General features: G+C 45.3%; 46 protein-coding genes and 1 tRNA gene (1 of these 47 only partly in view). 31 read left to right on the top strand and 16 right to left on the bottom strand.

The window, feature by feature from the left end; translation table 11 throughout:
• Positions 1-215: 215 nt before the first annotated feature.
• The 4 genes from IDJ77_RS20205 to IDJ77_RS20190 form a co-directional block, all read right to left on the bottom strand.
• Positions 216-1,094 carry an alpha/beta hydrolase gene (locus IDJ77_RS20205; RefSeq protein WP_191190802.1) on the bottom strand — a complete coding sequence of 293 codons (879 nt, stop codon included), beginning with the start codon at positions 1,092-1,094 and terminating at the stop codon, positions 216-218.
• A 221-nt stretch (positions 1,095-1,315) separates the two neighbouring features.
• The gene (locus tag IDJ77_RS20200; protein ID WP_191190801.1) at positions 1,316-2,308 is read right to left on the bottom strand and encodes an MBL fold metallo-hydrolase; all 993 of its coding nucleotides are present in this window, start codon (positions 2,306-2,308) and stop codon (positions 1,316-1,318) included.
• A gap of 58 nt (positions 2,309-2,366) precedes the next feature.
• Positions 2,367-3,197: an alpha/beta hydrolase gene (locus IDJ77_RS20195; RefSeq protein ID WP_191190800.1), complete on the bottom strand. Its 831-nt coding sequence runs from the start codon at positions 3,195-3,197 to the stop codon at positions 2,367-2,369.
• 50 nt (positions 3,198-3,247) lie between these two features.
• A complete protein-coding gene (locus tag IDJ77_RS20190) occupies positions 3,248-3,634 on the bottom strand; it encodes a DoxX family protein (RefSeq protein ID WP_191190799.1) in 387 nt (128 codons plus the stop codon).
• 154 nt (positions 3,635-3,788) lie between these two features.
• On the opposite strand from IDJ77_RS20190, the gene hemA reads away from it, so the two are divergent.
• A complete protein-coding gene (gene hemA / locus IDJ77_RS20185; protein WP_191190798.1) occupies positions 3,789-5,015 on the top strand; it encodes a glutamyl-tRNA reductase in 1,227 nt (408 codons plus the stop codon).
• Between the two features lie 69 nt (positions 5,016-5,084).
• Here hemA and IDJ77_RS20180 read toward each other — a convergent pair whose 3' ends face one another.
• Positions 5,085-5,645 (bottom strand): REP-associated tyrosine transposase, encoded by a 561-nt coding sequence (locus IDJ77_RS20180; RefSeq protein ID WP_191190797.1) that lies wholly within the window; start codon positions 5,643-5,645, stop codon positions 5,085-5,087.
• Positions 5,646-5,843: 198 nt separating this feature from the next.
• Here IDJ77_RS20180 and hemC point away from each other — a divergent pair, with 198 nt between their 5' ends.
• From hemC to hemJ, 8 genes are all read left to right on the top strand, one after another.
• Entirely contained in the window at positions 5,844-7,418 is a 1,575-nt protein-coding gene (gene hemC, locus IDJ77_RS20175; protein ID WP_191190796.1) for a hydroxymethylbilane synthase, read from the top strand.
• Positions 7,419-7,514: 96 nt separating this feature from the next.
• Positions 7,515-8,486, top strand: a complete 972-nt coding sequence (hemB, locus tag IDJ77_RS20170; protein ID WP_191190795.1) for a porphobilinogen synthase — start codon at positions 7,515-7,517, stop codon at positions 8,484-8,486.
• Positions 8,487-8,597: 111 nt separating this feature from the next.
• Entirely contained in the window at positions 8,598-9,908 is a 1,311-nt protein-coding gene (hemL, locus tag IDJ77_RS20165) for a glutamate-1-semialdehyde 2,1-aminomutase (RefSeq protein WP_191190794.1), read from the top strand.
• Positions 9,909-10,023: 115 nt separating this feature from the next.
• Complete coding sequence (locus IDJ77_RS20160; protein ID WP_191190793.1) at positions 10,024-10,893, top strand: sensor histidine kinase; 870 nt, start codon at positions 10,024-10,026, stop codon at positions 10,891-10,893.
• 14 nt (positions 10,894-10,907) lie between these two features.
• Positions 10,908-11,612, top strand: coding sequence for a response regulator transcription factor (locus tag IDJ77_RS20155; protein WP_191190792.1), 705 nt, complete (start codon positions 10,908-10,910; stop codon positions 11,610-11,612).
• Positions 11,613-11,615: 3 nt separating this feature from the next.
• Positions 11,616-12,137, top strand: coding sequence for a tetratricopeptide repeat protein (locus tag IDJ77_RS20150; protein ID WP_191190791.1), 522 nt, complete (start codon positions 11,616-11,618; stop codon positions 12,135-12,137).
• Between the two features lie 83 nt (positions 12,138-12,220).
• Positions 12,221-13,246 (top strand): uroporphyrinogen decarboxylase, encoded by a 1,026-nt coding sequence (gene hemE / locus IDJ77_RS20145; protein ID WP_191190790.1) that lies wholly within the window; start codon positions 12,221-12,223, stop codon positions 13,244-13,246.
• Positions 13,247-13,383: 137 nt separating this feature from the next.
• The gene (gene hemJ / locus IDJ77_RS20140; protein WP_191190789.1) at positions 13,384-13,917 is read left to right on the top strand and encodes a protoporphyrinogen oxidase HemJ; all 534 of its coding nucleotides are present in this window, start codon (positions 13,384-13,386) and stop codon (positions 13,915-13,917) included.
• On the opposite strand, the gene IDJ77_RS20135 is transcribed toward hemJ, so the two are convergent.
• From IDJ77_RS20135 to IDJ77_RS20125, 3 genes are all read right to left on the bottom strand, one after another.
• Positions 13,901-14,419, bottom strand: a complete 519-nt coding sequence (locus tag IDJ77_RS20135) for a hypothetical protein (RefSeq protein WP_191190788.1) — start codon at positions 14,417-14,419, stop codon at positions 13,901-13,903. The two genes, hemJ and IDJ77_RS20135, sit on opposite strands and share 17 nt — an antisense overlap.
• 220 nt (positions 14,420-14,639) lie before the next feature.
• Complete coding sequence (locus IDJ77_RS20130; protein ID WP_191190787.1) at positions 14,640-16,832, bottom strand: alpha-galactosidase; 2,193 nt, start codon at positions 16,830-16,832, stop codon at positions 14,640-14,642.
• Between the two features lie 22 nt (positions 16,833-16,854).
• Positions 16,855-18,132, bottom strand: coding sequence for a metal-dependent hydrolase family protein (locus IDJ77_RS20125; protein WP_191190786.1), 1,278 nt, complete (start codon positions 18,130-18,132; stop codon positions 16,855-16,857).
• Positions 18,133-18,249: 117 nt separating this feature from the next.
• Between IDJ77_RS20125 and IDJ77_RS20120 the strand changes: the two genes are divergently transcribed.
• From IDJ77_RS20120 to IDJ77_RS20105, 4 genes are all read left to right on the top strand, one after another.
• Positions 18,250-18,819, top strand: a complete 570-nt coding sequence (locus tag IDJ77_RS20120; RefSeq protein ID WP_191190931.1) for an RNA polymerase sigma factor — start codon at positions 18,250-18,252, stop codon at positions 18,817-18,819.
• Positions 18,803-19,594 carry a hypothetical protein gene (locus IDJ77_RS20115; RefSeq protein ID WP_191190785.1) on the top strand — a complete coding sequence of 264 codons (792 nt, stop codon included), beginning with the start codon at positions 18,803-18,805 and terminating at the stop codon, positions 19,592-19,594. The genes IDJ77_RS20120 and IDJ77_RS20115 overlap by 17 nt, the downstream gene beginning before the upstream one ends.
• 2 nt (positions 19,595-19,596) lie before the next feature.
• Positions 19,597-20,445 (top strand): outer membrane beta-barrel protein, encoded by an 849-nt coding sequence (locus tag IDJ77_RS20110; protein ID WP_191190784.1) that lies wholly within the window; start codon positions 19,597-19,599, stop codon positions 20,443-20,445.
• Between the two features lie 412 nt (positions 20,446-20,857).
• On the top strand, positions 20,858-21,856 hold the full coding sequence (locus tag IDJ77_RS20105; protein WP_191190783.1) for an ABC transporter ATP-binding protein: 999 nt from the start codon (positions 20,858-20,860) through the stop codon (positions 21,854-21,856).
• Positions 21,857-21,975: 119 nt separating this feature from the next.
• Here the strand turns inward: IDJ77_RS20105 and IDJ77_RS20100 are convergent, their stop codons facing one another.
• The gene (locus tag IDJ77_RS20100; RefSeq protein WP_191190782.1) at positions 21,976-22,890 is read right to left on the bottom strand and encodes a PfkB family carbohydrate kinase; all 915 of its coding nucleotides are present in this window, start codon (positions 22,888-22,890) and stop codon (positions 21,976-21,978) included.
• 121 nt (positions 22,891-23,011) lie between these two features.
• On the opposite strand from IDJ77_RS20100, the gene IDJ77_RS20095 reads away from it, so the two are divergent.
• The 9 genes from IDJ77_RS20095 (at position 23,012) to IDJ77_RS20055 (ending at position 40,043) form a co-directional block, all read left to right on the top strand.
• Positions 23,012-23,085: transfer RNA gene (locus IDJ77_RS20095), tRNA-Asn, on the top strand.
• A gap of 551 nt (positions 23,086-23,636) precedes the next feature.
• Positions 23,637-24,170, top strand: a complete 534-nt coding sequence (locus IDJ77_RS20090; RefSeq protein ID WP_224751170.1) for an RNA polymerase sigma-70 factor — start codon at positions 23,637-23,639, stop codon at positions 24,168-24,170.
• 87 nt (positions 24,171-24,257) lie between these two features.
• The gene (locus tag IDJ77_RS20085) at positions 24,258-25,352 is read left to right on the top strand and encodes a FecR family protein (protein ID WP_191190780.1); all 1,095 of its coding nucleotides are present in this window, start codon (positions 24,258-24,260) and stop codon (positions 25,350-25,352) included.
• A 256-nt stretch (positions 25,353-25,608) separates the two neighbouring features.
• Positions 25,609-28,908: a TonB-dependent receptor gene (locus IDJ77_RS20080; RefSeq protein WP_191190779.1), complete on the top strand. Its 3,300-nt coding sequence runs from the start codon at positions 25,609-25,611 to the stop codon at positions 28,906-28,908.
• A 4-nt stretch (positions 28,909-28,912) separates the two neighbouring features.
• A complete protein-coding gene (locus IDJ77_RS20075; protein ID WP_191190778.1) occupies positions 28,913-30,388 on the top strand; it encodes a RagB/SusD family nutrient uptake outer membrane protein in 1,476 nt (491 codons plus the stop codon).
• Positions 30,389-30,480: 92 nt separating this feature from the next.
• On the top strand, positions 30,481-32,679 hold the full coding sequence (locus IDJ77_RS20070) for an alpha-N-acetylglucosaminidase (protein ID WP_191190777.1): 2,199 nt from the start codon (positions 30,481-30,483) through the stop codon (positions 32,677-32,679).
• Positions 32,680-32,685: 6 nt separating this feature from the next.
• Entirely contained in the window at positions 32,686-35,631 is a 2,946-nt protein-coding gene (locus IDJ77_RS20065; protein ID WP_191190776.1) for a beta-galactosidase, read from the top strand.
• 14 nt (positions 35,632-35,645) lie between these two features.
• The gene (locus IDJ77_RS20060) at positions 35,646-36,773 is read left to right on the top strand and encodes an acyltransferase family protein (RefSeq protein ID WP_191190775.1); all 1,128 of its coding nucleotides are present in this window, start codon (positions 35,646-35,648) and stop codon (positions 36,771-36,773) included.
• An 18-nt stretch (positions 36,774-36,791) separates the two neighbouring features.
• A complete protein-coding gene (locus IDJ77_RS20055; protein ID WP_191190774.1) occupies positions 36,792-40,043 on the top strand; it encodes a GH92 family glycosyl hydrolase in 3,252 nt (1,083 codons plus the stop codon).
• A gap of 221 nt (positions 40,044-40,264) precedes the next feature.
• Here IDJ77_RS20055 and IDJ77_RS20050 read toward each other — a convergent pair whose 3' ends face one another.
• The 4 genes from IDJ77_RS20050 to IDJ77_RS20035 form a co-directional block, all read right to left on the bottom strand.
• A complete protein-coding gene (locus IDJ77_RS20050; protein WP_191190773.1) occupies positions 40,265-40,552 on the bottom strand; it encodes a hypothetical protein in 288 nt (95 codons plus the stop codon).
• A gap of 184 nt (positions 40,553-40,736) precedes the next feature.
• Positions 40,737-41,399: a hypothetical protein gene (locus IDJ77_RS20045; protein ID WP_191190772.1), complete on the bottom strand. Its 663-nt coding sequence runs from the start codon at positions 41,397-41,399 to the stop codon at positions 40,737-40,739.
• Positions 41,400-41,472: 73 nt separating this feature from the next.
• Positions 41,473-41,967, bottom strand: coding sequence for an SRPBCC domain-containing protein (locus tag IDJ77_RS20040; RefSeq protein ID WP_191190771.1), 495 nt, complete (start codon positions 41,965-41,967; stop codon positions 41,473-41,475).
• Between the two features lie 12 nt (positions 41,968-41,979).
• Positions 41,980-42,285 carry an ArsR/SmtB family transcription factor gene (locus IDJ77_RS20035; protein WP_191190770.1) on the bottom strand — a complete coding sequence of 102 codons (306 nt, stop codon included), beginning with the start codon at positions 42,283-42,285 and terminating at the stop codon, positions 41,980-41,982.
• Positions 42,286-42,696: 411 nt separating this feature from the next.
• On the opposite strand from IDJ77_RS20035, the gene IDJ77_RS20030 reads away from it, so the two are divergent.
• Positions 42,697-43,098, top strand: coding sequence for a hypothetical protein (locus IDJ77_RS20030; protein ID WP_191190769.1), 402 nt, complete (start codon positions 42,697-42,699; stop codon positions 43,096-43,098).
• A 74-nt stretch (positions 43,099-43,172) separates the two neighbouring features.
• On the opposite strand, the gene IDJ77_RS20025 is transcribed toward IDJ77_RS20030, so the two are convergent.
• Entirely contained in the window at positions 43,173-43,520 is a 348-nt protein-coding gene (locus IDJ77_RS20025; protein ID WP_191190768.1) for a DUF7009 family protein, read from the bottom strand.
• The gene (gene cobA, locus IDJ77_RS20020; protein WP_191190767.1) at positions 43,474-44,262 is read right to left on the bottom strand and encodes a uroporphyrinogen-III C-methyltransferase; all 789 of its coding nucleotides are present in this window, start codon (positions 44,260-44,262) and stop codon (positions 43,474-43,476) included. The genes IDJ77_RS20025 and cobA overlap by 47 nt, the downstream gene beginning before the upstream one ends.
• 290 nt (positions 44,263-44,552) lie before the next feature.
• On the opposite strand from cobA, the gene nirB reads away from it, so the two are divergent.
• Entirely contained in the window at positions 44,553-47,048 is a 2,496-nt protein-coding gene (gene nirB / locus IDJ77_RS20015) for a nitrite reductase large subunit NirB (protein ID WP_191190766.1), read from the top strand.
• A 171-nt stretch (positions 47,049-47,219) separates the two neighbouring features.
• Positions 47,220-47,570: a nitrite reductase small subunit NirD gene (gene nirD / locus IDJ77_RS20010; RefSeq protein WP_191190765.1), complete on the top strand. Its 351-nt coding sequence runs from the start codon at positions 47,220-47,222 to the stop codon at positions 47,568-47,570.
• On the opposite strand, the gene IDJ77_RS20005 is transcribed toward nirD, so the two are convergent.
• Positions 47,571-48,266, bottom strand: a complete 696-nt coding sequence (locus IDJ77_RS20005; RefSeq protein WP_191190764.1) for a Crp/Fnr family transcriptional regulator — start codon at positions 48,264-48,266, stop codon at positions 47,571-47,573.
• Between the two features lie 426 nt (positions 48,267-48,692).
• Here IDJ77_RS20005 and IDJ77_RS20000 point away from each other — a divergent pair, with 426 nt between their 5' ends.
• The 6 genes from IDJ77_RS20000 to IDJ77_RS19975 all read left to right on the top strand — a co-directional run.
• Complete coding sequence (locus IDJ77_RS20000) at positions 48,693-50,300, top strand: alginate export family protein (protein ID WP_191190763.1); 1,608 nt, start codon at positions 48,693-48,695, stop codon at positions 50,298-50,300.
• A gap of 26 nt (positions 50,301-50,326) precedes the next feature.
• Entirely contained in the window at positions 50,327-51,544 is a 1,218-nt protein-coding gene (locus IDJ77_RS19995) for a CmpA/NrtA family ABC transporter substrate-binding protein (protein ID WP_191190762.1), read from the top strand.
• A gap of 75 nt (positions 51,545-51,619) precedes the next feature.
• Positions 51,620-52,405: an ABC transporter permease gene (locus tag IDJ77_RS19990; RefSeq protein ID WP_191190761.1), complete on the top strand. Its 786-nt coding sequence runs from the start codon at positions 51,620-51,622 to the stop codon at positions 52,403-52,405.
• Between the two features lie 25 nt (positions 52,406-52,430).
• The gene (locus IDJ77_RS19985) at positions 52,431-53,303 is read left to right on the top strand and encodes an ABC transporter ATP-binding protein (protein WP_191190760.1); all 873 of its coding nucleotides are present in this window, start codon (positions 52,431-52,433) and stop codon (positions 53,301-53,303) included.
• A gap of 36 nt (positions 53,304-53,339) precedes the next feature.
• Positions 53,340-54,644: an MFS transporter gene (locus IDJ77_RS19980; protein ID WP_191190759.1), complete on the top strand. Its 1,305-nt coding sequence runs from the start codon at positions 53,340-53,342 to the stop codon at positions 54,642-54,644.
• A gap of 50 nt (positions 54,645-54,694) precedes the next feature.
• A protein-coding gene (locus tag IDJ77_RS19975; RefSeq protein WP_191190758.1) for a nitrate reductase crosses the window boundary here: on the top strand, positions 54,695-57,671 show its 5' portion. 536 nt of this gene lie beyond the right edge of the window; the window shows 2,977 of its 3,513 coding nt (coding positions 1-2,977); it begins with the start codon at positions 54,695-54,697; its stop codon lies off the right edge, out of view.

Below are 57,671 nucleotides of genomic sequence, written 5' to 3'. Positions count from 1 at the left end.
GTAAACGCTAAAGGTACAACTTATAAGTTCAATCATACGGGCGCATCTGTAACGTTAACGCTAACATGCATCAAAAGCCATAACCCACAAACGTGCGGCGCTCACTATTTGTTTGCTGCCGTTGTTGGTATTGTCTACAACAACCCGCGAATGTTTGTAAAGACACTAAGCGCTGTATGCTCCGGTCTGTGGTCGGCGTTATCACCGCACCATCCCTAATGCATCACCTTCTTCAAATCCTTTTCCGGCTGTAAAATATGGCTGTCTTCCAGCCAGTCGGCAAGGCGGTCGGGCCAGTGGTTGATGGATTTGAGTTTGCGGTTGGCGCCCATGTTGAAGGCATGGTCGCCGCGGGCGTATAGGTGCAGTTCTACGGGGACTTTGGCATCGCGGTAGCGCTGCAGTAGTTGTATGAGCGGCAGCGAGCAGCAGGCATCATCGTTAGCGGCTACCAAAAAGGCGGGCGGGGCATCGGCTGATATATGCTCGGGAATATAAAGCGGGCCGGGGTAAACTTGTACAATAAAATTGGGTTTTGAGTTGGCGCGATCGATAGGGTCGGCAGCTTTTGGGTCGCCTTCATAACCACCAAAGGCGATCATATCTACCAGTTCGCCGCCGGCCGAGAAGCCCATAAGGCCGATGCGGTTTGGATCGATACCAAATTCGGCGGCACGGCTGCGCACCAGGCGCATAGCGCGGTAGCCGTCCTGTTTTGCATGTACCTCGATTTTGTAGGGCGACAGCGTATCGCGGCCCAAACGGTATTTTAAAATGAAAACGGTAATGCCAAGGCTGTTGTAAAATTTAGCGGGCGCAACACCTTCGGCATTATAAACCAGCAAGCGGTGCCCGCCACCGGGGCAAACCACAATAGCGGCACCATTGGCGGTACCCGCGGGCGGTGCGTAGACAGTGAGCGAAGGATTGTGGATGTTCTTCACCCAATAATCTTTGGCCTTCTCGGGTTCGTTGCGGCGGTTTTCAAAACCGGGTGCGCCCTTCTCCCAAAGCGGGATAACGGTTTGGGCTGATGCGCCCAGCACACAAATCAACAACATGATGGAAAAGGAATAGCGAAAGGAATGTATCATAACATAGCGTTTAAAACATCGGTGGACAAAGCAAGCGCCCCACGTCATGTTGAACTTGTTTCAATACCCCATTATAAAGGCAGCCACTATATTTCCCTTTTTGCGTGCGGACTACCTGCCATATGGGGTGCCGATATAAATTCGGCGCGACGGTTTGGTTAACTGGTTGCCTTAAATATCTGTTTTATAACTGAATATTACAATAATTATAGTGACGCCTCTTAGCTCATAAACTTCTTCCACCAATTGGTAACCAATGGCACCACTTCGGTAGGTTTGCCCGGTTCGGGGAGGAAGAGTTTGATATGCTTGTCGGCACCAAATTGCACCAGGCGTTCGGCAGGCTCGTACCAGGCGTGCGGGGCCAGGTTAAAAGTGCCCCAGTGGATGCCCATCATGATATCGCCCTTCAGGTCGAGATGAGCGTTGGAGGCGTTATCCGGCCCCATATGGATATCGGCCCAATGTTGGCCATAAGCGCCTATCTCCAGCATCGTGAGGTCAAACGGACCAAAGGCTTCGCCAATTGCCTTAAAATCTGGCGAGTAGCCGGAATCGGCACCAAAATAAATATTGTGCTGCGGCCCCTTGATCACAAACGACGACCACAGGGTTTCGTCGCGATGCGTAATCCCCCTGCCCGAGAAATGCCTTGCCGGTGCGGCGGTAATGTTGCAGTTGCCTATCATTACGCTATCGCCCCAATCCACCTCGTGGATAATGGCTTTATCTATACCCCAGCTTTCGAGGTAGGTGCAAACACCCAGGGAGCAAATAAAAGGCACTCGCTTACCGGCAAAAAATTTGATGGTGGCTTTATCGAGGTGGTCGTAATGATCATGAGAGGAGATGATCACATCTATTTTAGGCAGATCGGCCAATGCTATAGGCGGCTGATAAAACCGTTTTGGCCCAAACGACTGTGAAAAAGATACCCGCTGGCTCCAAACCGGGTCGGTAAGGATGCGGATCCCGTCGATCTCTATCAGTAAACTGGAATGCCCCACCCAGGTAACGCGCAGGCCACTTTCCGGTGGGGTATTGTAAACAGAAAGGTCGGTTTTAAATGGCCCCAGGGCTATCTTCGGTGTATTCTCTGCTTTATTGTTGATGTATTCCTTTAATATCGGTATCATTTTATCCAAACCTGCAGATTCGGTAGGGATAGTATTGATGAATTTGTTTCCTTTTTTGCGCGATCCGGATAAGCTCATATCACAATTATTTGATGCAATAACGCAAAAATTCAGGTTATTGATTGTAACAACTGACCTATTCTTTCAAAAATTCAATAGAAACATCACAAAATTGCAATAGCGTGGCAGGCAGCTCATTGGCAGGGTAGGGATGCGAGGCATTAAACACATGGTCGGCACCTTTAATAACCACTAATTTGGCATGAGGTTGGGCGGTATGCAGGTCCTCCGCATGGCTTAAAGGCACGCTGGTATCTTCATCGCCATGAACAATTAACCAGGGTTGTTTGATCTGGGCTGCTTTCGCGATGATATCAAGGCGCTCGGGGTTTTTCTCCAGATCCTGCAGCAGGCTTACCTTGTAAGGCATATTTTGGCCGGTGCGCGAATTGCGCATGTACATTACGCCCTGTAGTTTCCATTGCTGCTCGGCTTGTTTTGGCCAAAGGTTGTAAAAGCTGGAGATAGCCGCCATGCTAACCAGTTTGGTGATTCGCTTATCTTCTGCTGTTTTAACAATACTAATACCGCCGCCCAGGCTGTGCCCGATCAGGTAAACTTCTCTAACGGCGGGCATGTACGATCCGCCGCAGGCAAAATCTATAACTGCGTTCAGGTCCTCCAGCTCCATCGTAAAGGTATTATCGCTGAAGGCGATTAGGTCGGCAAAATCTGTAGGGCTATCCGTGGTGGTGCCGTTATGCGAGAAATTAAATTTTAGGAAACGGAAGCCATTCTCCGCGAAGTACTGTGCAACAAGGTTATGCGTACCCCAATCTTTAAAACCGCGTATGCCATGTGCAAATATCACCAGCGGCGCTTTTGCGTTGCTATCATTATAGGTAACATCGGCCAGCATTGCCCTGCCTTTGGCGCCGGGGATGGTGTAGTTCTTTTTGCAGATCATGGCCGCAATTTAATAATGATTAAGCAAGTTTTGCTATACGTTTACGCTATTTACTCCCTGTGCCACCATGCCCAAAGTATCAGCAATGGTTGTAATATTACCAGGCGGATCCAGGCAACCAAAGGGGATAATGTAAACGTACCTACTATTAAGGGAGCATCGATAACCATTTGGATATGCACGGGTAAAAAGGCGAGCAGCATTAAAATGATACCGTATGCCCCAAACCGCCTTGTTTTTTGGAATACCAGCATCAGGGCGAATAAAATTTCAAAAATGCCCGCTAAAATGTTTAATGCTACGGGAAAAGGAAGGTATTGCGGAATTATATGATAATACGATGGCGGGTTATAAAAGTGGTTGCATCCGGCCACAAAATAAAATATGACCAATATCACAACACTGATTTTTTTGATATTTGTATTTTTGATGGCCATATCGTTACTAAAAAAGAAAATAATATAAATTAAGAGTGCTTAATGCTTAAACTTCATTTTATTTATAAGCATTCTAAATACTCCTGTTTGACAAAGCCTTGACATTGCATCCTCTACAGTATGCTATTTTTGTTGGGTCAAATTTAAAACTGCTTTGAAGTATCTAAAGGTAATAGCTTTTACGCATAAACAAATCGAGCTGAAGGAATTGGGAAAGTTGGTATTATGCCAGGAAAATCTCACCGATAAACTTCATGAAGTTAAAGCCCGTTTTGGTATAAACGAAATATTTTACCTGGCTACCTGCAACCGCGTAGAGTTTGTTTTATCCACATCGCAAAAAGTAGATAAGGAGTTTGCGCACCAGTTTATTGATTCGTTGGGGATGGGCCTTTGCCATAACTCTATGGGGACTTTCCTGGACGCTGCTTCTATATATGAAGACCATGCCGCTATGGAGCATCTGCTGCGTACTTCATGCTCTTTAGAAAGCCTTATCGTTGGCGAAAAAGAGATCCTGGCACAACTACGCAAAGCCTACGACAGCGGCCGCGAGGCCGGCCTTACCGGCGATAAGCTCCGTTTAGTAATGGATTGTGTTGTAAAAACCGCTAAGGAAGTTTACACCCATACCAATATCTCCAAAAACCCAATTTCGGTTGTATCATTAGCCTACCGTAAATTAAAAGATCTGAAACTTTGTTCAAATGCCCGTATCCTCATCATTGGCGCAGGCGAAACCAACAAAAATATCTCTAAGTATTTGCAAAAGCATAAGTTTTCTAACTTCTCTGTTTTCAATCGTACGCTTTCTAAGGCGCAACAACTTGCCAACGATTTAGGCGGCGAAGCTTTTGAACTGGAAGACCTGAAAACTTACAAAAGGGGGTTCGATGCTATTATCACCTGTACATCGGCAGTAGAGCCGATCATAACGCCCGAGATCTACGCGTCGCTTTTAAACGGCGATACCGATAGGAAAACCATTGTAGATTTGGCCATCCCTAACGATACGGCTGCCGAAGTGCTGGAGCAATTCGAGGTGAACTTTATTGAAGTACATTCGCTAAATGAGGTTGCCAAAAAGAACCTGCAGGAGCGCTATCACGAGCTTTCTCACGCCGAAACCATCATCGAGCAAAACATCAACGAATTTTTGGTGATGTTGAAACAACGCAAGATAGAATTAGCTATGCGCCAGGTGCCCGAGAAGATAAAAGAGATCCGCAACAACGCCGTAAACACCGTATTTGCCGAAGAGGTACAAAGCCTCGACAAAGAATCGCGCGAGATCCTCGAAAAAGTGATGAATTACATGGAGAAGAAATATATCAGCGTACCCATGATCATGGCGAAAGATATATTGATCAATAGTAATTGATACTAATCATAAGCTGCCGCGAGTTTAGCGCAGCGTAACTCGTGGTGCGGCACAATTTAAGCTTCCAGCTTAAATTAACAAAATAACATCAATTAGCCCTTTCCCTCCTGCGTAATCTCGTGCACTACTGTAAAGATAATGTTCCGGTTCGTCAACCCAACCAGCCACAACCGGGTTATTGTGTAGATAATCGTGTAGATAATCGAGCTTTTGCTCTGTAACTTGATTGCTCCATATTTCTATTGGATGGTTTCCCTGTTGCCAAAACTGGTAAGTTTCATTATTCGGGTTTTGCCTGCCTTCCCGCTCAAAAAACCAAAGAAGCCAATCGCGCCGGCTTTCCTGCATATTTTCGCTTATTGCCGCAGTTAGTTTTTTAGAAGTATGTCGTTTAATATCCCGCAAAATATTTTCTAATGGTTGGCCTTGGGTGCCGATAATAAGATGTACATGGTTACTCATAATTACCCACGCATATAATTCAAGCCCTTTGTTTTCAATGCAATATTTAAGGCTATCAACCAATATGTCTTTATATTCCCTCCGCGTAAAAACATCTATCCAGCGCACTACAGAAAAGGTTACGAAGTAAAGGCACTCCTGGTTACGGAATTTATAATTACCGCTCATGGCAGTAAGTTAATAAATTGTGTCAAAAGCTGGAAGCTTTTGACATGCTATACCACGAGTTATGCTTCGCTAAACTCGCGGCAGCGGAAGAGTATTTAAACATTTAGTGTTCATTAGGTCATTTTCCTGCAATTCATTCCATTCGCGTTCCTTATCATCCCCATAAAAAATTAAATTTGCAGGAAAAATAAACACCCTTTGGACAGAAAAATAATTATAGGAACGCGTGGCAGCGAATTAGCTTTATGGCAGGCCAATTTTGTAAAGGATAGCCTGGAAGCGATACACATATCCGCCGAACTTAAAATTATAAAAACACAGGGCGACCGCATCCTCAACCTCAGCTTTGATAAGCTGGAGGGTAAGGGCTTTTTTACCAAAGAGTTGGAGGAAGAGTTGATTGCCGGCACCATTGATATCGCCGTACATTCACACAAAGATCTCCCTACCGAAAATCCCCCGGGGCTTATCATCGCAGCCGTATCCGAACGCGAAGACCCTGCCGAATTACTTTTGATCCTGAAGGACTGCACCGATGTGCGCCAAAAGTTATCCGTAAAGTTTGGCGGCCTGGTGGGCACGTCATCTAACCGCCGCAAAGCGCAATTACTGGCCGTTCGCCCCGACCTGGAGATAAAAGATCTGCGTGGCAACGTACCTACCCGCATAGGCAAACTACGCGACGAAAAATACGATGCCATTATGCTGGCCAAAGCCGGCGTTAGCCGTTTAGGCATCAACCTTGATGAGTTCCATGTAGAAGAATTAGGTGCAACCGAATTCATCCCCGCACCTGCGCAAGGTGTTTTAGCTATACAGATCCGCGAACGCGACCATATATTATACGAAGCCCTGCAAGATCTTAACCACCCTGATGTGGCCGCAGAACTATCTGTAGAGCGTAACGTGCTTAAATTATTTGGCGGTGGCTGCCACCTGCCGCTTGGTGTTTATTGCCGTAAGGATGATGATAAATACCAGGTGTTTACCAGCAAGGCCGAAGATGGGGAAGGCTTCCCCGACAGGCTTTTTATTGAAAGCGACACGCTGGAAGGCCTGCCCGAAACGATAGTAGCCAAATTTGCCAAGGACAGGAAGTTCCCGCTTAAGGTGTTTATATCGCGCGATATCTCCGCCGGCAGTTATTTCCGAAGGGCTTTAGAAAAAAACAAGATAGAGATAGAGGCACGCTCATTAATTCGTACCGTGCGCACCATCACCCGGTTTGATAGCTACATCCTGAAAAATATCGACTGGGTATTCTTCAGCAGCAAAAATGCTGTGGAATATTTCTTCCAGTTGAACCCTACTTTCCCCAAAAAGGTAAAGTTTGGCGTGATGGGTACGGGATCGGAAGATATGCTGCGCAAGAACGGCCATTTTGCCGATTTTGTGGGCGAGAGCACCGATACCGCAGATGTAGCCGCCGATTTCGCCGCAGTGGCAAATGGTACGGCCATATTATTCCCGGGAGCGGATAGTCCGATGAGGAGCATCCAGCAGGGTCTATCGGCAGAAACAAAGATCATCGACCTGCCGGTTTACGAAACCGTACTGGAAGAGAATGTAGAACCAACAGGCGCAGACATTTTGGTATTTACCAGCCCGAGCAATGTAGAGGCTTATTTTGTAGATAACCTGTTAGAGCCGCAGCAAAAGGTAATAGCCATAGGCAAATCTACCGGTAAAAAGTTCGACGAAATGGGCGTAACCTACACGCTGCCTTTCTCGCCGGATGAAATAGGCCTGGCAGAGGCGGTGTTTGGAATATAATAGTTCATTGGTTCACTTGTTCATTGGTTTATTAGTATCGCTTTGTTAAGCTTTGCAACCAATGAACTAATGAGCCAATGAACAAATGAACTAACTATGCTACAACGACCAAGAAGAAACCGGAAGAGTGAAGTTATCCGCCAGATGGTGCAGGAAACGCATGTTAGCGCGGCTAACCTGATATTCCCGCTGTTTATTGTGGATGGCGAAAATCAGAAGACCGAAGTGGCATCCATGCCCGGAATCTTTCGCTATTCGATAGATAATTTGCTGCGCGAGGTGGAGAGCTGCATGAATTTGGGGCTTAAATCATTCGACCTGTTCCCCAATATTAACGACGACTTTAAGGATAAATACGCTACCGAAAGTTACCGCGAGGAAAGCCTTTACCTGCGTGCTATCCGCGCCGTAAAAAAGGAGTTCCCCGAAGCCTGCGTAATTACCGATGTTGCCATGGACCCCTACAGCAGCGACGGCCATGATGGTATTGTAGAGAACGGCGAGATCCTGAACGATGAAACCCTGGAAGTTTTAGGCAAAATGGCCCTGGCGCATGCCCGCAGCGGTGCAGACATCATCGCCCCAAGCGATATGATGGACGGCAGGGTTGGCTACATCCGCAAAACGCTGGATGATGCCGGGTTTACCAATGTATCTATCATGTCGTACTCGGCAAAATACGCCAGTGCTTTTTATGGCCCCTTTAGGGATGCCCTCAATTCGGCACCAAAATTCGGTGATAAAAAGACCTACCAGATGAACCCCGCCAACCAGCGCGAAGCTTTAATAGAAGCTAACCTGGATGAACTGGAAGGCGCGGATTTCCTGATGGTGAAACCGGCTTTAGCTTATCTCGACGTAATAAAACTAATAAAAGACAACACCGAACTACCCGTTGCAGCTTACAATGTAAGCGGCGAATACGCGATGATAAAAGCCGCGGCACAAAACGGCTGGTTAAACGAGCAGCGCGCTACTATGGAGGTGCTTACCAGCATCCGCCGGGCAGGGGCAACGGCGATATTAACTTATCACGCGAAGGAAGTGTTATTGAATAAGTGGCTGTAGGTTAAAAAACTATGTCATTGCGAGGAGGGACGACGAAGCAACCTCATAGGATAGGCGGGCATGCTGAGATTGCCGCGCTATCGCTCGCAATGACAAATTGAATCGAACAAAATGAGTATACCCGATATCAGCAGAGCTAAATCTGCAGAACTGTACGAGAAAGCAAAAACCTATTTCCCCGGTGGGGTGAACTCGCCTGTGCGGGCCTTTAAATCTGTTTATGGCACGCCGCTTTTTATTGATAAAGGCGATGGTAGCCACATTTGGGATGCCGATGGCAACGAGTTTATCGATTTTTGCTGCTCATGGGGCCCGCTTATTTTGGGGCATAATCATCCTGCAGTTCGCAATAAGGTGATAGAAGTGATGCAGAAAGGTATGTCCTTTGGTGCACCAACAGCTTTGGAGAACGAACTGGCGGAGCTGATCCTCGGCAATAATAAATACATCAAAAAAATACGTTTTGTAAGCTCGGGTACCGAAGCGGTGATGTCGGCCATCAGGCTGGCAAGGGGTTACACCAAACGCGATAAGATCCTGAAGTTTGAAGGCTGCTACCACGGCCATACCGATGCCTTGCTGGTAAAGGCTGGTTCGGGACTGGTGACTTTTGGCGAAACCTCATCGGCGGGCATACCAAAAGCCTTTGCCGATGAAACCATTGTTGTTGCATTGAACGATAAGGATGCGGTGTTAAAAGCTTTCGAGGATTTTAAGGACCAGATAGCTGTGGTGATCATCGAGCCTATCCCGGCTAACAACGGACTGCTGCTGCAAACGCAGGATTATTTAGATTTCCTGCGCGAAACCTGTACCCAAAACGGCACCATGTTATTGTTTGATGAAGTGATCTCCGGCTTCCGCGTTGGTTTTGAAGGTGCTGCGGCGTATTACAACATCCAGCCGGATATTATTACTTACGGTAAAATTATCGGCGGCGGCTTGCCGGTTGGTGCTTATGGTGCCTCGGCAGAAGTGATGGATCATATTTCGCCGGTGGGGTCGGTTTATCAAGCGGGTACATTATCCGGCAACCCGGTGGCTATGGCGGCAGGTATTGCCCAGCTAAGCGAATTACTGCAACCCGGATTTTACGAGCAACTGCATGCAAAAACCGCCGACTTTGTAAAGGCAATAGAAGCTTTTGTTGCCGAACGCGGTTACGAGTTAAGAGTATTTACGATCGGCTCGATATTCTGGTTCGCGTTTACCGATAGGGAAAGCATCAGTACAGCGGATGATATCGACCCTGCAAGCATGCTGAAATTCAAGGTAATGCACCGCGAACTGATCAACCGGGGGATCTATTTAGGCCCATCCGGCTACGAAGTTGGCTTTATATCATCGGCACATACAATAGCCGATTTGGAAACAACAAAAACCGCTATATTTGATAGTCTTGATATTGTGTTTAATAATTAGTTGGCAGTTGCCAGTTAGCGGTTTGCAGAGAAAAAATGCATTTACTGCCCATTGCGAACCGCCCACTGCAAACTGAATTAATGACTGCCCACTGCAAACCGTTAACTGCAAACTGATGAAAAGATCACTTGTTATATTTTATGCCATTATCATTTACGCCCTTGCGGAACTGATGTGGTGGGGGTACATGCTGGTGAACCTGCAGCCCCGTCGTTTTGCCATGATCATGGGCGAAGGTTCGATGTTCGTCATCGTGTTTTTATTAGGCGCGTACCATATGCACGCCTCGGTAAAAAAAGAACGTAAACTGATGGAGCAGAAAAAGAATTTCCTGCTATCGGTTACGCACGAGCTGAAATCGCCGCTGGCATCTATCAAAATCTTGCTGCAAACCATCCAAAAGCGCGATCTGACCAAAGCGCAGATATTGGATTTTATCGATAAATCCCTGCTTGATGTAGAGCGGCTGGATGATATGGTGGAGAATATGCTGCTGGCCTCAAAAATTGATAACCGCTCGTATACCTTCCCCAAGGCGCAGTTCAACCTGTCGGTATTGGTAGATAGCATTGTAAACCGTTTACAGATCACCAAGTGCGACTGCAACCAGCAGATCATCAACGCCGAGATAGAGCCCAAGATCGAGATCACCGGTGATAAGTTCGCGCTTACATCGGTAGTAACCAACCTGGTAGAGAATGCCGTAAAATATTCCAAGCCCTGCATGGCGGTAGATGTGAAACTGTTCCAAAAGGATGGCAAGGTTTTCTTTCAGGTGGCCGACCATGGCATCGGAATATCTGACAGTGAAAAAACACGCATTTTTGACAAATTTTACCGTGTTGGCAGTGAAGATACCCGAAATACCAAAGGAACTGGTCTTGGCTTGTATATTGTGAAGGAAGTACTGGACAAACACCAGGCCAGTATTAGGGTGAAGGATAACCGCCCAGCCGGCAGTGTTTTTGAAGTTGTATTTGCATAAACCTAAATTATAGTATGATGCCTAAAAAAAGAATTTTATTAGCTGAAGACGAAGATCATTTGTTGGAAGCCATTAAACTAAACCTGGAGCTGGAAGGTTATAAAGTTTCTACAGCAAACAATGGTAAAAAGGCCCTCCAGATATTCAAAGAAGAGCGTTTTAACCTGGTGATATTGGATGTAATGATGCCCGAGATAGATGGCTTTGTGGTTGCAGAAACCATCAGGCTGGAAAACTCTGAGGTGCCCATTATGTTCCTTACCGCTAAAAATACCAATGAGGATAAGATCTCGGGCCTCAAAAAAGGAGCTGACGATTACTTAACTAAACCCTTCAATCTGGAAGAACTGATCTTGAGAGTGAACAACCTCGTGAAACGCAGTCTGAAAGGCGACGACCTGAAAGAATTCAACAGCTACAAAATAGGTGAAAAAACCATTCACTTTAACTCGTTTGAATTGGTAAACGAAGATGCCAGCATCACGCCCTTAACCAAAAAAGAAACCATGTTGCTGAAGCTTTTGATAGAGCGCCGCAACGAGGCCGTATCGCGCGAGCAGATCCTGGAAACCGTTTGGAACTACGATGTGTATCCGTCAACCCGTACCATTGACAACTTTATCCTAACCTTCCGTAAGTATTTTGAGCCGGATCCTAAAAACCCGGTTTATTTTCACTCTATCCGCGGCGTAGGTTACAAGTTTACAGATCAGCATTAATACATGTTCACAAAAAGGGCACGCATATTAGTCACCGGTCTTTTTGTGGTACTGCTTTCTGTGGTATTATACATGCATATATATCCATTGGCGGCGGTGTGTGTAATGTTTATTGTGCTGTTGGTTTGGGGCTACTTTAAACAAGGGCCGATAGTATTGGCGGCAAAGCATTTTCACAATAAAGATTACCGCGGTGCCGAGCGATTGCTGAACGAGGTGGGCCGCCCCGAGTGGCTCAGTAAAAGGCGCAGAGGGTTCTACGAGTTTATTTACGGCGGTATCTGCCTGCAAAAAAAAGAGTACGAAGCGGCAGAAAGGCATTACGAGATAGCCGCCCAATTCCCGCTACGCAGCGCTAACGACCACGTAGCGGCCCTGGTGCATGTAGCCAACATCAATGTACGCAACGGCAATTACGAGAAAGCTCGAGCCTACCTGCAGTTGACCGAAAAACATAAAGATAATATAACTGCCAAGATGAAAGACGTGATTGAGCGCGTAGAGCAGGAATTGAGAAAACACTAATTTAGATTAAGGACGGAAAGACAAAAGAGCAAGGATGATTTATCCTTCATCTTTTGTCGTTTCGTCTTTCCTCCCTAAAACATATGAGAGATTCGTTATTTATAAAAGCCGCATTTTCAGATTCAACAGAACGACCACCGGTATGGATGATGCGCCAGGCAGGCCGTTTTATGCCCGAGTACTGGGAGATCAAAAACAAGTACTCCTTCCTGGAAATGTGCAAAACGCCAGAGCTGGCTGCCGATGTTACTATGCTGCCGGTAGACCTGTTGGATATTGATGCTGCCATCCTGTTCTCGGATATATTGGTTACTGGCGAAGCCATGGGTGGCGATCTGAGCTTTACCCAGGGTGTTGGCCCCAAATTTGCCAACCCGGTACGTACACAGGCCGATATCGACAACCTGCAAACCAACGTTGGCGATAAACTGCAATATGTGGCCGATGCCATAAAGGTTATTCAGCAGCGACTGAACGGCAGGATCCCGTTGATCGGTTTTGCAGGAGCACCTTTTACCGTAATGAGCTATTTGGTAGAAGGCGGTTCTTCAAAAGATTTTAAGCTGACCAAGCTGATGCTGCATAACCACCCGGAAATGGCGCACCAGTTATTATCAAAAATAGCAACCGTTACCGCTGATTACCTGAACCTGCAGATAGCCGCCGGCGTAAATGCTGTGCAGATCTTCGATAGCTGGGCACAGGCATTATCATGGGATGATTATACCGAGTTTTCGCACCGTTATATCGTAGAGATCATCAGCAAGCTGAACCGCAAGGATATCCCGGTGATTTCGTTCTGCAAGGGCAGTTCGGTTTTCGCTCCTCTGATGGCAGAGGCCAAACCGGACGTAATTTCTATTGATTGGAACGTTGACTTACTGGATATCAAGAACCGCTTACCAAAAGGCATCGCCGTACAAGGTAATCTGGACCCGCATATTTTGTATGCTGATAAAAAGGTAATTAAAGAGCGCATCCACCGCCTGTTCGAGCGTATGCGCGGCGAGAATGGCTTTATCTTCAACCTGGGCCACGGCATTATGCCCGATATTCCGTTTGATAACGTGAAGTACGCGGTAGAGGTGATAAAAGAGTATCGCTATTAAGACACTATAATAAGTTACGTCCTTGCGAGGGAAGCGCAGCGACGAAGCAATCCCCGGTAAGCAGAGCTGCTATGCAAGTCCGATCTGCCTACCGATGATTGCCACGCTATCGCTCGCAATGACGTACAAAGAAAAGCATGTACCAATACGTTTTAGCCATACATATCATATTTGTAGTCTGCTGGATGGCGGGGCTGTTTTATATTGTGCGCCTGTTTATTTACCATCGCGAGGCACAGGATAAACCCGAGCCTGCGCGTACTATCCTTTCCGATCAGTTCGAGATCATCGAAAAGAAGCTTTGGTGGATCATCGCAACGCCAAGCATGTACTCTGTCATAGCTGCCGGCGCAACCATGCTGCACCTCAACCCTGGCTTGTGGACGATGCCCTGGCTGCACGTAAAACTCACCTTTGTTGTGGGTTTGATAGCCTACCACTTCACCTGCCAAAAAATAATGAAGCAGATGGCCAAAGGTATCTACAAATGGACCTCCATTCAACTGCGCCTTTGGAACGAGCTGGCTACTATATTACTCTTCGCCATTGTGTTTTTAGTGGTGCTAAAAAGCGCCGTGAACTGGATCTTCGGAGTAATCGGCATTATCCTTTTCAGCCTCATCATCATGTCGGCGGTGAAGATCTATAAGTATTTTAGGGAGAAGAAGTAGTTATTGGGATCTCGGCTTCATTGTGTTTTTCAACCACTTGTTTAACACCCGCCGTCGCGAGATCTTTAGCGAGGTTCATGATCATATTTTCGCTCCAACCCTCCTGGCCGGGTACTAAAAAAGCTAACGTTTTCTGCTTGCATTCCGTCTGCAGAATACTTCGCGCTTGTTGTTGCCTTCCAATCATTTCAAAGCCGCTACCGTAATAGTCATGTCGCTTTTTATAAGTGAAATATACTTCATCCAGCGGTATTTCGTCCCTCACCCTATTTGTTCTGCTTTTGCTTACAACTATTATAAGCTTGTCGGCTGTGTTTATTTCTACACTGTAAGTATATTCCCAGCGTAAATGTACTGTTAAAGCGATTGCAGCACTAATCCCAACCATTATTGAAAAGCCAATTGGTGGCTCGCCATAAATTAAGCAGAAGATTATCACAATGGCAAACACTATTGCGGTTCCAAAACCTTTATTCGTAACTTGATATTTGTTTGTTATCATGGAATCTTTTAAAGGAATTGCCTACTACTATGTCGCTGTGAAGATCTACAAGTACTTTAGGGAGAAGAAGTAGTTAGATGCTTTAAAAAACAACGTCATTGCGAGGCACGAAGTAATCTCCCGATAAGCAGAGCCACTTGCAAGTCGGCTTGTCCTACGTAGAGATTGCTTCGTGCCTCGCAATGACGCGTGGTTAAATATTGATGATTAGAAGCAGCTTTTATTTCCCCCTCACCGCTATCAAAACACTATTCCTGCCATTCCGAACATCCGGGTTCAAACCAACCGTCATTAAAAATTTGCCGGAGTAGGTTGCTGTGCCGATGCCGGAGTTTTGGCCGGGCATCATATTCACTTCGCTTACTTCGTACATTTTATCTGGTTGTAAACCCTTCATCTTGATAGGTAAATGGCTGCCGGCCTGGTAGCGGTTATTTACGAGGTAGTTGAACATGATGGCGCTGTTTTTAGCGGCATCTACATACATAATAGATGCTACATCATTTGCCCTCGGATCCTGCAGGCGGTATTGATCACCGTGCCAGATGGCTTCGCTGAATTCTTTATAGGTTTTTAAGGCCCCCTGGCAATAGGCCAGTTCTTCGGGCTTAAGCTTGCTTACCACAATATCAAAACCCAGTTTACCCATCATGGCTACATCTGTGCGGAATTTGATGGGCTGCTTGCCCCAGTCGGTAACGTGGTTGCTGCTTGTAATGGCCGGGTAAAAGTAGGAGTAATCCCATTGGATAAACACGCGTTCAATAGGGTCGGTATTATCGCTTGGCCAAAACTCGGTGAAGTATTTCAGCGCGCCATAATCAACCCGGCCACCGCCGCCGCTGCAAAGCATCATGGGCACTTTAGGGTATTTGGCACGCAACCTGTCCAGCACGCTGTATAAACCGCGTACGTATTCGGTATAAAAGTTGCCCTGGTTTTTTTGGTATGGCGAGTACGCGTTATAAATCAGCGCGTTGCAATCCCATTTAATATAGGCCAGCTCGGGGTTCTCTACAAAAAGCTTATCTACTACGCCAAACACAAAGTTTTGTACGGCTGGGTTACTCAGATCGAGCACCAGTTGGTTACGCATATAAAACTCGGGGCGGTTAGGCTGTTTTACTACCCAGTCGGGGTGCTTTTCGTACAGCTCGCTTTTGGGGTTCACCATTTCGGGCTCTACCCAAATACCGAATTTCACGCCGTTCTCTTTGGCTACCTTAACCAAAAACGGGATGCCGTTTGGCAGTTTTGCTTTGTTCACCTCCCAATCGCCAAGTCCGGCATGGTCGCCGTTGCGCGGGTATTTATTGCCAAACCAGCCATCATCCAGCAAAAACAGGTCAACGCCCAGGTCCTTGGTATCTTTCAGCAAAGCCGAAAGCTTATCATTATTAAAATCGAAATAGGTAGATTCCCAGTTGTTCAGCAACGTTAAGCGGCTGCCCATGCCATCCGCCACTTTATATTTACGCGCCCAGCTTTGCAGGTTACGGCTGGCTTCGCCTTTGCCTTTATCGCTCAGGGTGTAAACAAATTTCGGGGTTTCAAAAGCTACGCCTGCTTTCAGGGTGTAATTGGCGGCATAGTTATTCATGCCGGCTATCAGGCGCAGGTTGTTGGTTGGGTCAACTTCCAGGTCTATGCGGAAGTTACCGCTCCACTCCAGGTTACCGTAAAGTACAAGTCCTTCGTCTTCCCCGGCAGGTTTGTTAAGCGATACCATAAACACCGGCGGCTGAAAAATATCTGCGCGCGAACCTAATTTACTATCCAGCGTTTTAATGCCATGGTTTAGCTGCTCTTCTTCGGGGCGCATTTCCTGTGCCCATTCACCATAGTAATGGTTCAGCCAGTAACTATCGGCCTGGATATACAAATTGGCCGAAGCGTATTTATTCAGCACCACATCCTTTTTCTCACTATGGGTGATCACGCTCCACTGCTCGGTTACGTTTTCGTTGTAGTAAGTTTGATAGTTCAGCGTTACCTCAAAATTGTAAAGCGAATCTTTCAGGCGGATGCTCAGCAGCGATACATCATCACTTATTTTGGTGGTGGTATGGTCCACATATTGCAGCTCCAATGATTTATTGCCATCGGCATGGGTAACCTCTATGGCCGGCTCCAGCAGGTTATGCGTGCCCGATGTGGTGTAGGCCGAATTGTAAACGTTATCGTATCTATCCAGTTTGGTTACTTTGGGTACCGCGGCATATTCGGTTTTGTCGGCCAGTTTGCCGCCAAAATACACCATGCTCAGCCTTTTGTCATCGCCCACGCGCAGTACAATGGCGTTGTTTTTTGTTTCGATAGGGATAACGGTGGATTGCGCGGAAGCGGTAAATACGTTTAATGTCAGCACGACAATAATTGCAATTCGCGAAAAGGAGCGTACGAAGAAATTCATATAGGGTTTATATTGGTTGGCTTTATTTAGGCAGATAGATGACGCCATCTTTCATCACCAAAGTTACTTGTTTTACAGCTTTAATATCAACAGATGGGTCGCCATTTACGGCCACAATATCGGCTAAATAAATTGGTTTGATATTACCGAGGCCCTTCAATTCAAAAACCTTGGCGTTAACAGCCGTTGCGGAGCGCAAAACATCTATCGGTTTCATGCCGTATTCTACCATCAGCAGCATCTCGCGGGCGTTGTCGCCATGGGCATAAACACCCACATCGCCGCCCATACAAATCGTAACGCCGGCCTTGAGGGCTTCGCTAAAGATCTGTTTTTTTGTTCTTACGCTTTCCGGGTCCGGGTCTATGCCTTTTTTCCAGCCGGCATAAGTATTGTAGGCTTCTGTTGCCGCAAGCGTGGCACACAGCGCAATGCCTTTCTCCTTCATCTGCTTAAAAAGCTCCGGCGTGCCGCCGTCGCCATGCTCAATTGTGCTGGCCCCGGCTAATATGGCCCTGCGCATACCCTCTTCTGTGCTGGAATGCATTACAACCTGCCTGCCGCTGCTATTTGCTACCTGCACCGCTGTTTTCAGTTCATCCAAAGTAAAGGTTGGCGTGGTAGTGTCGTCAACTCCCCAGCGGTAATCGGCGTATATTTTTACTATGTCGGCACCATAACCAATTTGTGAGCGTACCACATGGCTTATCCCGTCAATACCATCCGCTTCCTCGGCACCTTTTACCAGCTTCAGGTCCGTAACATCACTTTTTGGTCCGTAGCTCCCGGTGGCTACAATGGCCCGGGTGGCCACCAGCATCCTGGGGCCGGGGATGATTCCTTTGTTAATGGCTGTCTTTAAACCTACATCATCGTATGCGGAGCCTTCTGTGCCCAGATCGCGCACGGTGGTAAAGCCTGCCAATAAAGTTGCATTTGCATGTTGTACTGCGCGTGCGGTGCGTTCTGCGCGGCTTTCGGTGAGTACCTGGTTGTCCCAGCTGGTTTCGTTGTAAGGGTGCAGAAACAGGTGCGAGTGCCCTTCTATCAGCCCGGGCATTAGCGTGGAGCCTTTTAGCTCGATGATCTTTGCACCGGCCGGCACTTTCATGGTAGAAGCCTCGCCAACGCTGGCTATTCTCCGGCCCTTTACCAGCACCCACCATCCGGTGTGCATTTCCTGCCCGTCGAAAACCCGGTCGGGTTTAAGCAGTGTGTAATTCCCCGGTTGCGCCACCTGTGCCGCCAACTGCATCCATGGCAAAATAATTAACAACAGAACTAAGCGAATTATTTTCATAGTAGATAAGATTTAAGCGTACTTTATATCGGGGGAGATACAGAGTGGAAATTTAGTTAAAATTATTTTACTTGCCATGCAACCATTTCATTCAGTTGCCCATCTTACCTTTAAATGATGCGTTTGGAACCTAAGCTTACTATTGACGAACTGGTACACCGGTGTAAAACGGGGCAGCGTAAAGCGCAGGAAACGCTTTACAAGCTGCTGGCTGCAAAAATGATGGGCGTATGCCTGCGTTATGCTGCCGACCGTATGGAGGCCGAAGACATGCTGCAGAATGGCTTTATCAGGGTGTTTCAGAAGATAGAAGATTACAGGGGCGAAGGTTCTTTTGAAGGATGGGTAAGGCGGATAATGGTGCACAGTTCTATAGAGTATTACCGCAAACATCACCGCATGATGCAGGTTGTAGATATCGACGAGGCCGGGCAAGAGCCATCGGTAAACGCGGCGGCGGCATCAAGCCTGGAGGCGAAGGACCTTTTAGTACTGATAAAAACCCTTTCGCCGGGTTACCGGATGGTGTTTAACCTTTACGCCATCGATGGCTATTCGCACAAGGAGATTGCAGAGATTGTTGGCATTAGCGAGGGTGCCTCCAAATCGCAGCTATCCCGGGCGAGAGCTATTTTAAAAGAACAAATATTAAAGGCCGAAAAAAAAAGCTATGAATATGCAGGATAAAGAATTTGATGAATTATTCCGCTCGAAGATGGAAGATCTTGAGGTGGAGCCCTCCAATGGCTTATGGGATAATATAGCTGCAGAAGTAGTTATCGATAGAAAAAACCGTTCGGCGTTGCCGTTCATCAGTATAGCTGCCAGTGTATTGGTATTGGTAACCGCAGGCGTGTTTTTTATTCCGAAACTGAAACAGGACAACGTTAAGCCGGCAGTAGCGGTTGTTGTGAAACATGTGGATAATCCTGAAATAAATGTTGCACCGGCACAAATTAAGAATGCTGATACCGAACCGCGATCGGTACAAATTGCGGCTGTAGCAGTAGCACCTAAAGTGCATCGCACCAAGCAAAGCTTCAAAAAACAAACCGGCAGCCTGCCCGCTGTAAAGGTTGAAGAAGCAAATAATACCCCGCAGCAAATTGCACAGGGTACGCCAACCACCGCGCCACAAAACGATGCTATCCTGGCAGCAGTTAAGCCGGGTATGGCCGCCCCTGCGATTGCTGCACTGCAAATTAATGATGAGGTAAAAGTGAGCCCGGTTGCCACTTTGGCCGAACAGGTACCTGCCAAAACCATTGCTGCCGCGCAGCCAAAAAAACGCCGCATCCGCAGCTTTGGCGACCTGATAAACGTAGTAGTAAGCAAAGTAGACAAACGCAAAGACAAGCTGATAGAATTCAGCAGTAAAGATGATGACGAATCGCTGATCACCGGCATTAATCTCGGCATCATAAAAGTTAAAAAAGAAGAAGTTATAGCAACCAATAAATAACCATGAAACCAACTATATTCACTCTAATCATATGTTTTTTTGCCGCAACACTGTTTGCGCAAACCGACACCATAAAAACGCGGCATACTGAAGGTGCCGACGCGGATACCATCATTATTATCAAAAGCAAGAAAAAGCATAAATACAAATTTGGCTTTGGTAAGGATGTAGCAGAAGTAAACATCAATAACAACGATTACGATACCACTTACACGGCTTCAAAGGAGCCCGGCTTTTCCCTGGGGCTTACGTTTACGCGGTTCGATATCGGTTTAACTACGCTGAACGATAACGGCAGCTTTAAACTGTCGCCGCAGAACCAGTTTTTAAATTACCGGTCGTGGAGGAGCAGCAGCATTGGCTTTGATGTGCTGCAGATAAGCTACCGTTTTAGTAGTGCGTTCAGGATCTACACTTCAGGCGGTTTCGACTGGCTAAACCTGCGCCTGCGCGAACGTGGCACCATCCTGCGAGACCAGGACGTGCTTACCTTTGTACCCGATGATATCAAGTACAGTAAAAATCGCCTCTCGGCAAGCTACCTGCGGGTGCCCATTGCCCTTGATTTCCGCACGCACGATGATGCCGATGGCCGCAGATTCCATTTTGTTACCGGGGTAGATATGGGGCTGTTATTAAGCAGCAGCCTTTTACAGGAAAGCGACGTGAATGGCGATCAAAAACGCAGCGGAGATTACCATTTCACCAAGTTCCGTTACGGCCCGTTTGTGCGTGTAGGCTACGGTGCCATAGGCGTATTTGCCCGCTATTACGTAAACGACATGTTTGACGACAGCCCCGCACAAAAAGGTTTAAGGAACTTCTCTTTTGGGATGAGCATAGGCTGGTAAACACGATTGCACGCGATTTAAGGATTTAAAGATTAACACGATTTTGATCTAAATGTAAACTTTTGTCAGGACGATATAGCTGGCAGGTGTTCCAAACAAGGTCTTTCACCTTGTTTTTTAAGTTGAGTTTGTATTTTGGTTAATTATCTGATATCGAGCAATTTATAGTAATTATTTAACGTTCAGGGGTGTCCCAAAGTGTTTCACTGATTTTGCTTAAGTATCTGATAATCAAAAATATACGAAATTCAGGTGTCCCGCATTTAAATGTGGGACACCTGTTTCGCAAAACACCGGCTGGGGCTTGTAATTAAACGGCGCGGATCTTAAAATCTCTTAAACGCTTAGTATTTTAATCCTATCCATCGCTCAATCCTGCAATCGTGTTAAAATCGTGTGTATATTAGTCGCGATGGCAGATGTACCTTTTTTGCAGGCGGTTTCGGTAAGTAAAATATATCCGGGTGTAACGGCATCGGGCGTTAAAAATATCAGTATCGATATAAAGCCCGGTAAAATTACCGCCATTATTGGCGAAAGCGGCAGCGGTAAAAGTACCTTATTGCGCCTGCTTTATGGCCTGCTGTCCCCCAACCAGGGCACCGTTTATTTTAAAGGCGAGCGTATTTGGGGGCCCGAAGAAAAGCTGATCCCCGGGCACGACGAAATGAAAATGGTTACCCAGCATACGGACGACCTTAATCTCTTCGCCCGCGTTTGGGACAATGTGGCCGCCATGCTGCCCAGCACCAACGTAAAACTTAAGGAAGAGAAAACGGAAGCAGTGCTCACCCAGCTTAACATGATGCAAATGGCCTACAAACGCGTTGCCGACCTCAGTGGCGGCGAAAAACAGCGTGTAGCCATTGCCCGTGCCATCATCACCCGCCCGCAGGTTTTGTTTTTAGATGAACCCTTTAACCAGGTAGATACCTCGTTCAGAGAAGGCCTGCAGCACGATATCCGCCAGATAGTGCGCGAAAGCGGTATCACTGTGGTAATGGTATCGCACGACCCTGCCGAGGTGCTCTCCATGGCCGACGAACTGGTGGTGATAGAAAACGGTGAGATATTGGAAGCCGGCCACCCTAAGGAGCTTTACCAAAATCCCCAAAACCTTTATACCGCCGAGTTACTGAGCAACTGCAATGTGCTTGCACCGGATGAAGCAAAATTATGCGGGATAGCTACCGAAAAGCCGAACACCGTAGTATACCCGGAATGGATAAGGCTTAGTACATCACCCGAGGCCATACAATGGACGGTGCGGGAAGTGCTTTTTAAGGGTTTCTACGAGGATTTATTATTGGAATATAATGATGTGATCATCCGCGTAGTAAATGGCGAGAACGGGCGCTTTGCCCCAGGAGATACCATCGGGATAAAAGTAAAGAAGTGGTTGGAGTATTGAAGTAGTTCATAGTTGATGGCTTAATAGTTCATTAGACAAACGCTGAAAAGACCGGCTTAAAATAGCAACGGCGCAATGAGATTGACTTCATTGCGCCGTTGAGTTATAAATCAAATTAATTAAATTTCAAAAGATGACAGGCGTACAAATTGTTGTACACGCGCAGCTACTTCTTCTTCGGTCAGGTTCTTAATTTTTTCTGTACCGAATTTCTCTACGCAGAAAGAAGCCAATGCCGATCCAAAGATGATGGCGTTTTTCATATTGTTAAAATTCACAGTGCCAACTTTGGCCATATAGCCAATAAAGCCGCCTGCGAAGGTATCACCCGCGCCGGTTGGATCAAAAACCTCGGCCAAAGGCAGGGCAGGAGCCGAGAAGATATGCTCCTCGTGGAATAACAATGCGCCATGCTCTCCTTTTTTAATGATGAGGTATTTGGGGCCCATGGCCAATATTTTGTTGGCAGCCTTCACCAAAGAATACTCGCCCGATAGCTGGCGGGCCTCGGCATCATTAATAGTTAGTACATCCACCATTTTAATGGTTTCCAGCAAATCGTCCAGTGCAATGTCCATCCAGAAGTTCATGGTATCCATCACGATGAGCTTAGGGCGGTTTTTAAGGCGTTTAATAACCGTTTGCTGCACTTGCGGACTCAGATTGCCAAGCATCAGGTATTCGCAGTCCTGGTAGCTTTCAGGGATTATCGGGTCAAAGTCGGCCAGTACGTTCAGGTCGGTAACCAGCGTATCGCGGCTGTTCATGTCGTTATGATACTTACCGCTCCAAAAGAACGATTTTTCACCCACCTTAATTTGCAGTCCATCGGTATTGATGTTATGAGCGTTAAAGTCGGCAATTTCTTCGGCGGGGAAGTCGTCGCCTACCACGGCAACGATATTTACCTTGTTATAAAAGTAGGAAGCGGCCAATCCTGCGTAGGTTGCGGCGCCGCCAACTATTTTATCTGTCTTTCCAAAGGGGGTTTCAATTGCGTCAAACGCCACAGTACCAATAACTAACAAGCTCATGCGAAAATATTTTAAATTTTTTTTGCGCAAATATTGTGAAATTACCTCAATAATCATACTTTTGCACACTCCAAACCGGAAAATACTGCTGACGAGTTCAATGGTATTAAAAAAGGAAGATTCCTGAGTAGCTCAGCCGGTTAGAGCATCTGACTGTTAATCAGAGGGTCGCTGGTTCGAGCCCAGCCTCAGGAGCAATAGGCCTTAGCATGCCCGCTAAGGCCTATTTTAATTTTTACCCATTTTTAAATGTGCGTTTAAATCAAATAGAGGCACTTTTTGGTTCGTGCCCAATAAGGTTACGGAGACTGTGTAACCTTTACCCATAAAGCACTAATTTATGCAATAGGTTCATTATCAATTAGTTATTATGAATAATTGTGCTTTCTGTTGGTTCGGGCTCAAAATAAAAGCTATTGAATCTGTTCATTTGAAATGATGTGTATCAAATTGATTAAACAGCCTCGTAAGCGTTTTTAAACTCCTGTCCGTATTCTTGCCGATTTTTCATTTTATGATTTTCGTTAGACGAAATTTTGAGCGTGATTGCCAATGGAAAGAGGCAAGCAATAATTTGTAACGCTTATATATTAAAATGTTCCAGATTTTAAATGCAATTTGCTTAAACACTTTGAACAACCTTGTTTAAGTATAAAATAACAATGCGTGATTTTTTGCAGCATTTGTAGTTTAGGTGTGCTTAATGTATTTTAATACTGTTTAAATGTAGTTCAAAATAGAATCAATTGGGAATAGCGGAGTTATTACATCGGATACAACATAACGGCGATGAATCGGCCTTAAATGAATTATACCGGGAGCAATATCTTAAATTGTATCAGTATGCATACTCATTTTTAGGCGAGAAAGAGCCCGCCGAAGAAATTTTGCAGGATGTTTTCCTGAAGATTTGGATAGGGCGCCATAAATTGCCCGTGATTAAAAATGTACAAGTTTATTTATATGTGGCGATTAAAAATGCATGCCTAAATAATATCCGCAGCCAAAATTCAAGAAAACTGAATGAAGAATATGTAAGCGATGCCTATTATTTTCAGCTTACTCCTGATCCTTCTCAATTGCTCATATCCAAGCAACTTCACAGCAACATACTGCGTGCGGTAGATGGTTTACCCACAAAATGCAAGTTGATATTTAAGATGGTAAAAGAGGATGGCCTCTCCTGCAACGAAGTTGCACAGATACTTGAGCTATCGCCTAAAACCGTTTTTGCCCAATTAGCGATAGCCCTCAAAAAGCTGGAGAGCACCATAAAATAGCACCGCCCGGCAGCTATTAAAATTTATTTATAAATCTTTTAGGAAAAACCCAACGGTTGTGTGTCCTTACAGATAGAATGACCAACCATGGGAAAATCAAGGTTTATTGAGTTGATGGCTAAATGCCTGGACAAGTCTGCCAGTGCAGAAGAACTAAAAGAACTGGAATGTTTTTTAGAAGAGCATCCGCATTTAAAAAAAATGCATGATGTTACCTATGCGCTTAAAACCGGTTCATCCCCGTCTGATGCAAACTTACAGGATGAAGATATTAACACAAAACTTGATGCACTGTGGGTAAATATCAAAAACACCGAAAATACCCCACAGCACAACGACAAAAAGATTATACCTATTCGCAGATACCTTAAATGGGTTGCAGGGGCAGCGGCTATATTGGTAATAGGTGTTTTAAGTATAACATTTTATAGCCGTACAGTAAATAAAGGTAACACGTTATTGGCAGCTGTTAATCTAAAAATAGATGTGCCTTACGGACAAATGGTCAAACTTACGCTTCCCGACGGCTCTAAGGTAAGGTTGAATGCCGGCAGCCATTTCGGGTATCCCGCAACTTTTACCGGCACCCGCCGCGAAGTTACGCTTGATGGGGAAGGCTTTTTTGAGGTAACTAAAGATGCCCAAAAGCCTTTTTTAGTACATACAGCAGGCCTTACTGTAAAGGTATTAGGAACAGTGTTTAATGTGAGAGCTTATAAACATGATAAAAAAGCCGAAGCAACGCTGTTTAAAGGCAAAGTACAAATTGAACTAACGGGCGACCCCGACAGGAAAATAGTTTTAGCCCCGCGCGAAAAACTTACCGTACTAAACGATGCCGCACCCGCAAACCATATACCTAACGCGCATAAAGAGGTGGCTAAGTTAAAGTACGAGCTATCGGTACTGCCGGTAGTAGATAATGATGAATACCAGGAAAACGCCTGGCTGGAAAATAAATTGGTTTTCACCAACACGGAATTTGAAGATGTTGCTGTAAGTATGGAACGCAAATACAAAGTACGATTTGTATTTGAGGATGAAGCGCTTAAAAAAGAACAGCTAAGTGGTGTACTTCAGGACGAGAACCTGGAGAGTGCATTGTTCATTCTAAAACAGATCACCTCTTTTCAATCAAAGGTAGCCGATAATACGGTTTATATAAGCCGGTTAAACAAATAAACACTATACACTATTTAAATTAAACTAAACGTATGCAGAAAAACAATTACTTACCAGATTCCTGATCGATCCATATAGAACAAGCAAGGGAAGAGTTGGCGCTCTTCCCCTCAAAAATTCTGGGATTTATTATTAAGAGTAAGGAGTTTAAGAGCACTTACTCTATCCATTAATTTTCAAAACAAATGTAATGAAAAAAACAAGAAGGGCATTTTCATGTCACGGTGTTCCTGTATGCCTTAAAGTAATTTTGCTAATGAAAGCGGTATTTTTTCTTATTCTGGTTACATGCATGCAGGTATCTGCAAAGGTGTATTCGCAGCAAAAATTTTCGCTTACCATTAAGCAGACCGATGTAAGCAATATTCTTACCAAAATCCAAAAACAAAGCGATTATCGCTTTTTCTACAACTACGCATCAGTAAAAAAACTGGGCAAGGTTGATCTGAATGTAAAAGAAGCCACAATAAGCCAGATACTGGCTGTACTGATGGATAACAAGCTTTCATACAAACTGGCCGAAAACAATGTAGTGATTATCACCTCGCAGGATGAAGCCAATAGTCAGATCATTGTTAAAGGGAAAGTGGTAGATAAGGCCGGCCAGCCGCTGATTGGCGTAAGCGTTAAGATTCAGGGAACTACCATTGGTATCACCACCGATGTTAACGGTAACTTTACCCTGAACGCACCCGATAATGGCGTACTGGAACTAACTTATATAGGCTATGTAAAAAAACTGGTTACAATAACCGGCAGCGAGCCTATAACCATCACTATGGAAGAACTACCATCCTCACTTAAAGAAGTTGTGGTAGTAGGTTATGGTACCAGTAAAAAAATTGATATTACCGGTTCTGTTGCCAGTGTTAAAGGCAGCGATTTTCAGAACCTGCCGGTAAGCTCGGCCGCACAGGCGTTAGAAGGCCGGGCAAGCGGTGTAAATATTGTACGTAATGATGGTTCGCCGGGTGCTGCGCCAAGCATACGTATCCGTGGTACCGGTACCTTAAATGATGCCAACCCGCTAATTGTTATTGATGGCGTGCCAACCAGCAACCCCGATGCACTGAACGATGTTAACCCGAATGATATTGCTTCAGTAGATATATTAAAGGATGCATCATCCGCGGCTATTTATGGTACCCGTGCCGCAAACGGTGTGGTATTGGTAACTACTAAAAAAGGCAGCTACAACCAAAAACTAAACACTACGGTTAATTTTTACAACGGTTTCTCTAATACCACCAAATACCTCCCCCTGCTAACCGCACCCGACCTATACACCTTAAAACGGGAACGTTATACAAACGATGGTGTTGCTATTAATGATTTATGGAATAACAATTATTACGCCACGCAACGTACCGACTGGCAGCACGCCATTTTGGGTACGGGCCATGTTACTAATGGCGATGTAAGCATACAGGGCGGCAACGAGGTTTCTAATTACTATCTCTCTACCTCTATTTATAACGAGAAAGGTACTATTGATAAATCGGAATTTAAACGGGTAAGTACGCGCATCAATTCCGAGCATAAAATTAAACCCTGGTTTAAACTGGGCGAAAATATTCAGTTGTCTTATGCAGAAACAAATGGCTTTGATAACAATAACTCACAAACAGGCTTAATCTTTTCGGCCCTGCGTTTTAACCCGGCTATACCGCTGATAAATGACGACGGCACCTACGGAACTGCTAAAGCTAACTCTGAATTAGGCGATATTAACAGCCCTTACTCTACCATACAGCAGGCAGACAGATACAATAAAAAGTACCGCGCTTTGGCTAATGCCTTCGCCGAGGTAAGCTTTGTTAAGGAATTAAAATTACGTGTTAACTATGCGTTTGATGGCACCTTAAATCGGGGGTATAATTTCAATATCGCCGATGCAAACCAGGTAAGGCAAAACCCGGCGTCTGTATTAACACAAACAGAAGAAGAGATCTCATCGCAACTGCTGGAAGCTTTTCTTACCTATGATAAAGTATTTGGCAAAAGCCATATAACTTTCACAGGGGGGTATTCTTACCAGAATTTTAAAGATTACGGCTTTAGTGCAAGCCGCATAGGTTATGATGATACTGATCCGGCACAAAGAGTACTGGGCACAGGTAATGCGCAGTTCAACTCCAGTATACAGCCTCAGCCTTCTGCTTTACAATCAGGTTTTGCCAGGTTATTTTATGATTTCGACAGCCGCTTCCTGGCAACAGTAACCTTCCGTGCAGATGGCTCGTCCAGGTTTGCAAAAGGGAATCAATGGGGTTACTTCCCGGCGTTTTCGTTAGGGTGGAGATTGTCCAACGAACAATTCATCAAAGATATCACCTGGATAAGCAACCTTAAATTAACAGGCGGTTATGGTGAATTGGGCAACCAAAGCGTTCCGCCTTACCAATATTTAAGCTTAATTAAAACCGGTTCTACCTACCAGAATGGTGGCTATGCATTTGGTGGCACAGGCGTAAGTGGTGCAGCAGTTACCACAATTGCCAATCCGGATATTGCCTGGGAAAGAACGGCAATGACCAACATCAGCTTAGAGGCAGGTTTTTTAAATAACAAGTTAAACACAACCATAACCTGGTTTAATAAAAACACAAAAGACATGCTGATAGCCCCGCCTGTAGTTGGCTCAGCAGGTTCGGTTACTATCCCTACGCAAAATATCGGTGCCATGAATAACAAAGGCGTTGAGGTAGAACTGAATTACCAGGGCGGCGATAAAGTGCGGTATTCGGTAGGTGCAAATGCATCATTTATTAAAAACAAGGTAACCAGGCTTAATGGCGAAGGCACGTTTGTAGGCTCAACGGTTTACGGCAGGTCAAGCCAGGAAATCTCCCGCACTTATCAGGGGCAGCCGATAGCATCTTTTTACGGCTGGAAAACCAACGGTTTATACCAAACCCAGGCAGAAATTGATAGCGATCCTGCTCTAACAAATGATTCCCGTAAAGGGAACATCAAACCCGGCGATGTGCGCTTTCTCGACCTGAACGGCGACGGCTTGATCGATGGGAACGACCGCGCCATCCTGGGCAACCCAAACCCTAATGCGGTTGTAGGTTTACAGGGTAGCGTATCTTACAAAGGTTTTGACCTGGCTGCGAATTTCACCGGCGTATTTGGTGTAAGTTTATACAATGCCGATAGGATGCAGGGCATCGACCCAACCTATCCATTTAATATGTATGCCGAAACTTTAAACAGATGGACGGGCCAGGGTACAAGTAATACCATTCCGCGGATGTCTTTAGACCGCTCTAACGATAACTACCGCACGTCAGATTTATTTGTGGAAAGCGGTAATTATTTCAGCCTTAAAAACGTAACACTTGGTTACACGCTTCCCTTAGCGTGGAGCAAAAAAGCTTCGCTAAACAGCGTAAGGCTTTATGCATCCAGCCAGAATGTGTTTATGATCACTAATTACAAAGGTTATACACCAGAGCTGGGTTATACAAACGGTAACGTACAGCGTGGAGTTGATGTAGCGCAATATCCTGCTGTAAGGACAATCACATTCGGTTTAACAGTTAAATTATAAAATCATGAGATCGAAAAAAATCATATATACAATCATTGCCCTTGCGTTATTTAACAGCGCATGTAAAAAAGCACTTGATCTGGAGCAACAGGGTGTTTACACCTCAGATAACTATTTCAGAAATGAAAAAGATGCTGTTAACGCAGTATCGGGTATCTACAGCTTATTAGAAGAAGAAGATTATATAGGCCATGCCGAAACTACGTTTGATACCCCATCTGATGACTACTGGCGCTCTGGCGACCACGGTGAAGATGAGGGGATTGAAAACTTAACCTATGATGCATCAAACGCGGCTATCCGTTATCCATGGAAATGGCGTTATGAAGAGATCAACCGTTCTACCAACTGTATCATTAATATCCCAAAAATCACCGCAATATCTGAGGCTGTTAAAAACCGCAGCATGGGCGAAGCTTATTTTTTACGCGCTTTTGGTTACTGGCGTTTAATGGTTATCCATGGCGATGTGCCCATCATTACAGATGAGGATTACAGCAAGCAAAACTTTAACGTTCCAAAATCATCTATCGAAGAAGTACGTAAGCAAATAGAAGCAGACCTGTTAAAAGCGGTAGACCTTTTACCGGAAAGCTATGGCAGTGCAGATCGTGGCCGTGTAAGCAAGGGCACCGCTTTGGGCTTGCTTACCAAGCTGTATATGTACTGGGAAAAATTGCCGCAGGCTATTGCAACCGGCCAAAAAGTTATTGCCAACAGCAACTACGCACTGGCGGCCAATTACCGGGATAACTTTACCCGCGCTAACGAAAGCAGCACCGAATTGCTGTTTTCTATACAGGCGGTACAAAATGTGGTGCAAAACGATTTTACAATTTATTACATACCAAGGGCCTGGGGAGGTTATGGCTTCAGCCAGCCACTGCAAGGTTTATCCAACGAGTTTGAGGCCAATGACCCGCGCAAGCAAGCTACTTTATTAACTGTTGGTGACCAGGTGGATTTAGGTGATGGTAATGGTTTAACCACTTTTACGGCAGACCTATCGGCAACCGGCTTTGCCTTTAAAAAGTATGCAGTGTTTAATACGGCTGCTGCCGGCGGCGGTGTAGATCATACCTTTGCTGTGCCGTTAATGCGCTCGGCAGACATTTATCTACTGGTTGCCGAGGCGCTGATCCGTACGCAGGGAGCAGGTGCGGGTGATGCGATCATCAATCAGATCAGACGCCGTGCCTCGACTGCTTTACCACCGGTTGTTGGTGCAGGTATGAAGGAATTGATCCACGAACGCCGCGTTGAACTGGCCGGTGAAGACCAGCGCCACCAGGACCTGATGCGTTGGGACAAAGCCAAAATTATTGATATTGCTGCTATTTATAACCTGTCGGTTTCAAAGGCACCGATAGACCAAAATAAAACGATAACATTTGTACGCCCCAAAAATTATTACTTCCCTATCCCACAGGTAGAGATAGATAAGAGTAAAGGCGTTTTGGTTCAAAACCCTAATTTCTAACATAGAATTACAATAAGCCGGCAACCTGTTATAAAACTATTACCAATAGCTTATACAGGTTACCGGCTTTGTTATTAACAAAGTACTGATTAATGAGAAAGTGGTTATTTGTTTTTATAGGGATAACAATAAGCTTAAAAGCCGCCGCACAGGTTGATGAGCAGGCATCAAGAGCATTTATAAACAGGGTGATACCCGGCGGTAAGGCTGATGCTTTTATCATAGAAAGCATTCCGCAGCAAAACGGTAAGGATGTATTTGAACTGGCCGGCCGCAATGGTAAAATTGTATTACGTGGCAACAACGGCCTATCAATTGCGTCGGCATTAAATTACTATCTTAAAAATTATTGCCTGGTAGAGATCAGCTGGAATACGGATGTGAAAATACCGGCAAGCCTGCCACAGGTTACAGGCATCATCCATAAAAGCACGCCATACCAATACCGCTATTACCTTAATTATTGCACGTTTAATTACTCCATGTCATGGTGGGATTGGGAGCGCTGGCAAAAAGAAATTGACTGGATGGCCCTGAATGGCATAAACATGCCTTTGGCTATCACAGGCGAAGAAGCCGTTTGGCAGGATGTATACAAAAGCATGGGATTCAGCAATAAACAGCTGGACGAGTTTTTTAGCGGCCCGGCTTATTTCTCGTGGTTTTGGATGGGTAACATTGATGCCTGGGGCGGCCCGCTGCCGCAGCATTGGATGGATAGCCATAAGGCGCTGCAAAAGCAGATACTGGAGCGCGAGCGTTCATTCGGGATGAAACCGGTATTGTCATCTTTTACCGGGCATGTGCCGCCATCGTTTAAAGACAAGTTCCCTGCGGCTAAAGTTAAAAAGACCAACTGGGATGCAGGTTTCCCGGATGTTTATATTCTTGACCCCGATGACCCGATGTTTGAAACCATCGGAAAAAAATATATCGAGGCGCAAACCAAAGAGTTTGGCACCGACCATCTGTACTCTGCAGATACCTTTAATGAGAATGTGCCGCCCACTAATGATTCTACCTACCTGGATGGGATGAGCAAAAAAGTATTTAACTCCATGGCCGCTGCCGACCCGCAAGCGGTTTGGGTAATGCAGGGATGGATGTTCCATTACAACAATAAATTTTGGCAGCCGCAACAGATAAAAGCTTTGCTTAACGCTGTACCTAACGAGCAGATGATCGTGCTTGATCTGTACAGCGATGCCCACCCGGTTTGGAACCGCACTGATGCCTATTACGGCAAACCCTGGATCTGGAGCATGCTGCAAAACTTTGGCGGGAACATCAGTTTATTTGGCCGTATGCGACATGTAGCCGCGGACCCGGCCATTGCCCTGCACGACCCCGAATCTAACAACATGCGCGGTATCGGTATCACACCCGAAGGGATAGAGCAAAACCCTACCCTTTTTGCCCTGATGCTGGAAAACGTTTGGCGTGATACACCGATAGATGCCGATGCCTGGCTAAAAGATTATGCACACAGGCGCTATGGCAGCGTAAACCAGCAAGCAAATGAGGCCTGGCATATTTTACTGAATACCGTTTATAGCGGCGGCCTTACCGAAGGCGGCCCCGAATCGATCATTATAGCGCGCCCAACTTTAAAGAAAACGATAGACCGCGTTTTAACCAAACTAAATTATGACCCTAAAGAACTGTTAACCGCCTGGGGGCATTTGATACAGGCTGCGGATAGCCTGAACGAAAGCGACGGTTTTAAATATGACCTGGTAGATGTAACCCGCCAGGTGCTGGCCAATTATGCCACACCACTGCAACAGCAAATGGCGGCTGCTGTTAATAAAAAAGACCGTGTTGCCTTTGAAAAATACAGTACCGATTTTTTACAGCTGATGGATGATATGGATGCGCTGTTGGCTACCCGTAAAGATTTTTTATTGGGCAAGTGGATAAACGAAGCTCGTGCCAATGGCATCACTGCCCGGGAGAAGAATTTGTATGAATTGAATGCCCGTAACCTGGTTACCCTATGGGGCGATAAGGAAAGCGGCTTAAGTGAATATTCTAACAGGCAATGGTCTGGTTTAATTAAAGGCTATTACAAACAACGCTGGGCAATGTATTTTACCCAAATGGATAAAGCCTTAGCATCAGGTGTGTCGTTTGATGCCAAAAGCTTTGACAAGCAGGTGAAAAACTGGGAATGGCAATGGGTAAACACCCACAATAATGCTTACGTCGACGTTGCCACAGGCAACGAGGTAGCAACATCTAAAAAGATGTTTGTTAAATATGGTACCCTTGCGCAACAAGCTAATTATTAATAAAGGATGAGCAAACGTCTGTATCTGATTCTTGCAATAGTCTTATCGGTCATTAATAGCAAGCCCGTTTTTAGCCAGGCCATAAATGATCATATATTTGCGGCATCTGCTGCTGCCAAACCGTTTATAGATTTTGACAGTAAGGGTTTCCTGGTGAACGGTAAACGCACCTTTATCGTGTCGGCAGGGCTGGAATATGCCCGTGTACCGCATAGATTATGGTATGACAGGCTTTTGCGCATTAAACGCGCCGGCTTCAATTGCATAGAGATCTACACCATCTGGAATTTTCACGAAGCGCAGGAAGGTAAATTTGACTTTACCGGCGACCGTGACCTGGGTGCTTTTCTGGATATAACAAATAAATTGGGGTTATACGCTATAGTACGTGTTGGCCCCTATTATTGTGCCGAATGGGATAGCGGTGGTTACCCGATATGGTTAAAATTTAAACCCGGCCTGCGGGTACGGGAGCATAACGCACCTTTTGAAAAGTATGTAGATCGTTTTTTTGATCATCTTTTGCCTATCGTGTTTAAGAAGCAGATCAATAAAGGCGGCCCGGTGATATTGGTGCAATTAGAGAACGAACATAACAACGGCTGGGGAACCGTGACGCCAGATGCCTATTTTAAACATCTGCAAACCAAGGCGCTGGATATGGGTTTACAGGTGCCCTACTTTTTTAGCGGTTTGCATCATGCCAGCGACCCGGCCATAAATGGTAATTTTAATGATCCTAAAAGACCCAATCCCTGGTTCTCTACCGAGTTTTGGAGTGTTTGGTATTCACAATATGGCGCCAAAGCCGGCGACGATTCACTATACGACCGCCGCACCTGGAAGATCATCGCCAATGGCGGTAACGGGTACAATTATTACATGGCACATGGCGGCACCAACTTTGGTTACACCAATAATGATGAAGACGCCGCCTCATATGATTATGGCGCGGCAATTGGGCAGGCGGGTGATATACGGCCTATTTATCATGCCTTTAAACGTGCAGCATGGTTTGCCCGCAGTTTTCAGGATGTGCTGGAAAACAGCACAAATGATAGTACCACGTACCGCAATTTAATTACCGATACCGCTTTGAAAATAACTGCACGCAAAAGCCCGGATGGCGATATTGTTTTTATTGATAACCCAGGTAAAAAAGCGTTAACTGCTAAGCTGCAAGGGATGGACGGCACCTTGTTGTTAGCACCTGGTGAGGTCTATCCGGTGGTGCATCACTTTAATATTACGCCGTATGTAATGCTCAATTGGGCGTATACCCGCATCTTCGCTATTGTAAAGCAGGATAAAACCACTACCCTGATTGCTGATGCAGAACCGGGCAGCCCCTTGTCATTACAGTTTTTAACCAAAGGGAATGTTACAGCAGTTACCCAATCATGGCTGTTAAAAGTTAATGGTAACCAGGTAAGTTTAACAGGGCTTGCGCCGGTAAGTAATAAACCATCAGAATATAGCTTTAAAACCGGCGACCATACCATTCGCATTTTGGTAATGAGCCGCAGCCAGACAGATCGTACCTGGATAGCAGATAACAAGGGGCAAAATTATATTATTAGTGGTGCTGCTTACACCGGGGATATAGTTATAAAAGATAAAAGCATTAGTATAACAACAGAACAACCCTTAACCCGGCAAGTAGCAGCTGATACCTGGCTTTATACCGCTAAGGAAGTTATCTTACTAAATAAAAACAATAGCTCCGGCATACAACAACCTGCAAGTTTGGCCTTAAGTAAATGGGAATACAAAACGGGGGCACATGCTGCCGGTAAAATCGCAAACACAACAGGCTGGCTTAAAACCAAACTCCCGCTACAAATGGGTGCCGATGGTGATATCACGGCTGATGCCTGGTACCGCACCACCTTAAACATCCCAACAACTGGCAAGTACACTTTGCAGGTAAAAGGCGGCGGCAGGGCGCAAGCATACATAGATGGTAAGCAAATAGCTATGTGGCAACTGAGTGCCGGCGAAATTACCCTCCACCTTAAAAAAGGCAGGCATAAGCTGGCTGTATTTACTGCCCATGACGGCCGCGATAAACTGGCAGCGTACGTAGGCCCACTAAACAATGTGGACAGGAAGGGGATTTACGGTACCGTCTACCTAAAAAAAGGCGGCCCATACCTCAGCAATATTAACAATTGGTATTTTGAGAAGGCGGCAAACCGCGATGCACTTAAAAATGGACCGCCGCAGTTTGATACGGTATCGTTTAAAAAGTATAAAATGGGTGCCGACGCATTTAACTTAAAACAAGGTTTTGGTTGGTTTACTACACTTATACCAAAGCCTGCAACAGGTGCATCTAAAGTAACACTGTCATTTAAAAGCGTTGATGAAAATGCAACCGTATTTGTAAACGGCCAACAAGTTAAACACCACGAAGGCTGGAATATCCCCTTTGAGATAACCATTAGCGATGCTGCTGTGCTAAAGCAACCTATCAGGATAACACTTTTTATAGAGAACTATTCTAACGAAGGCGGTATTGACCAGCCGGTTAGTTTAAATACTATTGGCAATGCAGCTACTGTAACCGGTTGGGCAATGCAGGGCGGCCCCGGCAACCTTAATCAAACAATCGGTTGGCAAAAATTAAGTACCCAATCGCGGACTGCTACCGGACCATGCTTTTATCGCTCGGCGTTTATTGCCAACCTGGTTGCGGGGCAAACTTTTATATGGCGGGTTGATCCAAAAAACATGGGGCATGGCTCGATATGGGTGAACGGGCACAACTTGGGCCGCTATCCCGAAAAGATTGCAGTTACCGGGCTGTATATACCCGAGTGCTGGTTAAACAAAGGCAGCAACCAGCTGGTGATTTATGATGAGGACGGCAAACAACCAACAGCTGTGCAGGTAATTGCCGAGCCGACTGCAGGCAGGGTTGAATATCAATTATCGTCAGAAATTAAATAATACATTATATAAGCATGGCTATAGCTGCAGAACGATTTACCGCGCTTGATGTGTTCCGCGGTATTACCATTTGTTTTATGATCATTGTAAATGCGCCTGGTTCAGGTGCTACGGTTTGGGCCCCGCTGGACCATGCCGCATGGTTTGGTTTCACCCCAACAGACCTGGTATTCCCTTCATTTTTATTTGCCGTTGGCAACGCCTTAAGCTTCTCTAAAAAGAAACTGGAAACTGATGCGGCCTTTATCGGCAAGATCCTGAAACGAACTGTTATTATATTCCTGCTGGGTTACCTCATGTACTGGTTTCCATTCTTTCACCGTGTTAATGCAGGCTGGGAGTTTAATGCTTTAGGCCATACACGTATCATGGGTGTTTTGCAGCGGATTGCGCTTTGCTATTTTTTCGGGGCGCTTATTGTACATTACGGTTCCAAAAAAACGGCGGTGATCATAGCCATTTTACTATTAATAGGCTATTGGGTATTTTTAATTCAATTTGGTGAACCGGGTAATATCTATAGCATGCTTGGCAATGCAGGCACGCGGCTGGATATCCTGATCATGGGGAACGAGCATTTATACCATGACAAAGGCGGCCCGATAGCATTTGATCCCGAAGGGCTGCTAAGCACGCTCACCGGCATTGTAAATGTGATAGGCGGCTACCTGGCGGGGGCATTTATCCAGCGGAAAGGTAAAAACTACGAAACAGTTGCCAGGCTATTTATTTGCGGGACCTTGCTTATTGTATTAGCTTTATTTTGGGGGCAGTTTTTCCCGATAGCAAAAAAATTATGGACCAGCTCTTTTACCCTCCTAACCATCGGTATAGACCTGTGTATATTGGGCTTGTTGGTGTATGTAATTGAGATAGAAAAGATAAAACGGGGTGCCGGTTTCTTCCTTACATTCGGTAAAAACTCACTGGCCATTTACCTTTTATCAGAGTTGTTGTTAACCACACTACAGCTGATTTGGGTAGCACCAGGGGTAAGCTTTTACGAATGGATCAACCGGGTGTTTTATCAGCACTTGTTCCCCGGTGCTTTGGGTACGCTGGTATTTGCCATTTGCTACATGCTGCTTTGCTGGCTGGTAGCCTATGCTATGGATAAGAAGAAAATTTACGTTGAAATATAACAGCGTTATCCAAAAAACATGCTAAAATTATTTGCTGCACGTGTACTGTTTATTATTACAGCTACTTTAATGTGGTTTTTTAATGCTGATGCCCAGCAAGGCAATCACCTGCAATATGTAAACCCGCTGATAGGTACAACTAAAAGCAATGTAATTACCAAATGGGGAAACAACGGCGGCACTTATCCCGGTGCGGTTGCACCATCCGGCGCGCTGCAGCTAAGTCCCGAAACCCGTGTTACCGGGGCAAAAGGGTATGACTATGCCGATAGCGCGATTTACTATTTTAGCTGCTTTGGGCACATGAGCGGTTTTCCGGAAGGATCTGCAGGGCGGTTTTGGGTTATGCCGGTAGCTGTTGAGGGGCTTTTTGAAGCCGGCAAAAGCAGCAGGCATTTTTCACATCAGGAGGAAACAGCTACGCCTGGTTATTATAAAGTAACTTTTAATGATAACCATACCACGGCAGAAGCTACAGTTACCGCAAGGGCAGGATTGTTCCGTTTTACTTTTACAGATGGCCAGGCACCGCAGCTCTTTATTGGCGATGCCGGTGAGATGAGCACGCCATCCAAAAGTGTAGTGCGGGCATCAAACCGCAATACCGTTACCAATTTCAGCGAGGCATATCAAGATAAAAAACAGGTAAAAGGCGGCTGGCTGTTCACCTTTAAACCAAACCTTAAAGTAATTGTAATGAAGATGAGTACATCTTCTATCAGCTTGGAGGGTGCACAAAAAAATATCGACCGGGAAATTGGCAGTTTAAATTTTGATGAGATTCGCCAACGCACTCGAAATAACTGGATGAAAGTATTGGCTGTTGCGGATGTAGCTGATAAAAATACGCAGCATAAAACCAGCTTTTACACCGCATTATACCATTCGCTCTTAATCCCCTGGGTAATTGATGATGTTGATGGCCGTTATAAAGGTGCAGACGGATTGGTACACCAAAAAAGCGGTAATAACCAATACGGTGGTTTCTCGCCCTGGGATACCTTTCGTTCGCTGCATCCGCTTTTAACTTTGCTTTATCCGGATAAACAAAATGATGTTATCTTGTCTATGCTGGATATTTATAAGCAAACGGGGCATCTGCCAACAGAATCTATGACGGGTAACCATGCCATCCCCATTATTGTTGACAGCTATTTGAAAGGCATAAACGGCTTTGATAAGCAGTTGGCTTACACCGCCATGAAAAAGAGCGTTATAGAGCCTCCCTTTATGCAGCCGGATTTGGAGCAATATAATCAGATGGGGTATCTTCCTTTTACCCGGTCAGAATCGGTAACCCGTACGGTTGAGTACGCTTATGACGACTGGGCTCTGGCACAATTTGCCGGCAAAACGATGAGCCTGCCATCTGATTACGCCCGGTTACTAAAAATGGGATACAATTACCGCAATTTGTTTAATAAAGATGCATTGTTTATGCTTCCCCGTAATGGTAACCATTGGAAAATAGAACCGGGCATGTCTGGTTATAAAGAGGGCGATAAATGGGTTTACTCTTATTTTGTTCCCCAAAACACCCAGGACCTGATCAACCTGAACGGTGGCGCAAAGGCTTTTACAGCCCGGTTAGATTCGGCTTTAACCAATAACATTATCTTATTTGATAACGAAACCGTATTTCATTTACCCTATTTGTTTAACCAGGCGGGTTATCCGGCTTTAACACAAAAATGGTGCAGGCAATTTATGCTGAACAGGTTTAGTGCCACACCAGGCGGATTGCCCGGCAACGATGACCTCGGTTCTACATCCAGCTGGTATGTTTTTAGTGCCTTGGGTATTTACCCGGTTTGCCCGGGCAGGCCATATTATGCCATTGGCGCCCCAATTTTTGATAAGGTAATCCTCCACCTGCCCAACAGGAAAAACCTTATTATAAAAGCCGACAATGCATCCAACAGTGATTATGTACAGATGGTAAAAGTTAACGGTAAACCATGGCAGCAATTGGTATTACCACACGCTACGCTGATTAACGGCGGTAATATCAATTTTACTATGGGCAGCCATGCAAGTAACTGGCCCATTAACAAAAAACCACAGATATTATCAGAAACCAGGGGTGCCCCGTTTTTTGAGTTATTGAATTACAAGGTAAGTAACAATACAGTTTTGCCTAACCAGCCGCTAATGGTTAAGTTTACGCTGCTGAACACTGGTAGCATGGGCACTAAAAAAGTAACCGTATCTGTTAACGGGCAGGCTTATGCATTTAAAAACTGTTTACTAAAGACTGGGCAGAAACTCACAGATTCTATCCAAATAAGGTTGTTTGCAATCGGTAACGCCAGCTTACAGGTTGATCAGCTTCCAACTGTTTTGGTTAAGGTTAAACAGCCTGATGTAGCCGCAAGCCATGCTTACGCGATAAGCAGTTTAACAGCACTCGCCATGGTTAAAGTGAACGTTGAACAAAAGGTAAGCTACATCATTCAAAATATCGGCGGTGTTACACAGACCTTTAATATCCCGGTGATGTTAGGCAAAGCAGTGTTATTTACGGATAAAATAACCCTTTTTCCAGGTGAAAAAAAGCTAATCAACCATGAGTTTACGGTACACGATACCGGTTTCCAACAACTGCGGATAGATAGCGTAACAATCCGTTTTAAAGTTTATAGCGATGCTCCTGAATCGCTCTTGCTTGATATTTTGCCGGGTAAAAACACAGCTTCTAAGAATATACAAGACAAATCGGGCTTTGGCAACAACGGGATGCTTTTACCGGCTATGAGTAGATTGCCTGAAAGCGATACCGCTGTACTATTTGGCAACAATACCTATGTAGAAGTGCCAAATTCCCCCGCGCTGGATGTGATGGATAAGACGATAACAATGATGGCCTGGGTTAAACCAACAAGCGGCGAAAGCGGATTGGTAGACATATTTACCAAGGGGGATAGCCATGTGCTACAAGTTAACGATGGTAAAACACTCACTTTTTTTGCCGGCGGCTGGGGGCGTGGCGATTGTACGGTACCATTGCCCGCAAACTGGCGGAATGAATGGCACCATATTGCCGGCGTATGTAACGGTAAAACTTTATATGTTTACATTGATGGTGTTTTAAAAGGCACGGCGGTAACAGATGAACCTGCGGATCTTTCCAACAAAAACAAATGGACCCTTGGCCGGAATGAAGAATTCCCGTCAGAAAGGGTATACCATGGCTATATCAGTAAGGCGATGGTATTTAAAGAAGCATTATCCGCCGAAGAAATTACACACATATATATAACATCGAAATAAATAGGACAGAAGAGATCCGTTTTTCTTAAGTGAACAATAATGTTAGATTGATCATCAGTTTCACTGAAACCCCGACCATTTATCATAGGTTGGAGCCTGATCGCAATCTCACATAGAACTGGCCGTCGAAACGCGGTTGTCGGTATTAGTTTTGATCCATTCATCCATCTCCAGTGCTCATTCATTCCGCACAATAATTTGGTTTATAACGCCGGCCAATGCTAAAGAAATTCTAATACCAACTGCCCCCATTCTTCTTCCAAAGATACTTTCGGGCGGGTTTGCCCCGCTCTTCTATACCAGTAATCGGCATTGCCAATATCGCCTTCTTTGCGGTGCACATAAGCGTGCACCCAGGCCGATGCCTGATCTGTAAGATGATCTACCTGCGCGTGCGCCTGATGCCAATCCCCTTTACCATCATACCAAAGGCTTTTTAATTGCGCGGAGAACCTGTCATCTGGCTGGCTTAAATTTAACGATTCTTGAAATTCTGCTAAACTTTTCATTGGGCATTAATTTTTCGGAATAAACCTAAAGGTGTGATTTTTAGGCGAAGTTTTTATCAACCACAGGTAAACTGTAAACTTTCCGTTTATGTTTACAACAAAAAAGCTGCCTTACCTCCGTAAAGCAACTTTAAATTAGTATTCCGTTTCAGCAAGCTCTCACACGTAAAGCAATGAAGTAAGGTTACTGCTTACCGCGCGACATGGCGTCGAGCTCGGCTTTTGATATTTTATCAAAATCGGGCGCTATGCCAAAAGTACCGGCGGGGGCCTTTTGATCAGATACACCGGTTATTACATAATCAGCAGCCGTAAGCACACCATCCGGCCCTGTTTGGAACGATATATATTTGATAGGAGCGCCGCCAATAGCTGCGTAATATTTGTCGATAACAGAAGAAGGCAGCGCTATGTCGTTGGTTATCCAGATATCGTATGTTTTTTTAGTCTTGGTATCTGTTGCCACCACTTTTTTACAGTTGAAACCCGATATCTGTTTCGTTTCGGTTGAAGTAGCAAAAGTAAGTGTTGGGAAACTGCTTAAAACCTGGTCAATTTCGGCAGGTGTATAAATCGCCGCCTTTTTTATATTGGCCGCAGGTACGCTGGCTACAACTGCAAAAAACTTGTAGTTGGCATCTGCCAAAAGCTTAAGGTTTGCCGGGCCGGCAGAAAACAGTGCAGCGGTGGAATCAGGCCTGAAGTATTCCTTCACTTCGATTTCATAGCCGCCCCCGCTTGTTTTAATGGTTAGCAGGCCTTCTGTGTAGCGTTTCTGCGCATTGGCGCTCAAAACAGTTGCCGACAAAACAATGCCAAGAGCAACGCTTAAAAGTTTAATTTTCATTGTATTAATTTTTTTTAGTGGTTTTTATTTGATTATGATTGAGAGAACAATAGGGGCAGGTACAAAATTGCGCCTATTCCGAAGCCAGTAACTCATCCAGATTGCCGAGGCTCGCAGCGGTACCTTCTTTGAAGCCATTTTCCACAAACATTTTCACAGTGGATTCTTCTTCAAAGGTGATCACCGAATCAACCCTTGTTCTATTACCCTCAATCGATATGAATTTAGTGTCCTTATATGATTTTGGCCCGGCTGTAACGGGATTTCCATCGCTATCACAAAACATACCTGTTGTTGAAAAGGCACTGCCGTTTTCTATTGCAGTAAACTCGGCATATACCCAGCGTTTTTGGCCGTCGGTGCCAATCATGGCGTATAGCCATGTTCCACCAATAGTAAAATCCCATGTTTTAGTTTCGGCTGTCCATGGTTTTGGCGCAATCCATTTGTCAATCAGGGCCGGCTCTGTCCATGCTCTCCATACTTTTTCAACAGGCGCGTTAAACTCGCGCGATACATAGATCTTTTTAGCGGCAAGGTCTGTTTCGAACGTGAAATTGTTTGTCATGATTTTTAATTTTTATAAGTCGTTTAATAAGTCATCTAATTGGTTAAAGCTGTCTTCCCACATCTTGCGGAAGCCTTGCAGCCAAACGTCAATCTCTTTCATTTTTTGTGGGTTAAAGTGATAATATATTTCTCTGCCCGTTTTTTTCTGTATCAGCACTTCGCACTCGGTCAGGATCTGGATGTGTTTTGATATGGTTTGTCTGGTACTGTCGAAGTGCTCTGCAACGGCATTGGGCGTCATGGCGCCTAACGCCAGCATACTCAAAATAGCCCTGCGCGTAGGGTCGGCAATGGCCTGGAAAATGTCTCGTCTCATATAATATGCAGTTGATCGACTGCAAATATATATGCAGCCAATCAACTGCGCAAGTTTTTTTGAAAATATTTTTGATGATGATATTTCAGATGCGGGAAGCAATTAGTAACAATAGGCACGCGCGTTACTCTAACTGGCAGTTTTCTCAACCGATACTTTACGCAAATGATCAAAAAATATTCAGTTTTAATAGGGATAGTAATTTCGTTGATCTTAATAATGATAGCGATTTCGCTTTACCCGGGCGGCTCCAGGTTCAATCAGTATTCGGTTGGTTTTGAGTGGTCAAGAAGTTTTATGAGCAACTTGTTTGGAGCCAAAGCGCTAAACGGTGCCGAAAATCCTTCCCGGTTTTGGGCATACGCAGGGATGATCCTCCTGCCAATTACCTATGCTATCTTTTTTATTAACATGGCAAAAAAAATACCAGAAAAAAATGCTGCCGTTATTTTGAAGTATGGCGGTATGTCTAATATTCTTTTTACGTTTTTAACGGTGACATCCTTGCATGACATTATGCTGATCATATCAACCAGCGTGTTTTGGACGTGTTTAATTGTTATCTCTGTTTTTATTTTAAAAACGAAACTTCAGCTGTTCAAGGTAGTTTGTGTGATTTGTATTTTGATCTTCTATTACAGTATATACTTGTGGGGTACAAGCAATTGGAGTTTATTACCCATTGTGCAAAAGGTGAATTTTATCACTTCAACCTTATTGATTTTAGCATTGGAGTATTTTACCAAAAAAGAAGATTTTGCTCATAGCGTAGGCGTAACCAAACAGCCGCAGGCGAGGAAGCCGACAGGGTGAAGAATCAGGTTTATGAATTGATATTATCGGGCTAACAATATCATACGTAGAAAAGGATCGGGCCTATATTTATATCAGCACAATAATGGGTTGGGGTAGTTGTCGCTTTGGTCCTCGGCTACGTTATCCAGGCAAACAAAATCTTTTTCTACTAATAAATACATAGCGTTGTTGGTGCTTTCAAAGCCAACGCGGTCGGTATATGCCCATTCTTCTATCATTTGGTCGGGCATGTGGATGGTTATGGTATTATCCTCAAAAGTTGCCGACAGTGAATTAACCATACCCCGGCGTAGCGCGTACCTGAACACCTGCGTGCCAAAATTGGTGCTTTCTTCTATGAAACCGTTGGTTGCAAGGTTACTTACATCGCCTTTAGTAAGCCTGTACCGCAGCGAATTGCCCTTTATCCTTATCTTCATAACATAATATTTCTTGCGTTTGAACGGTTACCACATCGCCTATTATAATAATGGCCGGGTAGGTTAATTTATGCTGCTCTGCCAGCCACTCCAGATTGCGGGCCATGCCAACAGCGCTGCGCTGGTTTGGCAACGATGCATGCTGGATAATAGCGGCAGGCGTGTTCCCAAAACCGGCATCCACATAGCTTTTAGCTATTTCCGCCAGTTTCTTCATGCCCATATATATCACTACAGTGGCATTGCTTTGCATGGCCAGCTTCAGGTCGGCAGATAGTTTACCATCCTTCTTGGTGCCGGTTATCATCCACACGCTTTCGCTTACCGAGCGGTGTGTGAGGGGGATATCCTCAAAGCCCGATGCCTGCATACTGGTAATACCCGGGATGAAATGTGTTTTAATGCCGTGCTGCCTCGCATAAATGATCTCCTCGAAACCGCGCCCGAAGATGAACGGGTCGCCGCCCTTAAGCCTTACCACCATGCCTTTGGTAAAAGCGTAATGGCGTATCAGTTCGTGTATGTTTTCCTGCGGGGTGTAATCGCCGTAGGGGCGTTTTCCTACATATACCTTTTCGCAGTCTTCGCGGCAAAGGGCCAGTAGTTCGGTATTGGCCAGGTTATCATATAATACTACGTTGGCTTGCTGCAGTATTTTATATCCTTTTACCGTTATCAGGTCAGGGTCGCCCGGACCCGCTCCCAACACAAATAATTCTGGTTTTGGTGATTTATTTTGCATTTTATCAAAAATTAGTGGTAAAAAAGAGCTTTTTATCAATCAATTACTGTGTTTTAATCGCTTTTATAACAAAAATGCAATTAAAATACTTTAAAAACTGATTTAAATTATATTTAATGCTCTAAATTATGAATAATAAAGACAAATTGTATGATTTATTTAATAAAAAATTCAATTTTTATTTCTTTTTGATGATTATTTGAATTATAATTGTGATGTAAATGCATTTAAGGTCGCAGTTTGGTGTATTTAGTTCGGAAAAATTGCTTTAACATTTAAAAAATATCACAATGTCAAAACCAATCATTATTGTTGCAGGCAACGGCATGGTAGGCTATAAGTTTTGCGAAAAATTGTTAGCCCGGTCATCACAGTTCCAGATAATTGTTTTTGGCGAAGAACCCCGCCATGCTTATGATAGGGTGCACCTCAGCGAATACTTCAATGGTAAATCTGCCGACGACCTGTCGCTTTCCACCCACTCGTGGTATGCCGATAATGGTATTACGCTGCACCTGGGCGATCCTATCCAGGAAATTAACCGCGCTCAAAAAACCATTCACTCCTTAAAAGGTGTAACCCTGCATTACGATTACCTGGTATTAGCAACCGGCTCCTCTGCATTTGTACCCGATATCCCGGGGATAGAAAAAGAAGGTGTATTTGTTTACCGTACTATAGAAGACCTGGAATTGATAAAGGCCTGCGCCGCTACCGCAAAATCGGGCGCGGTAATGGGCGGTGGTTTACTTGGGCTGGAGGCTGCCAAGGCGTTGATGGATCTGGGTATTGCCGAGCCACATGTAATTGAGTTTGCGCCAAGGCTGATGCCAAGGCAGATAGATTCGGCAGGGAGTAATATGCTGCAGCTGAAGCTTAACCAATTGGGCTTGCATATCCATTTAAATAAAAGTACCGCCGCCATAGTGGGCGATAAAAAGATAGATGCCCTGCGTTTTAACGATGATAGCTTGCTGGCGGTAGATATGCTGGTGATTTCGGCAGGGATCCGCCCGCGCGATGAGCTGGCAAAACTTGCCGGTTTGCACGTTGGTACCCGCGGAGGCATCATGGTGAACGAAAAAATGCAAACCAGCGACGAGCATATTTACGCCATTGGCGAATGTGCCTTGTACGAAGGGATGATATACGGACTGGTTGCTCCCGGTTATGAGATGGCGGACATTGCCGCTGCGCATATCACCAAAGCCGATAAGTCTTTTTATGGTTACGATATGAGCACCAAGCTAAAGCTCATAGGTGTTGATGTAGCCAGCTTTGGTGATGCCTTTATCACCGAGCCCGATTGCCGTACCATATTGTTTGAGGATACGCATAAAGGTATTTACAAGCGCATTAACATCAGTAACGATGGTAAGCAGCTTTTGGGAGGTATATTAATTGGCGAGGCAGAGGCTTACAATATGCTGCTGCAAACGGTAAATAATAAAATAGTACTGCCACCCGATCCGGAGGACCTTATCTTAGGTTCGCGCGGTGGTGCGGCAAGCGAAGGCGCGGGTGTAATGAACCTGCCCGATGATGCGCTCATCTGCTCTTGCGAAGCCGTTACCAAGGCTGCCATTTGCGGTGCCGTAAACGAACAGGGCATCACCAATATGGATGGCATGAAAAAATGCACCAAAGCTGGTACCGGTTGTGGCGGCTGCGTACCATTGGTGAAGGACCTGATCGCCGGCACTATGAAAGCCAATGGGCAATATATTAAGAATGTGGTATGCGAGCATTTTGATTATTCGCGCCAGGAACTTTTTGACCTGGTGAAGATAAACGGCCTGAAGAATTACGACCTGGTGCTGGATCATTATGGTAAAGGCGATGGCTGCGAAGTTTGTAAGCCGGTTGTTGCCAGCATCCTCTCCAGCCTGTGGAATGATGTAATTGTAAAGCAGGAAGTGATACAGGATAGTAACGACCGCTTTTTGGCCAATATCCAAAAAGGTGGTACATATTCTGTAGTTCCACGCATCCCTGGCGGAGAGATAACGCCTGATAAACTGATCGTGATTGGCCAGGTAGCTAAAAGATATGGGCTTTATACCAAAATAACCGGTGGTCAGCGTATAGATATGTTCGGCGCGCATTTGAATGATCTGCCGGCAATTTGGGAAGAATTGATAGATGCCGGTTTTGAAAGCGGGCACGCCTACGGCAAAGCACTGCGCACAGTTAAAAGCTGTGTGGGTAGCACGTGGTGCCGCTTTGGATTGCACGATAGCGTAACCTTTGCCATCGAAATTGAAGACAGATACAAAGGTATCCGTGCGCCGCACAAAATAAAGGGCGGCGTAAGCGGCTGTGTGCGCGAATGTGCCGAAGCGCAATCCAAAGATTTTGGCATCATTGCTACCGAAAAGGGTTGGAACTTATACGTATGCGGTAATGGCGGCTCTAAACCGCAGCACGCGCAACTGCTGGCTACTGATATAGATAACCAAACCGTTATTAAATACCTCGATCGCTTTTTGATGTTCTATATCAAAACAGCCGATCAGCTTACCCGTACCGCAACCTGGTTAAACAAGCTGGATGGCGGGATGAGTTACCTCAAAAACGTTATCATTAATGATAGCCTGGGTTTGGCTGAACAATTGGAAGAAGAAATGCAGGCCCTGGTAAATACCTACCATTGCGAATGGAAGGAAGTGATAGAAAGCCCGGCTATGCGTAAACGCTTCTCGCATTTTATAAACGCACCCGAAGAAAAAGATCCGCACGCCCAATTCGAACCTATGCGCGAACAGGTGCGGGCCAAAGAGTGGTAGGGATTTAAGTCAAAATTCAACAGTAAAAATAAAAAAAAAAGGTAGTTGAAGACTTAAAAAAGTTTACAAAAGTTTACACAATTTCAAGTGTAAACTTTTAAATAATTGATAATCAATAGATTAAAAACTACCGGGTTAACATGCATTGATGCCTAATAAATATAAAAAATCATGGAAACAACATTAACAACTAACTGGATACTGGCCTGCTATGTGGATGATGTGCCGGATAACGGCGGATCGTGCATTAAGCATGGCGACGAGCAAATTGCCATATTTAATTTTAGCCGCCGCGGCGAATGGTATGCCACCCAAAATCTTTGTCCGCATAAACAGCAGATGGCCCTTTCTCGCGGGATGATAGGCAGTACAGGCGAAAACTGCGAGCCCAAAGTGGCTTGTCCGTTTCATAAAAAAACATTTTCGCTGCTTACCGGCGAATGCCTTGGCGAAGATGATATGGCTATTAAAACCTACCCGGTGAAAGTAGAGAACGGCAGGGTTTTTATAGGGATAGATTAATTACAGGGTACTATCCTGTGTTAAAGCAAAAAGCTTATCTGTATCGGTAATGCTTATTTTTTTACCGTTGGCAATAATGGTGCCTTCCTGTATCATCTCGTTCACCACCCTAAAAACGGTTTCGTAGGTAGCGCCTGCGTAAGAGGCCAGGTCCTGCCGGGTAAGTTCTATATCTACGTGCCCTTCCCCGTTGGTGCCAAACTGCTCTTTAAGAGATATCAACGCCTGTGCTACCCGTCCCTTTACTGGCATGTGCGCCAGGTTGCGCATTTTGCGCTCAGCCTCTTTTAATTCCTCGGCAAAAAACAGCATCAGGTCATAAGTAAAGCCCGGGTTTACTTTCAGTGTGGCCTCAAAAAAATCCATATTCACGTAACATATCAGGCTTTCCTCTAAAGCTGTAGCCGATATAGGGTAATTAGCGGCCTGTTTGCCTAAAACCCTGTGCCCAAAAATAGCGCCCTTATTAGCAAAACGAATGATGAGTTCTTTATCGGGCCCCCACTTCTTATGTACTTTTACATTTCCCTCGTAAACAAAATAGATCCCGGTAACCGGGTCGCCCTCGCTGAAAATTACCTGTCCTTTTTTAGCAACAAAGTTTCTTTTGTTGGCGGCAACTGCTGGCAGCCACTCTTTTATACAGCTTCTGCACAAAAAACAAGACTGGTTATCGCATTGGGTGTTTTTTTTCATTTATAGCTTTTTTGTGCTTTTGGTGGCCTAAATTATGATTAAATGAATGATTATTTGCTGTTTTTAGTGTAAAATATCTGTTAAATATAAGTTATATCATAAATTTTCGTACTAAAATGCATTTTATAGTGCCTTTAAAATTATCAAAACTACATTTTGAGCAATTTTTTGTGATGAAAATTTAGATTTTTACTAAAAAATGGCTTGTTGTATGATTTTAATCATAAAAATTGCTTTTAAAACGATAAAAATTGTATTTAATCATTAATTATGATATATTTATAATAATGAATCGCTCTAAAAACAACAATAGCCGCTGCCTATGATAAAAATAAAAAAATAATAAAAAAGCCCTGCCGGGAGGTCGCATTCCCAGACAGGGTCAAACAGTTTTTAATCGCTTTAACAAATAAAAAACCAAACCAAATGTATAAAAATGTACGTTATAAAATCATAATATTTGCCGTATTTTTAATTTTCGGCTGTTTTCAAATCACCACTGTAAGGGCTCAGTTTAGCCTGGTTGGGCAATTGCGCGCCCGCGCCGAAAGCCGTAACGGTTACGGTAACCTGGTGCCAAACGGCGCAAAAAATGCCAATTTTATTTCGCAGCGCACCCGCTTAAATTTTGGCTACAAATGGGATCTGTTAACCTTTGGCGTTAGCGTGCAGGACATACGGGTGTGGGGGGCGGATGCTTCTACTATATCACTCGCAGATGGAAATCGTTTTATGCTGCACGAAGGCTGGGCAGAGCTAACCCTTGCCAACAAAGCCGATACCAATGTAAGGTTTAAGCTATTGGATATGCTTACCTTAAAAATAGGCAGGCAGGAACTGATCTACGATGATTCGCGCCTTATTGGTAATCTGGACTGGCTGCAGCAGGCGCGCCAGCACGATATGGCCTTATTAAAGGCTATGCACCACGGCTGGCAGGTAGACCTTGGTGTTGCATACAACCAAAACACCGATGCTGCAGGTATAACCAACAGTAATTATCTGCCGGGTAATTTACCTGCGTATATTAAAAACAGTGCGGGTACGCTTGTGCCGCTCCCCGCAGGCATGCTTCCGTTAGCTACTGGCGGCAGCGCGGCAAATAATAGCTCAAAAGCGGGCACGCCCGTGTTTACAAACCCCGCGGGTACCAATGGCGCAACGCAAAACTATAAGTCGTTCACCAGCTTGTACATCAGCAAAAAAATTGACCAAACCAAGCTGTCGATACTGCTCTTCAATGATAATTTTGGTAAATACCGGCTCGATTCGGTAGGGGCCGCCGCCACGGGATATGTTTATGGCCGCCGGTTTGCTCCCAATGGCAGTGCCGATACTTATGACTATGGTATAAACAGGCGCTATACTTATGGTTTAATGCTTAGCCCCACTATTGGCAACGCATCTGGTTTTGGCAAAATTGCTATACAGGCAGCTTACTACCGTCAATCCGGCAAGGACAGAGACGAGAAGAAGATGAACGCGTACCATTATACTATAGCCGCCACCTATCAAAAAGGCCTCTTTAGTATAACACCCGGTTATGATGTAGTTTCGGGTAGCTCAACTTCAGATATTGCCGCAGGTAAAAACAACTCATTCGACCCATTGTACGGCACGCCGCATAAGTTTTGGGGCTACATGGATTATTTTTATGCAGGCACCGGATCGCCTAAGGGCGGGTTGAATAACCCATACCTTAAATTCAAATACACGGCCAACACCTTTGCATTGGGGCTCGATCTGCATTCGTTTTCGCTTAATAAAGATATGAAAAAGGCCGACGGAACAGTTATTGGCAAAAACCTGGGTAAAGAGGCCGACCTGCTTTTTAGCTATACTGCAAACAAGTTTACCAACATAGAGCTGGGTTACTCGCTGATGAAGGGTACCAATAGCCTGCCCTTTGCCAAAGCTCAGGCGGTAAACGATGCTACTGCGGCTACCTTTAATAAAACCGCTACCTGGGCCTATGTGATGATAAAATTCACTCCCGACTTTTTTTACGCTAAGCCGGTTGCCATTAAACAATAATTTAAAAAACATAAAATACCCCTAAAATGAATATATACATACAAAAATATTGCAAGCCCGTATTGTTATGGTGTTTGTGCCTGTTGATACTGGCAAGCGGCGCTGCTGCCAGGCCACCTAAAAGGGTTATTAAACTGGGTTTTATTCCCTTAACAGATTGTGCCCCCCTGGTTATTGCAAAAGAGATGGGCTTTTTTGCAAAGTATGGGGTTGATGTACAACTATCCAAAGAGGCATCGTGGGCGGTGATCCGCGATAAAATTTTAAATGGCGAGCTGGATGCCGCGCATTGCCTGTTCTCCATGCCGTTTTCGGTTTATACAGGTATAGGTGGCAAGGCTGGTTCTGAAATGAAGATAGCCATGATACTAAATAACAACGGGCAGGCCATTACCCTTTCTAAAGATTTTTGCGGGCTGGTTGGCTTCAGGGATCTTAAGAAGGTAGCAGCCGCTATCAAATCTGTAAAAGCACACAAGGAAGTAACCTTTGCCATGACGTTTCCGGGTGGCACACACGATATATGGTTACGCAACTGGCTGGCTGCCTGCGGTGTAAATTCAAAATCGGTAGGTATTATTACCATACCGCCGCCGCAGATGGTAGCTAATATGCGGGTTGATAATATGGAAGGGTTTAGCGTAGGCGAACCATGGAATGGCGTAGCTGCTACCCAGGGTATCGGTTTTACCCAGATCTCCAGCCAGGATATATGGAAAAACCACCCCGAAAAAGCACTGGTAGCCAATAAAGCCTTCGCCGAAACTGATAAGGAAGATCTTAAAAATGTAATGAAAGCCCTTATTGAGGCCTGTAAGTGGCTTGATGTGATGAGCAACCGCAAAAAAGCGGCACTGCTGCTAAGCAAGCCAAACTACGTAAATGCCCCGGTACAGGTAATTGAGGCCCGTTTAATGGGATCTACCGAAATTGGCTGCGATATGGGTGTGCAAAAGTATAAAGACGACTATATGACGTTTTATAATAATGGCATAGTGAATACGCCAAAACTATCGTACGGAATATGGTTTATGGCCCAGTATATGCGCTTTGGTATGATCAGCACAGCGCCCGATTACAACGCAATAGCGCAGAAATTAATTATGGACGATTTGTACACCGAGGTTGCTAAAAGCATGGGTGTCCCCGTACAGGAGGATATGAAACCTTTTAAAACAAACCTGGAAACAATCGTCTTCGACCCGAAGAACCCTGCGCCATATATAGCGGGCTCAAAAAAATAGTTAGTAGTTAATTGAGGTAGATTTTTGCCGGGTGCTGTTTATCCCGGCAAAATTTGCTAAAACACTTAAAATGATATGAAGAATTTATTTTCAATAAAAACGGCGGTGTCGGTAGGGTATTTTGTGGCCGGAATGGTAATTATGGGCGGTATTTGGGCTCTGATAGCCAAACTTACCAAGAACGAGATACCTACTCCGCTGGCTACCTGGGCGGTATTTAAAGAGGTAATACAGCAACCTTTTCAAAACGATGCCGACCAGAAGGGGATCATGACCAAGTTACTAAGCTCGCTCGCCAGGGTGGGTATTGGTTTTGGCTTAGGCAGCCTGTTTGCCATTCCCATTGGGCTTATGATGGGCAGCAGCAAAATTGCCATGCGCATTATTAACCCTATGGTGCAAATTTTAAAGCCTGTTTCGCCACTTGCCTGGTTTCCGCTGGGCCTGGCCATTTTTCAGGACTCGCCAAAGGCAAGTATCTTCATGATATTTATATGCTGTATATGGCCAACCTTAATAAACGCCGCTTTTGGCGCATCCAGTATCCCGCAGGATCATAAAAACGTAAGCAAAGCCTTCGGTTTTTCTACCTGGAGCTACCTCAGCAAAATACTATTGCCCTTTAGTTTGCCGCATATTATCACCGGGCTCAGGCTATCTATAGGTATTGCCTGGATGGTTATAGTTGCCGGCGAAATGTTATCGGGCGGAATAGGGCTGGGCAATTTTGTTTGGGAAGAAGGCTTTAACGGGGGCAGCGTAGCCAAAATTTTGGTGGCTATAATTATCATAGGCATAGTAGGCTCCCTGCTTGATGTGTGTTTTACCTGGCTGCAAAAGAAATTCTCGTACGCGGTTTAAAAATCATTATTTAAAAGTGTAATTTATGAGTAATACATCAACAATATCACTATCAGACGAAGGCGTTTCGGTAGTTGACGAACACCTTTTGGATCAGGATACTAAACCGGTAAGCATTCAAATAAATAATGTAACCGTAAGCTTTAAAACGCCGAAAGGTATATACACTGCCGTAAAGGAGATTGATCTGACGGTACGGAAAGGCGAAATAGTGGCATTGATAGGCCACTCGGGTTGTGGTAAATCAACCCTGATGAGTACCATAAGCGGCATGGTAAAACCTACCAGTGGCGAGGTATATGCTAACGGCAAAAAAGTAACCTCACCCGGCCCCGACAGGGGGATAGTTTTTCAAAACTATTCGTTATTGCCATGGCTTACGGTTTACAGAAATATTTATGTTGCCGTTGATGCAGCCTTGAAAGATAAAACAGCTGCCGAAAAAACAGCACTGGTTGAAACCAACCTAAAAATGGTTAACTTATGGGAGCATAAAGATAAATTACCGGGCCAGCTATCAGGCGGTATGAAACAGCGGGTGGCCATAGCGCGTGCTTTTTCCATCAACCCTAAAATACTATTGCTTGATGAGCCCTTCGGCGCGCTTGATGCTTTAACAAAAAGCAGCATGCACATCGAATTATTAAAGCTTTGGGTGATGGATGACAGGCAAAAAACCATCATTATGGTTACGCATGATATTGAAGAGGCCATATTTTTATCAGACAGGGTAGTGGTGATGAATAACGGCCCGGCGGCTACCATCAAAGAAATTGTTGATATACCGCTTAGCCGCCCCCGTAATAAAAAAGACATTGTTCACGACCCTGCGTATATCCAGATACACGATAAACTCTTAAATCTGTTGATAGATAAGTTTTCTATTGCTGATTTATAACAGGCGCATTAATATAAAAAACCAAATAGCTCAATCATGAATCAAACAGGAAAACAACTTACCAAACTCAACATATTTTCGCTTACAGGCGTGCAAATGCGCACTTTCCATACCACCTGGCTTATGTTTTTTGTGTGCTTTTTTGGCTGGTTCGGCCTGGCGCCATTAATGCCAACTATCCGCGCCGAACTGCATTTAACAAAAGGGCAGGTGGGTAATACCATCATCGCATCGGTAGCTGCTACCATCATCGCCCGCCTGATCATTGGCAAGCTTTGCGATACCTGGGGGCCGCGTAAAACAGCTGTACGTTTATTGCTTGTTGGCTGCCTGCCGGTGTTTTTAGTTGGATTAGCGCACGATTATACTTCCTTCCTGTTGTTCAGACTGGCTATTGGCGTTATCGGGGCATCGTTTGTAATTACCCAGTTTCATACCTCTATGATGTTTGCACCAAATATAAAAGGTACTGCAAACGCGGTAACCGGCGGTTGGGGTAATCTGGGCGGCGGTGTAACCAATATGGTAATGCCCTTAATTTTTGCCGCTATCGTAGGTTTTGGTTATACCAAGGCAGAGGCATGGCGCTACGCGATGATCGTACCTGGTGCTATGATGCTGCTTATTGCTTTATTATACTGGAAATACACCAAAGATACCCCTGAGGGCAACTACGACGAGGTTGGCTATACTAAAGCAAACTCTGCCAAAACCGATTGGTCGGTATTAGCAGACTGGCGCATATGGGCGCTTACCCTTGCCTATGCCATGTGCTTTGGTATGGAGATCACGTTTGATAACGTGGCCTCGCTGCACTTTGTAGATACCTTTAAGCTCTCGCAAAGCTCGGCGGGTTTCTGGGCCGGCATCTTCGGTTTCATGAACATTTTTGCACGTGCGCTGGGCGGTATAGTATCAGACAAAGTAGGCGGCAAATTTGGTATGCGCGGAAAAGGCCTGTTGCTGGCCGGCGTACTGTTGCTGGAAGGTGCGGGGCTGGTGCTGTTTGCTCACTCGGGTTCGTTGGTGATGGCTATTGTTACCATGCTTACGTTCGCGCTGTTCCTCAAAATGTCTAACGGGGCCACTTATGGTATTGTGCCTTTTGTAAACGCTAAAAACGTAGGGCTGGTAAGCGGTATTGTTGGCGCTGGCGGCAACCTGGGCGGCATGATGTTCGGCTTTTTATTCAAGTCGGAATCTATTACTTACGTGCAGGCCTTTACCTATATCGGTTACGCGGTTATCGCGGTATCGGTAATAGTGCTTATCACCCGATTTCAAAAACAACCATTGCCTAAACAGGCCGAAGAGCCTGCTTTAGAGGCAAGCATGGCATAAAGAAATTAAAAAGAGGCTTTTAGCTTTCAGCCTTCAGCTCAAAAATAACAATGGTCAAAACAAAACTATCCGCTCATACACAAAAAAGTACCTGCTGCTATTGCGGAGTGGGTTGCGGCGTTGTTATCAATAAGCAAAAAAACGGTAGTATCACTTTGGAGGGTGACAAAACCCACCCGGTAAATAAAGGGATGCTTTGCAGCAAGGGGCTAAATCTGCATTACACCGTTAACGATAAAACCGACAGGCTGCTGCACCCGCAAATGCGTTACAGCAAAAGCATGCCTATGCAAAGGGTAAGCTGGGATGATGCACTGGCACGTACGGCAGCCGTTTTTAAAACCTTCATCCAAAAGTACGGCCCCGATTCGGTGGCCTTTTATGCCTCGGGGCAATGCCTCACCGAGGAGTATTACGTGGTGAATAAGCTAATGAAGGGCTTCATCGGCAGTAATAATATCGATACCAATTCGCGCTTGTGTATGAGCAGCGCGGTGGCCGCCTATAAAATAGCCTTGGGCGAGGACAGTGTACCTGTTTGTTATGACGATATTGAACTGGCCGATTGCTTTTATGTAACCGGTGCCAACCCTGCCTGGTGCCACCCCATTTTATGGCGAAGGGTAGAGGCACATAAAGCAGCCAACCCCGATGTAAAGATCATCGTGGTAGATCCGCGCACTACCGATACCTGTGGCATTGCCGATTTGCACCTGCAGCTAAACCCCGGCACCGATATTACCCTTAACCATGCCATTGGCCGTGTACTGATAGAAAATGGCGATATCGACCTTGATTTTATTACCAACCACGCCGATGGTTTTGAGCAATACAGTCGGCTGGTATTTGAGCGCAGTTTGGCCGAAGCAGCACAGATCTGCGGCGTAGCCGAACATGACATTCGCCTTGCCGCCCAATACATCGGGCAGGCCAAAGGCTTTATCTCCATGTGGACGATGGGGCTTAACCAGAGCACCATAGGGGTAAACAAAAATTTAAGCCTTATAAACCTCAATTTAATAACCGGGCACATTGGTAAGCCGGGCTCGGGCCCGCTATCATTAACCGGGCAGCCAAATGCCATGGGCGGGCGCGAAGTTGGCGGATTAGCCAACCTGCTGCCTGCTCATCGCAACCTGGCCAACCCGCTGCACCGGGCCGAGGTACAAAAATTTTGGGGCGGAACAGAAATTGCCGCCAAGCCCGGTCTCACCGCTACCGAAATGTTCGAGGCGCTGAATGATGGCCGCTTAAAGGCCATCTGGATCATGTGTACCAACCCGCTCGCCAGTTTGCCCAATGTGCGTTTGGCCGAGGAGGCCCTCAAAAAAGCGAAGTTTGTGGTAGTGCAGGAGGTTAGCAATAAGCCAGAAACTTTGGCTTATGCCGATGTGATACTCCCCGCCGCTGCCTGGGCCGAAAAGGAAGGCACCATGACCAATTCCGAACGGCGCATTAGTTATTTGGAGAAGATCTTGGACGCACCCGGCGAAGCTTTACCCGATAGCGAGATCATTTGCCGCTTTGCGCAAAAAATGGGCTATAAAGGCTTCGATTTTAAAAACGCAGCCGAAATTTATGCTGAGCATGCCAAACTCACCGCAAAAACAACGATCGATATCAGCGGATTGAGTTATGAGATATTAAAACAACAGGGCACGGTACAATGGCCCTATAAAACCAAAAAGGCCGGTGCAGGCTCCCAGCGCTTATTTACCGATAAGCGCTTTTATACCGAAAATAAGAACGCCCTCATCAGCGCCGTGCCCGATGCCCTCAACAGTGAGCTTCCGGATAGCAACTACCCTTTTATCCTCACAACCGGCCGCATCCGCGATCAGTGGCACACCATGAGCAAAACAGGTAAGGTTAATAAGCTGAACCAGCATATTAAGCAGGCGTTTTTAGAGATCAACCCGCTGGATGCCGCGCAACTGGGTATCAGGGAAGGAGAGGTAACCGTTATCACATCCCGCAGGGGCGAGGTAAGGGTGAAGGCAAAGCTATCCGCAGAAATAAAACAGGGCGTAGTATTTATGCCGATGCATTGGGGTAAAATATTGGGCAACGACCTTAACCGCGTAAACAACTTAACCAATGATGCGGTAGACCCCATTTCCAAAGAACCCGATCTTAAATATTGCGCGGTAAGCGTTCAAAAATACAAAAAACCGTTCCAACGCATCGTGGTGGTTGGGGCCGGGGCGGGAGCCTACGGTTTCGTAAAATCGTACCGCGAACTGAATAAGGACGACGAGATCACTATTTTTAGTAAAGAAGATTTTCCTTTCTACAACCGGGTAATGCTGCCCGATTATATCAGCGGCGAACAACGCTGGGAACAATTGGTGAAAATGACCGATGAGGAAGAACCAGGCTACAACATCCGTTTGCTGCGCGGTGTAAGTGTGGAAAAGATAGACCGCGCCAACAAGTTTGTTATTGATAGCCGCGGCGTAAAAACTTATTACGATGTCCTGTTGCTGGCTACTGGCAGCCGGGCAGCCATCCCCAAAAATGTGCCATCCCTGCCGGGTATCTTCAGTATGCGTAACCGCAACGATGCCGATAACTTTAAAAAGCACGTGCCCAAAGGCGGGCATGTTGTGATTGTGGGCGGTGGTTTGTTGGGGCTGGAAATGGCCGCCTCGCTCCGCGAAATTGGCATCACCATTACCATTATCCAGCGTACCTCCAGGTTTTTAAACCGGCAACTGGATGAGTTGGGTAGCCGCCTGCTGCACGAGGAAATGGCCGACCAGGGCTGCGATATTTTTTATGACGACGAAGTGCAACTGTTCTTCGGTCGCTCCAAACTAACCGGTATAGGTTTACGGAGCGGACGTAAAATAAACTGCGACGCGATGATACTGGCCATAGGTACCACGCCCAATCTGGAGATAGCCAAAGACTGCGGACTGGATTGCAAGCGGGGCGTTTTGGTGAACGAACGCCTGCTCACCAGCGACCCATCCATCTATGCCATTGGCGAGATAGCCGAGTTTAACGGAACACTATACGGCATCA

It is taken from the genome of Mucilaginibacter pankratovii (genome assembly GCF_014773265.1).
In the GTDB taxonomy this organism is placed as follows: domain Bacteria; phylum Bacteroidota; class Bacteroidia; order Sphingobacteriales; family Sphingobacteriaceae; genus Mucilaginibacter; species Mucilaginibacter pankratovii.
Note: the sequence above shows the minus strand (reverse complement) of the source record. Positions and strands in the feature narration are given on the sequence as shown.

Excerpts from the sequence above, each read along its gene's own strand:
- hemE (WP_191190790.1), top strand. The coding sequence starts at position 12,221 with ATGAGAGATTCGTTATTTATAAAAGCCGCATTTTCAGATTCAACAGAA.
- IDJ77_RS20195 (WP_191190800.1), bottom strand. The coding sequence starts at position 3,197 with ATGATCTGCAAAAAGAACTACACCATCCCCGGCGCCAAAGGCAGGGCA.
- IDJ77_RS20035 (WP_191190770.1), bottom strand. The coding sequence starts at position 42,285 with ATGAGACGAGACATTTTCCAGGCCATTGCCGACCCTACGCGCAGGGCT.
- IDJ77_RS20125 (WP_191190786.1), bottom strand. The coding sequence starts at position 18,132 with ATGAAAATAATTCGCTTAGTTCTGTTGTTAATTATTTTGCCATGGATG.
- IDJ77_RS19995 (WP_191190762.1), top strand. The coding sequence starts at position 50,327 with ATGAATATATACATACAAAAATATTGCAAGCCCGTATTGTTATGGTGT.
- IDJ77_RS20155 (WP_191190792.1), top strand. The coding sequence starts at position 10,908 with ATGATGCCTAAAAAAAGAATTTTATTAGCTGAAGACGAAGATCATTTG.
- hemJ (WP_191190789.1), top strand. The coding sequence starts at position 13,384 with ATGTACCAATACGTTTTAGCCATACATATCATATTTGTAGTCTGCTGG.
- IDJ77_RS20025 (WP_191190768.1), bottom strand. The coding sequence starts at position 43,520 with ATGAAGATAAGGATAAAGGGCAATTCGCTGCGGTACAGGCTTACTAAA.
- IDJ77_RS20050 (WP_191190773.1), bottom strand. The coding sequence starts at position 40,552 with ATGAAAAGTTTAGCAGAATTTCAAGAATCGTTAAATTTAAGCCAGCCA.
- IDJ77_RS20080 (WP_191190779.1), top strand. The coding sequence starts at position 25,609 with ATGAAAGCGGTATTTTTTCTTATTCTGGTTACATGCATGCAGGTATCT.
- IDJ77_RS20130 (WP_191190787.1), bottom strand. The coding sequence starts at position 16,832 with ATGAATTTCTTCGTACGCTCCTTTTCGCGAATTGCAATTATTGTCGTG.
- nirB (WP_191190766.1), top strand. The coding sequence starts at position 44,553 with ATGTCAAAACCAATCATTATTGTTGCAGGCAACGGCATGGTAGGCTAT.
- IDJ77_RS20190 (WP_191190799.1), bottom strand. The coding sequence starts at position 3,634 with ATGGCCATCAAAAATACAAATATCAAAAAAATCAGTGTTGTGATATTG.
- IDJ77_RS20075 (WP_191190778.1), top strand. The coding sequence starts at position 28,913 with ATGAGATCGAAAAAAATCATATATACAATCATTGCCCTTGCGTTATTT.
- hemL (WP_191190794.1), top strand. The coding sequence starts at position 8,598 with ATGAGTATACCCGATATCAGCAGAGCTAAATCTGCAGAACTGTACGAG.
- hemB (WP_191190795.1), top strand. The coding sequence starts at position 7,515 with ATGCTACAACGACCAAGAAGAAACCGGAAGAGTGAAGTTATCCGCCAG.
- IDJ77_RS19985 (WP_191190760.1), top strand. The coding sequence starts at position 52,431 with ATGAGTAATACATCAACAATATCACTATCAGACGAAGGCGTTTCGGTA.
- IDJ77_RS20040 (WP_191190771.1), bottom strand. The coding sequence starts at position 41,967 with ATGACAAACAATTTCACGTTCGAAACAGACCTTGCCGCTAAAAAGATC.
- IDJ77_RS20030 (WP_191190769.1), top strand. The coding sequence starts at position 42,697 with ATGGCAAAAAAAATACCAGAAAAAAATGCTGCCGTTATTTTGAAGTAT.
- IDJ77_RS20135 (WP_191190788.1), bottom strand. The coding sequence starts at position 14,419 with ATGATAACAAACAAATATCAAGTTACGAATAAAGGTTTTGGAACCGCA.
- IDJ77_RS20065 (WP_191190776.1), top strand. The coding sequence starts at position 32,686 with ATGAGCAAACGTCTGTATCTGATTCTTGCAATAGTCTTATCGGTCATT.
- IDJ77_RS20070 (WP_191190777.1), top strand. The coding sequence starts at position 30,481 with ATGAGAAAGTGGTTATTTGTTTTTATAGGGATAACAATAAGCTTAAAA.
- IDJ77_RS20200 (WP_191190801.1), bottom strand. The coding sequence starts at position 2,308 with ATGAGCTTATCCGGATCGCGCAAAAAAGGAAACAAATTCATCAATACT.
- IDJ77_RS20180 (WP_191190797.1), bottom strand. The coding sequence starts at position 5,645 with ATGAGCGGTAATTATAAATTCCGTAACCAGGAGTGCCTTTACTTCGTA.
- IDJ77_RS20150 (WP_191190791.1), top strand. The coding sequence starts at position 11,616 with ATGTTCACAAAAAGGGCACGCATATTAGTCACCGGTCTTTTTGTGGTA.
- IDJ77_RS19990 (WP_191190761.1), top strand. The coding sequence starts at position 51,620 with ATGAAGAATTTATTTTCAATAAAAACGGCGGTGTCGGTAGGGTATTTT.
- IDJ77_RS20000 (WP_191190763.1), top strand. The coding sequence starts at position 48,693 with ATGTATAAAAATGTACGTTATAAAATCATAATATTTGCCGTATTTTTA.
- IDJ77_RS20110 (WP_191190784.1), top strand. The coding sequence starts at position 19,597 with ATGAAACCAACTATATTCACTCTAATCATATGTTTTTTTGCCGCAACA.
- IDJ77_RS20005 (WP_191190764.1), bottom strand. The coding sequence starts at position 48,266 with ATGAAAAAAAACACCCAATGCGATAACCAGTCTTGTTTTTTGTGCAGA.
- cobA (WP_191190767.1), bottom strand. The coding sequence starts at position 44,262 with ATGCAAAATAAATCACCAAAACCAGAATTATTTGTGTTGGGAGCGGGT.
- IDJ77_RS20115 (WP_191190785.1), top strand. The coding sequence starts at position 18,803 with ATGAATATGCAGGATAAAGAATTTGATGAATTATTCCGCTCGAAGATG.
- IDJ77_RS20045 (WP_191190772.1), bottom strand. The coding sequence starts at position 41,399 with ATGAAAATTAAACTTTTAAGCGTTGCTCTTGGCATTGTTTTGTCGGCA.
- nirD (WP_191190765.1), top strand. The coding sequence starts at position 47,220 with ATGGAAACAACATTAACAACTAACTGGATACTGGCCTGCTATGTGGAT.
- IDJ77_RS20160 (WP_191190793.1), top strand. The coding sequence starts at position 10,024 with ATGAAAAGATCACTTGTTATATTTTATGCCATTATCATTTACGCCCTT.
- IDJ77_RS20055 (WP_191190774.1), top strand. The coding sequence starts at position 36,792 with ATGCTAAAATTATTTGCTGCACGTGTACTGTTTATTATTACAGCTACT.
- IDJ77_RS20060 (WP_191190775.1), top strand. The coding sequence starts at position 35,646 with ATGGCTATAGCTGCAGAACGATTTACCGCGCTTGATGTGTTCCGCGGT.
- IDJ77_RS20205 (WP_191190802.1), bottom strand. The coding sequence starts at position 1,094 with ATGATACATTCCTTTCGCTATTCCTTTTCCATCATGTTGTTGATTTGT.
- IDJ77_RS20105 (WP_191190783.1), top strand. The coding sequence starts at position 20,858 with ATGGCAGATGTACCTTTTTTGCAGGCGGTTTCGGTAAGTAAAATATAT.
- IDJ77_RS20120 (WP_191190931.1), top strand. The coding sequence starts at position 18,250 with ATGCGTTTGGAACCTAAGCTTACTATTGACGAACTGGTACACCGGTGT.
- IDJ77_RS20100 (WP_191190782.1), bottom strand. The coding sequence starts at position 22,890 with ATGAGCTTGTTAGTTATTGGTACTGTGGCGTTTGACGCAATTGAAACC.
- IDJ77_RS19980 (WP_191190759.1), top strand. The coding sequence starts at position 53,340 with ATGAATCAAACAGGAAAACAACTTACCAAACTCAACATATTTTCGCTT.
- IDJ77_RS20085 (WP_191190780.1), top strand. The coding sequence starts at position 24,258 with ATGGGAAAATCAAGGTTTATTGAGTTGATGGCTAAATGCCTGGACAAG.